This window comes from Polaromonas sp. SP1, from assembly GCF_003711205.1.
Classification (GTDB): Bacteria; Pseudomonadota; Gammaproteobacteria; order Burkholderiales; family Burkholderiaceae_C; genus Polaromonas.
Map to the genome: position 1 here is coordinate 4,281,928 of NZ_CP031013.1, position 57,671 is coordinate 4,339,598.

Here is a 57,671-nt window from a genome sequence, read left to right on the forward strand (position 1 = left end):
CTTCCAGGTTTACCGGGGTTGGTTACCCGATTGAATGCGTGAATGAACACGCAATTGCAGGTTAACCCTGCGCCGATCCAGAGGCAAGACCATCTTTTCAATCACAGTCCCGGCGGTGATTGCCTTTGCCTTTTAAGCTGCGGACCTCCGCAGGCGTCCCACACCAAGAGCCGAATCTGGCCTACATCCGGTCCCGCAATCCGCCGATCCAGGCTTTTTTACAAAGAACTTAACTTAGAGCTTGGTCTCAAAAAGGGGCCGTAACTATCTTGATTCTGGGCGTTTCTGCCAGGAACCAAGGTTTTTATTCGTCTTTTTAATATAAAGAATCAATTTGTTATTATTGACAGGTTATTAACGAGACCCATAGAATCCGGCCAGTCCCACAACAACCTAGGGACAACCCGAATCCGCTGCCCTATTCATCACGAAGCCGGCAACGTCAAACAGGGGGTCAACAACACCCCACAAGGCATGCCTTGGTTTGATGGCGACCCAATCAAAGCCTGCCTGGCCCCCAAAGGGCCTGCAAGCGTAGAAAGGAGTGCTATGACAGCGCTAGGACAATTCAGCCTCGAGGCACACCTGAAAAGTGTGCGCAACGGTATCTCCACCGTTGCCGATGACATCGCCCAGGGCTTTTTCGAGATCACCCACAACAGCTTCGCCCTCCTGGGCCTGGCCGTCGTGTTCGCGGTGATCACACTGACTGCCCGGCCCGACTTGCGTCAGGCCGGTGAATTCAAGCTCATGACCTGGCTGCAAGAGCGCCAGGAAGCGGCCATCGGCTTTACCGAGCCGGCCGCCATTGAGCGCGCCACGGCGTCCAACCCGAAAGACCTGCCCGCCCAACAGGCGGCAGTGGCTTACTGGCTGAGCAAAAAATACGGCGTCGCGCCCGAGCCGCTGAGCGTGCTGGTGGCCGAAGCCTTCGAGATCGGCCAGAAAGCCAAGCTGGACCCCACCCTGATCCTGGCCATCATGGCGATCGAGTCGGGCTTCAACCCGTTCGCGCAAAGCCCGGTCGGCGCCCAGGGCCTGATGCAGGTCATGACCAAGGTGCACCACGACAAGTACGACAACTTCGGCGGTAAGCTGGCGGCGTTTGACCCGGTGACCAACCTGCGCGTCGGCGTCAAGGTGCTGCAGGAATGCATCGCCCGCGCCGGCTCCGTCGAAGGCGGCCTCAAATACTATGTGGGCGCTGCCAACATGGAAGACGACGGCGGCTACGCCGGCAAGGTGATGGGTGAACACGCCCGCCTGCTGGCTGTGGTGGCGTCTGCCTCCAAGCGCGGCACGCCTTCGCCGTTCTTTGGTACGCCTCCCGGTACGTCGCGCCCTGTGCCGGCCTCCTTGCCGGCCAAACCGGACGCACTGGAAGCCGACGGCAAAACGCCGGAAAAAGTGGCGCTGCTGAACCAGTCCTGATTCGGTTGCCTCCACGCCAAAAAGCCGGGCCGCTGCCAGCGCCCCGGCTTTTTGCTTTCAGGGCTGCCGGCAAACAACCCCGGCACGGCGGGTTTTCGGCGCCCTCAGTTACACTAGCAAGGTGCGCGACTGGCGATAGGCTCAAGGTTTTTACAACCATTGGAGCTGACGTGGGACACCACTGGGAAGCGCACCGCTGAAAGCCGTTGGGCCCAAGCGTTCAGCCGTTCGCCTGGGCAGCCCTTGTTTCATTCATTGAAGAGCAGGGACCACGTCTTTAAGGACTGCCATGTACCACCGCAACATCCTGGTTGAACAAACCGATCCCGAAATCTTCGCCGCCATCCAGGCCGAAAACGCCCGGCAAGAGCACCACATCGAGCTGATCGCCAGCGAAAACTACGCCTCGCCCGCCGTCATGGCCGCGCAGGGCTCGCAGCTCACCAACAAATACGCCGAAGGCTACCCCGGCCGCCGCTACTACGGCGGCTGCGAACACGTCGACGTGGCCGAGCAACTGGCCATCGACCGCATCAAGGCCATCTTCGGCGCCGAAGCCGCCAACGTGCAGGCCCATTGCGGCGCCTCGGCCAACGAAGCCGTCTTCCTGGCCTTCCTCAAGCCCGGCGACACCATCATGGGCATGAGCCTGGCCGAAGGCGGCCACCTGACGCACGGCATGGCGCTAAACATGAGCGGCAAGTGGTTCAACGTCGTCTCCTACGGCCTGAACGACAAGGAAGAGATCGACTACGACGCGATGGAGCGAAAGGCCCACGAGACCAAGCCCAAACTGATCATCGCGGGCGCTTCGGCCTACAGCCTGCGCATCGATTTCGAACGCTTCGCCAAGGTGGCCAAGGCCGTCGGCGCGATCTTCATGGTCGACATCGCCCACTACGCCGGCCTGGTGGCCGCGGGCGTGTACCCCAACCCGGTGCCGCATGCCGACATCGTCACCTCGACCACGCACAAGAGCCTGCGCGGCCCGCGCGGCGGCATCATCCTGATGAAGGCCGAGCACGAAAAAGCCATTAACAGCGCCATCTTCCCCGGCCTGCAAGGCGGCCCGCTGATGCACGTCATTGCCGCAAAGGCCGTGGCGTTCAAGGAAGCCATGACGCCGGAGTTCAAGACCTACCAGCAGCAAGTCGTCAAGAACGCCCAAATCGTGGCCGACACCCTGACGCAGCGCGGCCTGCGCATCGTCAGCGGCCGCACCGAAAGCCACGTCATGCTGGTTGACCTGCGCGCCAAGGGCATCACCGGCAAGGAAGCCGAAGCCGTGCTGGGCAGCGCCCACATGACGATCAACAAGAACGCCATCCCGAACGACCCGGAAAAGCCGATGGTCACCAGCGGCGTGCGCATCGGCACCCCGGCCATGACGACACGCGGCTTCAAGGACGAAGAAGCCCGCGCCACCGCCAACCTGATCGCCGACGTGCTGGACAACCCGCGCGACGCGGCCAACATTGAAGCGGTCCGCGCCAAGGTTCACGCGCTCACGAGCCGCTTCCCGGTCTACCGCTGAGCATGACGGACGGCGCAGTCGCTATGATTTTTATAGCTGACTGCGTACGTCCTGATTGGGCTGGAGGCGGATTTGGTCAATTTTCGTCACTACACACAGGGCCCAATCCATGAAATGCCCTTTCTGCGGCCACCTTGAAACCCAGGTTGTCGAAACCCGGGTCTCCGAAGATGCCGACTTCATACGCCGCCGCCGCCAGTGCGGCGCGTGTGAAAAGCGCTTCACCACCTACGAGCGGCCCGACGTCACCTTCCCGTCCATCGTCAAGAAAGACGGCCGGCGCATCGAATACAAGCGCACCAAAGTGCTGGCCTCGCTGAACCTGGCGCTGCGCAAGCGCCCGGTCAGCACCGAGCAGGTCGACTCGGCGATCGAGCGCATCGAGGAAAAACTGCTGAGCCTGGGCCTGCGGGAGGTTGCCTCCAACCGCATCGGCGAGCTCGTCATGCGCGAGCTCAGAAAGCTCGACAAAGTCGCCTATGTGCGCTTTGCCAGCGTCTACCGCAGTTTTGAAGACATCGACGAGTTCAAGACGCTGGTGGATGAGGTGAGACGCTAGCTTACCGTTCGTCACGCAGACCTGACCGGACGTCGAATACCGCAGGCGGGACCGCCGGCGCATGCTCACAATTGCGCATGTTCGAAAATCTGTCGATCACCGGCCCTGCCGCTTTTCACCCCCAACAGCCCTGGCGCGCCATGAGGCGGATTCAGCGAGGCTTCACCCTCATTGAATTACTGGTCGTTATCGCCATCATCGCGATCCTGGCGACCCTCGCGGCGCCCTCGTTCCTGGGCCTGCTTGCCAACGCGTCCATCACCCGGGCAACCAACGGGTTTATTTCGGATACCCGCTACGCCCGCGGTGAAGCCATGCGGCGCGGGAAAAGCGTGACGATTTGCAGGACCGCCGACTACACCGCAGCCAGCCCGGTATGCTCCGCCGGTGACGGCGCGGCCGTCGGCGGCTGGATGGAAGGGTGGGTGGTGTTCCTCGACAGCAACGGTAACGGCAGCTTTGACGCTGCGACCGATATTGTGCTGCGTGCCCAGGAGCCCGTGGCCCGTATCGGAGACTTTTTCGCAGTCGGTGTCTCCACGCCCACGGCCGTCGCCACCGGCAACCGCATCATTTATGACGGCACTGGACGCGCCATCGGCCAGTCGGGCCGGTGGCTGGTGCATGCCTCGGGCTCGTTCGCCACCAACGCCAAATACACCCGCACCTTGTGCATGAACGCCGTGGGCCGGGTCAAGGTCCAGACAGGGGACGTCGCATGCTAGGCTCCATCAAGAACCTTCCTTCTTCGCGAGGAAGCCAACAAGGCTCGTCGCTGCTGGAAGTCCTTATTTCCATCTTGCTGATGTCCTTCGGGATGCTGGCACTTGCAGGCATGCAGGCCTACTCGGTCGCGGCGCAAAAGAACGCGGCCAACCGTGCGATCGCAAGCGCTTTGGCCACGGAGCTGGCGGAGGTGGTCAGGCTCAACCCTAACGGCCTGTCTGCCGGCAACTATGACGTCGCCTTGATGACTACCGGCAACCCCCCGGCGCTTGCGCCTTGCGCCTTTCCCAACTGTACAACCCCTGCGATGCTGGCGGCCGCGGACTTGACGGCCTTCCAGAGCCGGGTTCGCGCCCTGTTGCCGCAGGGCGGCGTTGAGTTGATCCGGCCCGGCGCCAGCGCAACCCAGGCCAACATCTGGATTGTTTGGGAAGAAGCCGGCGTACTGAATAACACCCGCACAGTCAGCGGGGTCGACCAGTCCGCTGAATTGACGAGTGATAACTGCTCGGACAACGCCAAAGCCCTGGCCACGCTGCCACGCTGCTTTTACATGAAGGTGCAGTTATGACTTCACCCGCACAAGGCCGCCCACAGCAGCCCCCTCGCATGCCAGGCTCAAGATCCGCCGCAACAAGGCAGTCAGGCTTCACACTGATCGAGCTGCTGATCTCCATGACACTGGGCATGGTGATCATCGGGGCGCTGGTGGTCATGTACGTTTCGGGCAGCACAGCCACGCGAAACGCGCAGGCGCAGGGCCAGATGAACGAGGATGCGCAGATGGCGCTCAGCGTTTTTACCCAGGAGCTGCGCCAGGCGGGGTATAACCCCACGCGCGCCGGCGGCGCCAAGAATGACCTGGGGCAAGCAGGCTGGAACCTGTTCGCCTGCAACACGGGTTTCACGGACGCCACTGTTGCCAACATAAGCGCCCTGACCTGCGCTGCAGGCGGCGGTTTCGCATTGGCCGTAGCCTACGAAGGGGACCTCAACAGCGGGAAAAACACCTCCACCGGCCTGCCGATGGACTGCATCGGCAACGGTGTAGGTGCCGCGGGCGCTGCTTTCTACACCATGCAATCGCGCCTCGCCATCACGAACAACACGCTGACCTGCCGCGGAAGCGGCAACCTGGCGCAATCACAGGTGCTGGCCGAAAACATCGAAAGTGCGACGGTGAATTTTGCCCTCACCGAGCCTGCAGTTCCCAACAGCCAGAATGTGCGCGGCTACCTGACCGCCTCCGGCATCGCTGCGCCCACGGACGTAGGCTTGGCGGCGCTGTCTGTGCTGGATCGCTGGAACAAGGTGGTCGCAGCGCAAGTCTGCATAGTGGTCAGGAGCGAAGACCCCGTACTCGGGGACCTGGGCACTGCGGCCACCAAGCCAAGCTATCAAAACTGCGCAGGTGCCAACGTCGATATCGCCGACGGCAGGCTGCGCCGCGCTTACCGCACCACGGTGCTGCTGCGCAACCATGGAGTAGGTTATGTCAATCCCTGAGCCGCGCCAATCCGCGAAGCTGCACGGTCAACAGGGCGTGGTGTTGATCGTAGCCCTCATCATGCTGATGATTCTTACGGTTCTGGCCAGTATCTCGATCCGCGGCGCCTCGTCGACTGAGCAGGTGGCCAACCAGAGCCGCCAGCAGGCACTGGCCCGGCAGACCGCAGAAGCAGCCTTGCGCTTCTGCGAACAGCAGGTCCAGCTTTTTGCCATCAATCCCGCCACCGGCTTCGCACCCGAGGCGGCCCCCCTGGGCGCCGGGACACCCTATTCCTGGCAAACCATGGCCAACTGGGACACCATGACGCCGACGGCCAACCTCAAGACGGTCGCGGTCGCCTCGTCCGGCGATGCGGGGACCAAGTTGTATTTCACCCGCCAGCCCGAGTGCATGGCGCAGTATCTGACCCCCGCCGATACCAAAGTTTTTGTGACAACCGCCAGGGGCTTCGGCCCTGAAGTCGGCGCGAAAGACGGAAGCGCACCCAGAGGCACAGAGGTGTGGCTTCAATCCGTAATTACCATGAAATGATGCTCGACCCGAGCATGAAAGGCCTGGCCATGAAGTTTTCCATTATGCGTGGCGTTGCGTTTTACGCGGCTGCACTGATTGCAGCGGACAGTGCTTTCGCAGTCGTTGCGCAGGAGCCGCTGCTCTCCAAGACCGTGAACGTCAGGCCCAACATCGCGCTGGTGCTCGATACCTCCGGCTCCATGGACTGGGAATGCGTCTATGCCAAGCATGTCGCCAACGCATTGGTCACCGAATCGCCGAACTCCACCAGCATACCGGGCTTCCATGTGGATTGCATTAGCAGCAGCGACCCGCGCCAAAGCTCTCCTGTCAACAACCTGCTGTTCTATAACCCGAAAAAGGTCTATAGCCCGGGGTACTCAGGCGGCGTGCAGCAGGCCAATGCGGCTGTCGGTAACTCCTCGGTCGTGGAGCTGTACCTTCCGAAAGCGGGCAAGGACCCCACCACCTACACCACCTCCGCTGCCATCAAGAACACGGCGGACTACAACTTCTACGAGGTGACAACCAACAAATTCAAGCTGAACGGTGCCAATACATCCGGCAACAGCAACCCATTTGGGCCCCACAACGGCAGCCGCACCGACTGCGCCGCGGCCACCTGCACTTTCAACGAAGAGCGCCAGAACATCGCGAACTGGCGCGCTTATCACATAGACCGCATCAAGTCGGCAAAAACGGGTTTGGCCGGGGCATTTGCCGACCAGTCCGACAACTTCCGCCTGGCCTATGGGGACATCAACGGCTCGCCCAACACCATGACCGATTTTGGCGTGGCCAAAAGCGCTTTTTTCTCCTGGCTTGACGCCCGCACGCCCAATGGCGGAACACCGCTGCGCGGTGCATTGGACAGGGCCGGCAAGTACTACCAGAACACTGCCAATAGCGGCCCCTGGGGATCCAAGCCCTGGTCGCCCCCCACCGGAGAAACACCGGCCAGCCATTTGTCCTGCCGGCGCTCCTTTACCTTGCTGATCACGGACGGTTTTTACACGGATGCGGCCCCCACGGGCATAGGCGATGTCGACGGCACCGTGGGGCCGGCATATACCCATGCGCTGGACGCCACCAAGAAATATCAGTACAAGCCAACCGAAAAAACCGACGTACGGACCAAAGGCAAACCGGACAAGGTGAGCGGCACGGGCGGTGTCGCGGATACGCTGGCGGATATTGCACTGAAGTACTGGGTCACCGACCTTCGCACCGATCTTGCCAACGACTTTGGCAATGGCGACGCCAATGACCCTCCGTTCTGGCAAAACATGACCAGCTACATGGTCAGCTTTGGTGCCCCCGGCAAAATGACCGATGCGGAAGTGGCAAGCGCCAAGGCCGGCACACTGGCGTGGGTTACGCCGACGCTTAATACCGTCACAACGATTGACGACATGCGCCACGCGGCGCACAACGGCGGCGGCGGCTTCCTCACGGTGACCGATGCGGATCAATTCACGAAAGACCTGGGCAGTGTGATTGGCAGTATCGCGAGCCAGCAGTTCTCACAGGCCGGTGTGGCGGCGTCTGCCGTGACCCTGACGGCGGGCACCAAGAAATTTATCCCCTACTACACCAGCGGCACGTGGTGGGGCAACGTGCAAATGAAAAACGTGAGCACCGACACCGTGGCATGGCAAGTCATTGCCACCGATGGCAATGGTCAGCCCACCGGCGTCACCACGCTGCCGGCACCAGCTTCCCGCAACATCTTCGTATGGACGGATGCAACCAAGCAAGGCCTGCCCTTCACCTACGCCAACATCAACACGGCGGCCAACACCCTCAAGGGCACCAACGCCAACATGCAGATGAGCAATGCGGTGACCTCCGACGTGGTGGATTACCTGCGCGGCGTGCGTACCCTGGAAGGCAATGGCATGAGAAAACGGCCGGCAGTCCTGGGTGACATCGTCAATTCGATACCCACTTACATCAGGAACAATACCAACCCGCAGTATGAGAAGCTTCCGGTTTCCACCCCGGGCTTGCCGGACTACCCTGCCTACCTGAACGCCAAGGCGGCACGCAACGAAGGGGTGCTGTTTGTCGGCGCCAATGATGGCATGGTGCACGGCTTCGGCGAAGGATTTGGCGCCAGCGCTGGCGGCCGAGAAGTCTTTGCATATGTTCCGCGTTCCGTCCTCGGGAAACTCGAGGTGCTGACCACTGAGGGCTATACATTTGCCCACAACTACACGGCTGACGGCCCGCTGACAGAAGTCGACGCCTATGTGACAACCCCCAACCTGACCGGCGGAGGCTCTTCGACGGGATGGCGTAACCTGGTCGTGGGCACCACCGGCGCCGGAGCCAAATCCGTCTTTGCGCTGAACGTCACTGACCCCCTCAACATGAACGGCAAGGCGGTTCTGTGGGAAATCAATGCGGATCCGGCATTTCCCGTGATGCCGGGAAACTCCACGACTTCATTCGCAGAATTGGGCACTGTCCTGAGCTCGCCCCAAAGCGGTATTACGGTCAGCGGTGACTGGGTAACCATCTTCGGCAACGGCTATGACAGCAAGTCCGCAAAAGCCAGCCTCTTCATCGTTGAAACCGGCACAGGCAAACTGCTGAAGGAAATCAAGACCGATAACACGCTCGCCAACGGACTTGGCGGCGTGCGTCTGGTTTACAACGACAAGCGGCAGATCATCGGCGCCTATGCAGGCGACCTGAAAGGCCGGCTGTGGAAATTTGACCTGAGCAGCGCAAGCTCCACCGCGTGGGGTTTGGGCAACGGCGGCGTGGCGCTGTTCACCGCACTGAGCGGCAGCACCGCTTTGCCTATCACCGCCGCTCCGGCCGTCGTTGAGAGGACGGATCAGCCCAGCTTCAAGCCCAGCTATGTAGTGACCGTAGCCACCGGCAAGTTGTTTGAAGCCGGAGACCCCGCCGTGACAACACCGGCTCAGGTCGTGTATGGCCTTTGGGACCGCAAGCCCTTCGGCTCCACGGGGAGCGACACCATTGCCGATTCACAACTCGAGCCCATTAAACAAACCTTCGTCACGGGTGGCATTGATCCAAATACCGGCGAAACAATCAATGGCGGCGGTGCCACCAAGGTCGCCTCCATTACTTTTGTCAACCCTGCAGTCACCACCCTTGACTGGTCGATCCGGCGCGGCTGGAAGTTGACTCAGGATGCGTTTACCGGCCAACGCACCATCTATCCGGTGTACATGCAGGACGAAGTGGTCAAAATCGATACGGTTGCGCCCGGGCCCAGTGCCTCGAGTTGCCTCGCCTCGACCAGCAATGCAATGACATTCGCGATCAATCCACTCACGGGCGCTTGCCGCGCGGGCGGTACGCTGGATACCAATGGGGATGGAAAGATCGACGAGAAAGACGCGAACGTTTGCGCATACACCTCGCCTGCGGATGGTATCGACGTTGTTCTTGTCATCCTGAATTCTTTGGGTGAGGACACCGGCCTTAGAAGCGTTCAGAATGCCAGCGGCTCCATCACGATTCGCACCAAGGGCGCGCCCCCTCCGCAGAACTGCACCAACCCGGTGTATGCGGCGGCCCATGTGGAGGAATGCGGCAGTTGCGCCGACGCGGCATACGCTGCGGCACATGAGAGCGAATGCAAGCTCCCCAATTGCAGCAGCGCCGCATACCGGGCAGCCAATCCGGGCGCCTGCCCAGGCTCGGTCCTGAACCGTTCGTGGCGCCAGCTCTTTCCGCGCGCTAATTGAAAATAAGTTTGAAAATCGCTGCTTTTACCAAGAGATCATTCATGATGACCACATCGAACAAAAACGGCGGCTCGGCGGGCTTCACGCTGATTGAGATCATGATCGTGGTGGCGATTGTCGGCCTGCTGGCCGCGATCGCCCTGCCGTCCTACCAGAGCTATATAGCACGCGGCAACCGCGCCGCGGCGCGGGTGGCGCTCTCGCAAGCTGCCCAATACATGCAGCGCTTCTACGCCGCCAACGACCGCTACGACGCCGACCGCACGGGTACCCAGACAATCTGGGCCACCATGCCGCCCACTTTCATGAAGGCGCCCGCAGATGGCACCGCGCTCTATGAAATCTCCAACACCGGCACCAATCCGAGCACTGCTACCGCGAGCACGTTCACGCTTATCATGCGTCCTGTGTCCACAGCCAGCATGGTCAATGACAAGTGCGGCGGATTCACCCTGACGCAGGCGGGTGTCAAAGGCATCACCGCCGCAGCCCCGACCGCCGCCTTGATCGCGGAATGCTGGCGTTAAAACGATAGGCCCCGTCCCCCGATGTGGCCGCAGCGGGGAACCATGCAACAGCCCATCCACAAAGCCTCCACTCCCGAATTTATTCAAGCAGCCCTGCAGGCTGCGGCCAACGCACCCCACAGCGCATCGCCCAATCCGCGCATAGGGTGTGTCCTGGTCTCGGCCGACGGGCAAGCCATAGGGCTGGGCCACACACAACAGGCCGGCGGCCCGCATGCGGAAATCATGGCGCTGCGCGATGCAGCGGCCCGAGGCCATTCCACGGAAGGCGCTACGGCCTTCGTCACGCTGGAGCCCTGCTCCCACCATGGGCGTACGGGCCCCTGCTGCGACGCCTTGATTGCCGCGGGCATTCGCAAGGTTGTCGCCTCCATGGCGGACCCCAACCCCCTGGTTTCCGGCCAAGGCTTTGAGCGCCTGCGCGCGGCGGGCATAGCGGTTGACGTGGGCGCCGGCGCCGCGCAGGCCAAAGAACTCAACATCGGCTTCTTCAGCCGCATGGTCCGCAAAACCCCCTGGGTCCGGATGAAAATCGCGGCTTCGCTGGACGGCGCCACCGCTTTGTCCAATGGCCAGAGCCAGTGGATCACCTCACCCGAGGCCAGGGCCGACGGCCATGCCTGGCGCGCCCGGGCCTCTGCCGTGCTGACAGGTATCGGCACCGTACTGCAAGACAACCCAGGCCTGGATGTCCGTTTGGTGGAGACCCCGGTCCAACCCTATCGCGTCATCGTTGACAGCCTGCTGCAGACGCCGGTTGATGCCAGGATTTTCCAGGCCGGCGGCCCGGTCTGGATTTACACCGCCATCCAGGGCTCGCCCCGGGAAGCCGCCCTGGTGGCCAAGGGCGCCACGGTCACGTTCTTGCCGGATGCACGTGGAAAAGTGGACCTGGCCGCCATGATGAAAGACCTGGCCCGCCGCGAAATCAACGAACTCCATGTGGAAGCCGGCAGCAAGCTGAACGGCTCGCTCATCCGGGAAGGCCTGGTGGATGAGGTCCTCGTCTACCTCGCCCCCAAGTTGCTGGGCCCCGGTCTCGGCATGGCCTCCATAGGCCCTTTTCAGGCGCTTTCAGAAGCCGTGCCGCTGCAATTTCACTCGGCGGACCGGGTGGGCGCTGATTTGCGCGTGATCGCTCGCATCACGGGGCGAGACCAGTTTTAGAACAGCTTCTTGGCACGGCCCGGCCTTGAGCCGCCCTGAAACCAGGGCTTTAAGCCTTCTTTTGCCGGCCTTTGGCGCCCTTCCCGGCGTGCTGTCCCCATTCCCTGCGAAAATAGAGCCATGTTTACCGGAATCATTACCGGCATGGGGCGCATCGTCGCCATCCATAGCCTGGGCAGCTCTTCAGACCACGGCAAGCGGCTCACCGTTGAGGCGCCTGCGGGTTACCTCGACGACGTGGGCCTGGGGGACAGCATTGCGCTGAACGGCGCTTGCATGACAGCCACCAGCCTGGACATCCCCAACCAGCGCTTCACCATCGACATTTCCGCTGAATCGCTTGCCAAAACCACGGGACTGGCCGAGCCCGGCCCCATCAACCTGGAAAAAGCCCTGCGCGCCCATGACCGCCTGGGTGGCCACATCGTGTCCGGCCATGTCGACGGCATCGGCAGCGTGACGCACTTTGCGCAAGTCGGCGAAAGCTGGGAACTGCGCATACGCGCGCCGCGCGAGCTGAGCAAATACCTGGCCTACAAGGGCTCCATCACCGTCAATGGCGTCAGCCTGACCGTCAACCGGGTCGTTGACCTGCCCGGCGAGTCCGGCGGCAGCGAGATCAGCATCAACCTGATCCCACACACGGTCGAAAACACCGCCCTGGGCCAATTGGCCGCAGGCTCCAGCGTCAACCTGGAAATCGACCTGATCGCGCGGTACGTGGAGCGTATGCTCAACGACCCCCACAAAAATATCAAAACCCCCTGAACCATGACCACTGCCTCCACTGTCATTTCGCCCGTTGAAGAAATCGTCGCCGACATGCGTGCCGGCCGCATGGTCATCCTGATTGACGAAGAAGACCGCGAAAACGAGGGCGACCTGGTGCTCGCGGCGGACCACGTGACGCCGGAGGCCATCAATTTCATGGCGCGCTTCGGCCGCGGGCTGATCTGCCTCACGCTGACCCGCGATCGCTGCGAGCTGTTGCAGCTGCCGCCCATGGCCACGCGCAACGGCACCAAACATTCCACGGCATTCACCGTGTCCATTGAAGCCGCCGAGGGCGTGACCACCGGCATCTCCGCAGCCGACCGTGCCCGCACCGTGCAGGCCGCCGTCGCCAAAGACGCCAAGGTCAGTGACCTGGTGCAGCCCGGCCACATCTTCCCGCTGCAGGCCGTTGATGGCGGCGTTCTGATGCGCGCCGGCCACACCGAAGCCGGCTGCGACCTGGCCGGCATGGCCGGTTGCTCCCCTGCCGCCGTGATCTGCGAGATCATGAAAGACGACGGCACCATGGCGCGCCTCCCGGATTTGCTGCTGTTTGCCGCCGAACACGGCCTGAAGATCGGCACCATTGCCGACCTCATTGAGCACCGCAGCCGCAACGACTCCCTGGTCGAGAAGATCGGCTGCCGCACGATACAGACCGCTTTTGGTGAATTCACGGCCCACGCCTTTCGTGACAAACCCAGCCAGGGCCTGCACCTGGCGCTGGTGCGCGGTGAATGGTCTGCCAACGACGTGGTCGCCGCGCGCGTGCACGAGCCCCTCTCGGTACTCGACGTCCTTGAAACCGGCCGTCCGATGCATTCATGGAGCCTGGACCAAAGCCTCAAGCACATCGCGGACGAAGGCAAAGGTGTGGCCGTGTTGCTGAACTGCGGTGAAAGTGCCGCGCAATTGCTGGCCCAGTTTGAAGGCACCGCACGCGCCAGCCAGGCGCCCGAGCGCGGCCGCATGGACTTGCGCACTTACGGCGTGGGCGCGCAGATCCTGCGCGAATGCGGCGTGCACAAAATGAACCTGATGGGCAACCCGCGCCGCATGCCCAGCATGACGGGCTATGGCCTCGAGATCGTCGGCTACATCACCAAAGACTGACTTTCCCCTTCCGCCATTTCATCCATTTATAAATCTACAAATCAATCAAAAGGGAATCACCGTGTTTGGAGCAGAAAAAGGGACAGCCGACAAGCTGGACGGCAGAAAACTTTCCATCGGCATCGTGCAGGCGCGCTTCAATGAAAGCATCACCAACGCCCTGGCCGAAGCGTGCAAGCATGAGCTTGCAGCCCTGGGCGTGCACGAAGACAACATCCGGCACATCCTGGTGCCCGGCGCACTCGAAGTGCCCTGCGCACTGCAGGCCCTGGCCGAAAGCGACAAGTACGACGCGCTGATTGCCCTAGGCTGCATCATCCGCGGCGAGACCTACCACTTCGAGCTGGTCGCCAACGAAAGCGGCTCGGCCGTCACACGCCTGGCGCTGGACTACCAGTTGCCGATCGCCAACGCCATCCTGACGACCGAAAACCTGGCGCAGGCGCAGGCCCGCCAGGTTGAAAAAGGCCGTGACGCCGCCCGCGTGGCCGTCGAAATGGCCAACCTGATCAATGAAATTGCCTGAGCCACGGCTCTCACACCCCTAACCCGACTGGCACTTTTCATGGCTGATCCCATCATCAAACCCAAACGACCGCCCCAAACCCGCACCGGCCTGACCGATACGGGCGTTAAAAAGGCGGCAGACAAATCGGCACGCACCCGCGCCCGCGAATTCGCCCTGCAGGCGCTCTACCAGCACCTGGTCGGCCGCAACGAGGCCGACTCGATCGATGCCTTCACACGCGACCTGGTGGGCTTTCACAAGGCCGACTCCGCCCACTACGATGCCCTGCTGCACGGCTGCATTGAAGGCGCCAAAACACTGGACGCCGCCATCACCCCCCTGCTGGACCGGCCTATGGCCGAGATCTCGCCCATCGAGCATGCCGTGCTGTGGATAGGCGCCTATGAGTTCACCCATTGCCTGGACGTGCCCTGGCGCGTCGTGATCAACGAGTGCATCGAGCTTTCCAAGGCCTTCGGCGGCACCGACGGCCACAAATACGTCAATGGCGTGCTGAACAAGCTGGCGCCCGCCCTGCGCGCCGCTGAAGTGGCCGCCGACAAATCCAGGCAAAACCCGGCGTGAGGGGCTGCCTGTGAAGATCGCGCAGCGGGCTCAGCGCATTGAGCCGTTTTATGTCATGGAAGTCGCCAAGGCAGCTTCCGCACTGGCGCAGGAGTTCGCCCACACCAATAAGCCGATGATCTTCCTGAATATCGGCGAGCCGGACTTCACCGCGCCGCCATTGGTGCAACAAGCCGCAGCACGCGCCATCGAAAACGGCACAACGCAGTACACCCAGGCCACCGGCCTGCCGGCCCTGCGCGAGCGCATCAGCGACTGGTATACCTCGCGTTTCGGCGCCCAGGTGGCCCCCAGCCGCATCATCATCACGGCGGGCGCTTCGGCCGCACTGCAATTGGCCTGCCTGGCTTTGATTGAAGCCGGTGACGAAATCCTGATGCCGGACCCCAGCTACCCCTGCAACCGCCATTTCGTCAGCGCTGCGGAAGGCCAGGCCGTGCTGGTACCCACCACGGCGGGCGAGCGCTTTCAACTGACCCGTGAAAAAGTCGAAGCCGCCTGGAACCCCAAGACACGCGGCGTGCTGCTGGCCTCGCCCTCCAACCCGACAGGCACGTCGATTGCGCCTGAAGAGCTGCAGCGTATCCACGAGTTCGTGCACAGCCGCGGCGGCATCACGCTGATCGACGAGATCTACCTGGGCCTCAGCTACGAAGAGCACTTCGGGCATTCGGCGCTGGCCATGCCCGGTGAGCTGGGTCAAAGCGTCATCAGCATCAACAGCTTCAGCAAGTACTTCAACATGACCGGCTGGCGACTGGGCTGGCTTGTGGTGCCTGAAGCCCTTGCGCCTGTGATTGAACGCATTGCGCAAAACCTCTTCATCTGCGCCAGCACGGTGGCCCAGCATGCCGCCCTTGCCTGCTTTGAGGCCGAGAGCCTGCGCGAATACGAACGCCGGCGCGCCGAGTTCAAGGCACGCCGCGATTACTTCATTCCGGAACTCAATCGCCTGGGCCTCACGGTGCCGGTGATGCCGGACGGCGCTTTCTACGCCTACGCCGATTGCACCGAAGCCGCAAAACGCCTGGGTGTCAGCGGTAGCTGGGACTTCGCCTTCGAGCTGATGAAGCGCGCCCACCTGGCTGTCACACCGGGCCGCGATTTCGGGCTGGCAGCGCCAGAGCGCTTCATCCGCTTTTCCACCGCCAACTCCATGGCGCAGCTGCAGGAAGCCGTGGCCCGTCTCAAGGCGGTGCTGGCATGACCGCAGGCGAGCGGGTTTTCAGCTGGCCCCTGCGGGTCTACTGGGAAGACACCGACGCCGGCGGGATTGTGTTTTACGCAAACTACCTGAAATTTTTTGAACGTTCGCGCACCGAATGGCTCAGATCATTGGGTATTGAACAGCAGCGCCTGCGGGAAAGCACCGGCGGCATCTTTGTGGTGGCCGAAACAAGCGTCCGCTACCACCGCTCGGCCCGCCTGGATGATGAACTGATTGTTACGGCGGCTCTGGTCGAATCAGGCCGGGCGTCCATGATAATCAAGCAGCAGGTGCTATTAAAAACAGAGCAAAATCTATCCAGCGAAAGCTTGAGTGACGCGCAATTTTCCGACGGGCCGCCCATAGGAAAATTAGCCCCCTCGGGGGGCAGCGTATTACACGAAGCGAAAAGCGTGGGGGCCCTACTCTGTGAAGGCACTATACGGATTGGCTGGGTTGATGCCGCCAGCCTGCAACCCCAACGTATTCCTGCCTCCATTCTTGACAGCCTGAAAACGTGAACAAAGCTTCAATATGAACCAAGACCTTTCCATCGTCAGCCTGATCCTCAATGCCAGCTGGGTTGTGCAGGCCGTGGTGGCGCTGCTGGTCGGCGTCTCCATTGCCAGTTGGGCCGCGATCTTCCGCAAGATCATCGCGCTCAAGAAAGTGCAAAAGCTCAACGACGAATTCGACCGCGAGTTCTGGTCCGGCACCAGCCTGAACGACCTCTTTGCCGGTGCCGCGCAAAACGCCAAGCATTCGGGCCCGATGGAGCGAATCTTCGCCAGCGGCATGCGCGAATACCAAAAGCTGCGCGAGCGCCACATCACCGACCCCGGCACCCTGCTGGACGGCGCGCGCCGCGCCATGCGCGCCAGCTACCAGCGTGAACTCGACGCCATCGAAGCCAACCTGTCTTTCCTTGCCACCGTTGGTTCGGTCTCGCCTTACGTGGGCCTCTTCGGCACGGTCTGGGGCATCATGCACGCCTTCACCGGTCTGGCGGCGCTGGAGCAGGTCACGCTGGCCACGGTGGCGCCCGGCATTGCCGAGGCACTGGTGGCCACGGCCATCGGCCTGTTTGCCGCCATCCCTGCGGTGGTGGCCTACAACCGCTTTTCGCACGACATCGACCGCGTGGCCAACCGGCTTGAAACCTTCATCGAAGAGTTTTCCAACATCCTCCAACGCAACCTGGGCGCCCAATCACCTTCGGGCCACTAGAGCTGTAAGGAGACCACGATGCCAGCAGTCAACTCCCGCCGCGGCCGTAGCCGGCGCACCATCAGCGAAATCAACATGGTGCCGTTCATCGACGTCATGCTGGTGCTGCTCATCATCTTCATGGTGACGGCGCCGCTGATCACCCCCAGCATGATCGCGCTCCCCAAGGTCGGCAAGGCACCCAGCCAGCCGCAAAACCCGGTGCAGATCCTGATCAGCAAAGACGAAACCGTGCAGATCAAGATCAAGATCAAGACCGACAGCGTGCCCAGCAATGTGCGCAATGTGGCCGGCGACATCGCCAGGCTGGAGCCCGCCGTCAAGGCCGAAGGTGCGCAGGCCGTGCCGGTGGTCATCAGCGCCGACAAGTCGATCAAGTACGAAACCGTCGTCCAGGTCATGGACAACCTGCAAAAAGCCGGTGTGTCGCGCGTCGGCCTTTCGGTGCAGACCGGCGGCAAGTAGCCTTCAGGACGCCCGCAAGCCGCCATGCCCAGCGCAGCCGACCGCCTCGACTTTCTCCCGCCCCGCGATGGTGGGTCCGGCCGTGCGTTTGCCTTTGCCTTGCTGGCGCACGCCCTGCTGATCGCGGCTTTGACATGGGGCGTTAACTGGAAACGCAGCAACCCGGACCTGGCCTTCCAGGCCGAGCTGTGGGCCAACGTTCCGCCCCAGGAGGCGGCGCCCAGGCCGGTCGAAGTGCCCACACCACCGCCACCGCCGCCTCCACCGCAAACCACCCCACAAGTCAGGACACCGCCCACGCCGCCCGAACCCAAGGTAGACATTGCCCTGGAGCAGGAGAAAAAGCGCAAGGTAGAGCAGGCGAAAAAAGAGGCAGAGGCCGAACGCCTGAAAGAAAAGCAGAAGGCTGAGCTTCAGGCCCGCAAAGACAAGGAAGCAGAAAAGCAAAAAGCCGCCGAAAAGAAAGCCAAAGAAGACCTGGCCAAACGCAAGGCGGCGGAAGACGCCAAAAAGCTGGAAGCCAAACAGGACGACAAAGCAGCCGCACAGCAAAAAGCGGCCCAGGCAGCCGCGGACAAACTGCGCCAGGAAAATCTCCGGCGCATCACCGGCATGGCCGACGCTACCGGCGGCGCCGAGTCCAGGGGCAGCGCACAAAAATCCAGCGGCGGCTCAACGACCTACGGCGCCATCGTCAGGGCCGCCATCAAGCCCAATGTGGTCTTCACCGAAGAGATCAACGGCAACCCGATGGCGAAAGTCGAAGTCCGCGTCACGCTGGACGGCAGCATCATCAGTACCAAGCTGGTTCAGTCCAGCGGCAACAAGGCCTGGGATGATGCCGCCATCAATGCCATCATCCGCACCCGCGTCATGCCGCGGGACGTTGACGGCCGCATCCCGGACACCACCCTGATCCTGGAAATGCGGCCCAGGAACTAGGCGCGTAAGCGCAGGCGCAGGCCCGCTGGGCCCCGCGCTGCCGGGTTAGTTGTCTCAAGCGCTCTTTGCTATCAAATTTATAGCTAAAAGCCCATACCCATCATGGGCTAGAGGCCGATTTCACTCATAAACAATCTGCACCAGCCCGCGGTCGGCCTGCGCCATCCAGCTGGCCAGCGCCGCATCGGTCGGGAAGAATTTGGCGGCTTCGCCCAGCTGCAGCTCTGCCGTGGCGCCGGCTACGCCGTTTTGCCGCCTGAGGCTCAGGCGCACCGGCAGGCCGCGCACGAGCTCGCCCTGATCCGACATTTCGCGGCGCGGCGGGAAGTCGCGCACCAGCCTGGAGATGTCGGGCGCGCTGCCGTTGACCGCCACACGCAGATACTTGCCGAACTTGCAGCGCGCGGTTTCCAGGTCCCACACCTGCGTGACCTTGAAGCGGCGGCCGAAACGCTCGGACGCGCCTTGCAGCGTTCCCTGCACGATGACCAGCTCGTCATCCTTGAGCAGGTTGCGGTTGGCGTTGAAGGTTGCCTCATCCACAGACGCTTCGAGCACATCGGTCTTGTCGTCGAGCTTGAAAATAATCAGCTTGCCGCGGTTGCCGTTGATGATGCGCAGGTCGCTCAAAATCGCGGCCAGCAGTTGCGGCTCGCGCGAGTCGATCAGGTCTTCGATCTTGCGCTTGGCAAACTGGCGGACTTCGGTTTCCACCTCGTCAAAGAGATGCCCCGAGAGGTAAAACCCGATCGCGGTTTTTTCCTGCACCAGGCGCGCCTTCACGCCGAAAGGCATGGCCTCGACCAGCGGCGGCTCCTGCGTGCTGGCCGCGTGCGAGTCGGACATGTCGAACAGCCCACCCTGGTTGGCATTGGCTTCGGTAGCGACGGCGAATTCAAAAGCCCGGTCTACCGACGCCAGCAGCGAAGCGCGGTTGAGCTGCAGGTTGTCGAAGGCGCCGCCCTTGATGAGCGCCTCCACCGTGCGTTTGTTCAGGCGGCTGCGGTCCACGCGCACGCAAAAATCGTACAGCGAGGTGAAGGGGCCGCCTTCTTTGCGCGCCGCCACGATGGCGGCAATCGCCTGCTGGCCGGTGCCCTTGATGGCGCCCAGGCCGTAGCGCACCGAGGTCGCGCTGATCGGCTCAAACCGGTAGTCGCCGCGGTTGATGTCGGGCGACTCGAACTGCACGCCCATCTTCTGCGCGTCGCCGAACAAGACCTTGAGCTTGTCGGTGTCGTCCATTTCCACCGTCATGTTGGCGGCGAAGAATTCGGCGGTGTAGTGCACCTTGAGCCAGGCCGTGTGATAGGCCAGCAGCGCATAGGCGGCGGAGTGTGACTTGTTGAAGCCGTAGCCCGCGAACTTTTCCATCAGGTCGAAAACCTCGTCGGCTTTCTCCAGGCTCAGGCCGCCCTCGCCGGCGCCCTTGCGGAACACCTCGCGCTGCGCGTCCATCTCCTCTTTTTTCTTCTTGCCCATCGCGCGGCGCAGCAGGTCGGCGCCGCCCAGTGAGTAGCCGCCCAGGATCTGCGCGGTCTGCATCACCTGCTCCTGGTAGACCATGATGCCGTAGGTCTCTTCCAGGATGGCCTTGACGCGCGGGTCCGGGTACTCGGGCACTTCCTTGCCCTGCTTGCGCGCGATGTAGGTCGGAATCAGCTCCATCGGCCCCGGCCGGTAAAGCGCATTCATGGCGATCAGGTCTTCGAGGCGGTCCGGCTTGGCATCCTTGAGCATGCGCTGCATGCCGATACTTTCAAACTGGAACACGGCTTCGGTCTGGCCCCGGCCGAACAGCTCATACACCTTGCGGTCGTTGAGCGGCAGGTCTTCAAACTTGAAGTCTTTTTGCGCCGGGTGGCGCGCGATGATGAACTCCCGGGCAATCTCCAGGATGGTCAGGGTCGCCAGGCCCAAAAAGTCGAACTTGACGAGGCCGATGGCCTCCACGTCGTCCTTGTCGAACTGGCTCACCGCCGAATCGCTGCCGGGCTGGGCGTAGAGAGGGCAAAAATCCGTCAGCCGGCTGGGCGCGATCAACACGCCGCCGGCATGCATGCCGACGTTGCGGGTCAGGCCTTCGAGCTTTTGCGCCAGCTCCAGCAGCGTGCGCACGTCTTCTTCCTTGCGCTCGCGCTCGGCCAGGATGGGCTCCTGCTCCTTGGCCTGTTCAATCGTGATGTGCTGGCCCGGCTTGTTGGGGATCAGCTTGGAAATGCCGTCGCAAAAACCGTAGGGGAAGTCCAGCACGCGGCCCACATCGCGGATGGCCGCGCGCGCCGCCATGGTGCCGAAGGTCACGATCTGGCTCACGGCTTCCTTGCCGTATTTGTCTTTCACGTAATCGATCACGCGGTCGCGGTTGCTCTGGCAAAAATCGATATCGAAGTCGGGCATGGACACCCGCTCCGGATTCAGGAAGCGCTCGAACAGCAGGTTGTATTGCAGCGGGTCCAGGTCGGTGATCTTGAGTGAATACGCCACCAGCGAGCCAGCACCCGATCCCCGGCCCGGCCCGACCGGGCAACCGTTGTTCTTGGCCCAGTTGATGAAGTCGCCCACGATCAGGAAGTAACCGGGGAAGCCCATCTTCAGGATGGTGTTGATCTCGAATTCGAGCCGCGCCACATACTCGGGCCGCTTCTTGTCGCGCACCGCCGCATCCCGGTAGAGGTGTACCAGCCGCTCCTCCAGCCCTTCAAACGAGGCATGGCGGAAGTACTCGTCAATCGGCATGCGCACGCCGTTGACCGCGGGGGTGGGGTAATCGGGCAGCATCGGCTTGCCCAGCTCCAGCGTGAGGTTGCAGCGCCGGGCGATTTCCAGCGTGTTGGCCAGGGCCGTCGGCACATCGGCAAACAGCTCGGCCATCTGCGCGCTGGACTTGAAGTACTGCTCACGCGTGAACTTGCGCACGCGGCGCGAGTTGCCCAGGATTTCGCCTTCCGAGATGCAGACGCGCGCCTCGTGCGCTTCGTAGTCGTCGTAGGTCAAAAACTGCACTGGATGCGTGGCCACCACCGGCAGCTTGAGCCGCGCCGCGAGCTGGACGGCCGCCACCACATGGCGCTCATCGTCGGGCCGCTGGGCACGCTGCAATTCAAGGTAAAAGCGATGGGGAAAGAGGCCCGCGAAATACAGCGCGCATTCCACGGCGCGGGCGCTGTCGCCCTGAATCAGCGCCTGGCCTACAGCCCCGCCCTGTGCGCCCGACAGGGCGATCAGGCCTTCGTTGAGTTCCTGCAGCCATTCGAGCTTGACCACCGCCTGGTCGCGCACCACGTTTTTGGTCCATGCGCGGGTGATGATTTCGGAGAGATTGAGGTAGCCCTGGCGGCTTTGCACCAGCAGCAGCAGGCGGGCGGCGGGCGCGCCGGGATCTTTGCCGGGCACCTGCACCCAAAGGTCGGCGCCTATGAGCGGCTTGACGCCGGCCCCGCGGGTTTCCTTGTAGAACTTGACGGTGCCGAACAGGTTGGAGAGGTCGGTGATGGCCAGCGCGGGCTGCCGGTCAGCCGCGGCGGCGGCCACGACTTCATCGATGCGGTTGGTGCCGTCGACGACTGAAAATTCGGTGTGAAGGCGCAAATGGACAAACATGCGGACCATTTTAGGGCCGGGGCTGCCCGCTTAGGAGCCCGTGCCGGGTGCAATGGCATGCACGCCTGCCTACAATCAATTCGATCATGCAAATTCTGAACATTGCGGCCTACAAGTTTGTCACGCTGGCGCAGCCTGCGGGGCTGCGGGACAGCATCGCGCAGGCCCTGCAGCAGCGCGCCATCAAAGGCACGGTGCTGCTGGCGGAAGAAGGCATTAACCTCTTCCTGGCGGGCCCCGCGGGCGATATTCATGATTTTTTGGAATGGTTGAAGCAGGACGCCCGTTTTGCCGACCTTGAGACCAAGGAAAGCTGGTCTGGCGCCCAGCCCTTTCGCAAGCTGCTGGTGAAGGTCAAGCCGGAAATCATCCGCATGAACCACCCCGCCATCCAGCCCGCCGCAGGCCGCGCGCCAGCGCTGAGTGCCGCCACACTCAAGCGCTGGCTGGACGCCGGGCACGACGATAGCGGCCGGCCGGTGGTCACGCTGGACACCCGCAATGATTTCGAAGTGGATGTGGGCACCTTCAAAAACGCCATCGACTGGCGCATCCGCAAATTCACGGAATTTCCCCAGGCCCTGCTGGACCACCGGCAAGAGCTTGCCGGCAAGACGGTTGTGAGCTTTTGCACTGGCGGCATACGCTGCGAGAAAGCGGCGATCCTCATGCGTGAAGCCGGCGTCGACAACGTTTTCCAGCTCGATGGCGGCATCCTCAAATACTTCGAGGAAAGCGGGCATGCGCATTTTGAGGGCGAATGTTTTGTTTTTGACGAGCGGCGCGCGCTGGACCCCGCCCTCAAGCCCCAGGTGAGCCCAACGCCGAAACCGCCCGGCCCCAACCCTTCCGGCCGCAGGCACGCGGCAGTCGGGGCCTTGTCTGACAGTTGAGTCCGACGCGCTGTGCGAAGCTTTTTGAATTGTTCGCAAAGCGCCCTTCCCGCTCGGTATTTACACGGTAGCCACCATGCCTACAGAATCATCCCATTCGCGCCTTCCAGCCACCCACGCCCGGCCCTCTGCGCTGGCAACGCGCTTCAGTGCGGTGCGCCAGCAGACCGAGGCCTTGATCAAACCGCTCAGCCCTGAGGACTGCCAACTGCAGTCCATGCCGGACGCCAGCCCCGCCAAATGGCACCTGGCGCACCTGACCTGGTTCTTCGAGACGTTTATCCTGGAGCGCTTCGAGCCCGGCTTCACGCCTTTCGACGCCGGCTTTCGCGTGCTGTTCAACAGCTATTACAACGGTGTTGGAGACAAATACCCGCGCCCCAAACGCGGCCTGATCAGCCGGCCTTCCCTGGACGAAGTGCTGGCCTACCGCGCGCAGGTCAACCAGCGCATGCTGGACGTGATCGCGCGGGTGGAGTCCGGCGCCGATGCCGTCCAACAGCGGGAGCTGGTTGAACTGGTCACCCTGGGCCTTCACCATGAGCAGCAGCACCAGGAGTTGCTGCTGACAGACATCAAACACGCGCTGTCGTTTAACCCGGCACGCCCGGCCTATGCCAGCCGCTGGCCGCTGGCCGGTATCCATCCCCAGCCGGTGAACTGGCTGCGGCATGAGGCGGGTCTGGTGGAGCACGGCTTTGATGCGGCGCGTGACGGCGAATTTGCCTTTGACAACGAAACGCCGCGCCACAAGGTCTATGTAGCCGCCTTCGAGCTGGCCAGCCGGCCGGTGACCAACGGCGAGGTCATGGCCTTTATCGCCGACAAGGGCTACCAGCGCCCCGAGTTGTGGCTGTCCATGGGCTGGGACTGGGTGACGGAAAACCAGGTCATCCTGCCCTTTTACTGGCAAGGCGATGAAGGCCGCTATCAGCACTTCACCCTGCAGGGACTGATCGACGTGGACCCCCATACGCCGGCCTGCCACCTCAGCTACTTTGAAGCCGATGCCTTTGCCCGCTGGTCAGGCGCACGCCTGCCGACCGAGTTTGAGTGGGAGCTCGCCGCGCGCAGTGTGCCCGCAAGCCCCGCGCCACAAGGCAACTTTGTGGAGAAAGCCGCCTACCACCCGCTGCCCCAACAAGAGGGCAGCAGCGGCGTGCCCGCACAGATGTTTGGCGACGTATGGGAATGGACGCAGTCCAACTACAACCCCTACCCAGGCTACAAGCCCTGGGAGGGCCTGGTGGGCGAATACAACGGCAAGTTCATGTGCAATCAGTTTGTGCTGCGCGGCGGCTCTTGCGCCACGCCGCAAAGCCACATACGCGCCAGCTACCGCAACTTCTTTCCGCCCGATGCGCGCTGGCAGTTCAGCGGCCTGCGGCTGGCGCGTGACCTGCCGCAGTGAACTGAATCAATCCCGCAAAACGCCGAGGACGTCGGAGTTGAACTCGCGGTTGTAGAGGATCAGCACGACCACCGCGGTGGCCAATGCAAATGCGAAGGTCGAAAAAAACCAGGCCATGATCGCAAAGCTGAAGTAGTAGCCGCGCAGCCCGTCGTTAAACGTCTCGGCCGCCAGGGCCACCATGCGGCTGGCGCGCGTGGCGAAAACCTCGCGGTCAAATTTACCGACCTCAAACTCCTGCGGCGACGGCATGGAGCCAATGAGCAGCGCCACAAAGGTGTACTGGCGCATAGACCAGCTGAAGCGAAAGAAGGCGTAGACAAACACGCCCACCATCATCAACACCTTGAGGTCAAAAATCAGCACCGAGGTGCGCACGGCAAACGGGATCTCACGCACCAGCTCGGCCGCCTTGTCGGTGGTGCCCAGCAGGGCGAACAAGCCGCCGATGATGATGATCGTGGTCGACGAGAAAAAGGCCGGCGTGCTGGAAAGGTTCTGCGTGATGATGCCGTCGATCACCCGCGGGTCGCGCGAAGTGGCCTGCAACAGCCAGTAGTGCCGGTAGCGATTGGTGGTGAGCAGCAGGGACGAGCGTTTGACGGCGTAATTCCGGGCAAACCAGGCGTAGCCCGCCCAGCCCAGAAAGAACCAGACAATCGCCAGCCAGTCGGTCCAGGGGAGCAGCGTGAAAATTTGCATCGCGTGATCTTAAGCCCGCAACAAGCCCGGCGCCGTCTCAGCCGGCCGTGAATTTCCGTTCCGGCAAGGGGATGAATTCAGTCTCGCCCGGCACCTGCCCCATGGTTTGCGCGGCCCAGTCTTCACCGGCCTGCACGATGCGCTCCTTGCGGCTGGAGACAAAGTTCCACCACATGAAGCGGTGCGCATCCAGCGCGTCGCCGCCTATCACCACCAGGCGCGTCGGTGTGGCGGCGCTGAGCTGCACGGTGGCGCCGGGCGCGAGGGTGGCCAGGGTGTTCGCCGCCACCGTCTCGCCGTCTACCTGCAAGTCGCCGTCCACCGCGTACACCGCCATCTGCTCCGCAAGGGCAGGCAAGGTGAACAGCGCACCCGCAGCGAGTACTACATCGAGATAAAGGGTTTTCGAAAAGGTCTTGACGGGCGACGTCTTTCCGAAGGCTTCGCCGATCAGGATGCGGACGGCCGACCCATCAACCGTTGCCGTCGGGATTGACTCCGCCGGCGTATGCGAAAAGCCTGGCGCCGTTTCTTCAAATTCTTTCGGCAACGCCGCCCACAGCTGCAAGCCGTGGTTCACATACGCGGTGCCGCGCAAGTCTTCCGGGGCGCGCTCCGAGTGCACGATGCCCCGCCCCGCCGTCATCCAGTTGATGGCGCCGGGCTCTATGCGTTGGGCCGAGCCCAGGCTGTCGCGGTGCATCATCGCTCCCTCGAACAGGTAAGTCACGGTGGCCAGGCCGATGTGCGGATGCGGCCGCACGTCGTGGTTGGCGTCCGGCTGCTCGGTCACCGGGCCGAAATGGTCAAAGAAGATGAAAGGGCCGACAGACTGCTGCTGCGCGGAAGGCAGCAGGCGGCGTACCATGAAGCCGCCGCCCAGGTCTTTGTGATGGCCCGTCAGTTTCAGTGCAACGCTCATGCCAGGCGCTCCACATCTGTGGTGATTTCTGTCGTGACGGTGCTCATGAGTTTGTGTACCGGGCATTTTTGCGCGACGGTGTGCAGCTCCTGCAACTGGGCGTCGGTGAAAGCACCCTTGATCTGGAGTTTGGTGGCCAGCTTGTAGACGCCGGCGCGCTCCTGGGAGTCATCCCGCTCAACGCTCGTTTTGATCTCGTCGACCGGGATTCCCTTCTTGCGGGCGTACCACATCACCGTCACGGCCTTGCAGGCGCCGAGTGCCGCGTCATACAGGTCATGGGGTGAGGGGCCGGCATCGTCGCCGCCTTCTGCCAGTGTGGCGTCGGTGATCAGCGCGTGGTTGCGGATTTGCAGATGCTGGGCCAGCTCTGATGGAAGGTTGCGCCTGAGTTCAACGGTCATGACAAGTCCTGTAAAAAAGAAAACGGGATCAGGCAGCGAACCGTGCGGCGATACCCGCCACGCGCTGTCCGAAGTTGCGGGCATTGTCGAGGTCGCCGGCATTCATTTCGCCGGCGCCCGCGTCAGAGGGAGATTGTGCGACAGCGCCGCTGTAGGAGCCCAGGTAGTTGGCGTCGCTGCGCACCGCCGCCTTGCTGTTGCTGGGCAGCACGCCCTGGCTGACCCAGATGCCGCCGTGCTGCATGGCCAGGGTAAAGAGGTAGGTAAGGGTAGACATCTTGTCACCGCTCATGGCCGCACTGTTGGTGAAGCCGGCGAACAGCTTGTCCTTCCAGGCCTGGGCATACCAGGGCTTGGAAGAGGCATCGGCAAATTTCTTGAACTGCCAGCTCACGCTTCCCATGTAGGTGGGTGAACCCATGACGATGGCGTCGGCGGCGTTCAGCGATTCCCATCCGCCTTCGGGCAGGTTGCCATCGCCGTCGATCGCCAGCAACTCGGCGCCCGCGCCTTCTGCCACTGATTGCGCCATGCGCTGGGTATGGCCGTATCCGGAGTGGTAAACCACGACAACTTTGGGCATTCAGGTTCTTTCGGGGAGTGATTGAAATCGGGTTGCAGTCAAACAAAAGGCAAAGAAAAGGGAAAAGGCCGCAGCCCGGGTTGTAAAACCCTGCTGCAGCCTTTTTGTGGATCAGCCCTTGGTCTTGCCGTCCAGGCTCCAGGCGCCGCCGCCGAAAGCCGCGATGCTGAACAGGCCGCCGACGATCGCCATGTTCTTGAAGAACATCATTTGTTGCGTGGGGTCGGTCCAGAACGCATGGAAGATGCAGGTGATGACGACCGTGAAGAGGCCGATGGCCAGCGCGGCCCAGCGCGTCTGGAAGCCCACGGCCAGAAGGATGCCCAGGCCGAGCTCTGCCGCGATGGCAATGGCGGCAGCGACTTCCGGCAGCGGCACGCCTTTGGACGAGATATAGCCCACCGTGCCCGCGAAGCCGGCAATCTTGGAAAAGCCGGCGGGTACAAAGAGCAGGGCCAACAGCAGGCGGCCGATCAGCGCGAGAGGGTTTTGCAGGGAATTGAGCATGTGAGTCCTTATGAAAGTAAGTTAACGGGGAAATGATGGAGGAAAAAAACACTCTGGGCAAGCGCCATGCGCCTGTGCGCATCGCGCGCTTGCCCGGGGTGAAGGGTTACAAGGTGTTATCGAGTGGCGTATCGCGCGTCAAGGCGCCAGGTCAAACACCAGCACTTCGGCGTCCTGGCCATTTGCCAGTTGCAGCGTGCCTTCCGATTGCAGGGCCGCGGCATCACCGGCCTTCAGCACCTGGCCGTTGACTTCGAGCTGCCCGCGAATCAGGTGCACATATGTCTTGCGCGTAGAGGCCAGTTCCAGCGACGCGGTTTCTGCGCCGTCGAAGAGGCCGGCGTAAATCCTGGCGTCGGCATGAATCAGCACGGAGCCTTGGGCCCCATCGGGTGATGCCACCAGGCGCAGGGCCCCTCGCTTTTCAGCGTCGGCAAAGGTCTTTTGCTCATAGCTGGGGGGAATGCCCGTCACATTGGGTTCGATCCAGATCTGCAGGAAGTGCGTGGTCTGGCCTTCGGCGTGGTTGAACTCGCTGTGCTGCACACCCGTGCCTGCACTCATGCGCTGCACGTCGCCGGGCGGGATGCCCTTGATGTTGCCGATGCTGTCTTTGTGCGCCAGCTCGCCGCTCAGCACATAGCTGATGATTTCCATGTCCTTGTGGCCGTGCGTGCCGAAGCCGCGGCCGGCGGCGATGCGGTCTTCATTGATGACGCGCAGGTTGCCAAAGCCCATGTGGGCCGGGTCGTAGTAGCCGGCAAAAGAAAAGGAATGAAACGACTTGAGCCAGCCGTGGTCGGCGTAGCCGCGTTCGCTGGAGGTTCTTAAGGTCATCATCAGGTGCTCCTTTCAGGGTGCGTGGGTAATAACTGAAGTTCGAAGTGAGTTCGTTTGCGATGACTCCAATGTAGGTTTCAGGGCCCTGCTTTCCATTGCTGCGGTTTGATGGCATCATTCAAATTATTCGAATGATCATGGACTTAGTGAACAAACATGGCAAGCCTCAATAACCGCGTGCGCGACGCCCTCACGCCTGAAACCATCAGCCTGATAGGCGCGGTGCACCGCGCCGGCAGCATGGCCGCAGCCGCACGGGAACTGGGCCTGGTTCCCAGCGCCCTGACCTACCGGATCCGCCAGGTCGAAGATGCACTGGACGTGCTGCTGTTTGACCGCTCTTCGCGCCAGGCCAAATTGACCGAAGCCGGCAAGGAACTGCTGCGCGAAGGCAACCGCCTGCTGGCGGAGCTCGACGCCGTGGCCAACCGGGTCAAGCGTGTGGCCACCGGCTGGGAGCCCGAGCTCACGCTGGCGGTGGACAGCGTGATCTCGCGCACCACGGTGATGGAGCTGTGCGAGGCCTTTTTTGCACTGAACCCGCCGACCCGACTGCGCATTCGGGAAGAGGCGCTGTCGGGCACGCTGGAAGCGCTGACCTCGGGCCAGGCGGACATCGCCATCGGCGTGGCCATTGAGCCGGCCGTGAACACCTCGGTGCTGCACAAGACGCTCGGCACCATTCATTTCATTTATGTGGTGGCGCCGCACCACCCGCTGGCCAAGGCGGACGAGCCGGTGACGGACGACATGCTTATGCCGCACCGCGCCGTGGCGGTGGCCGACTCGGTGCAGCGCGGCAGCGGCGTAACTATAGGCCTGCTGGGCGGCCAGGACATCTTCACCGTGCCCGGCATGCAGGAAAAGCTGCATGCGCAACTGCGCGGGCTGGGCGGCGGCTTCCTGCCGGAATACCTGGCGCGCCCGCATGTCATCACCGGCAGGCTGGTCGAAAAGCGCATGCAGCGCGCGCCGCGCCAGGTGCCGATGAGCTACGCGTGGATGCGCGCGCCCGACGGCAAAGAGGGGCGCGCACTGCAGTGGTGGCTCAAGCAGCTTGAAAATGCCGGCACGCGAAAAGCGCTGCTGGAGCGCGACCAGGCCGTGTGAAAACCCGTAGTCGCGATGCAATCCATGCGCGCGCGGCTCGCCTGCGTGTAGAGTGTGCTTAAAACCTGATGACGATTTAAACGCGTTCTTGTGGTTTTCGTTTATGGTTGAGATGAGATGAGCAACGCCGGGGGGCCGTGAGCTGCATGCGAAAGCCGCAAGCCGCCCCATTCATCAACCCCACATAAGTACAAAGACATGGCCAAAAAATCCAGCATCCGATCTCCTGAATCCGCGGCACCGCGGCGCATCGCCGTGGTGGGCGCGGGCATCGCCGGCGTAGCGTGCGCGCGCACACTGGTGCAGGCAGGGCATGACGTCACCGTTTTCGAGAAAAGCACCGGCGCCGGCGGCCGCATGGCAACGCGGGAAAGCGAATTCGGCGGCTTCGACCACGGCACCCAATACTTCACCGTGCGCGACGCCCGGTTTGAAAAAGCCCTGGCCACCGCCACAAAGCTGGTGCGCCCCTGGAGCGCCAATACCGTACGCATCCTGGACGAGCTGGGTCGCGTGGTGGCGTCGGCGCTGCCGCCCAAAGAAGCCCATTGGGTCGCTACACCCGGCATGAACGCGCTCGTCAGGGAATGGGCGCAGCCCCTGGCCGCTGCCGGCCGGCTGGTGCTTGAAACTGAGGTGACGCGGATCGAGCCCGACAAGCTGCACGCCGAACAGTGGCAGCTGCAGACCGAAGGCGCCGGCAGCCGGGTTCACTCCGGTTTTGATGCCGTGGTTCTGGCGATCCCCTCCGCGCAGGCGCAAGCCCTGCTGCTCAGCTCCCAGCAGGGCAAGCCCTTGATGACCGAACTTTCAAAAGTCAGCGTGGCGCCGTGCTGGACCTTGATGCTGGCCTTTCCGAAAGCGCTGCAGCCCACCATGGCGCACCTGGGCCCTCACTGGAATGCGGCGCGCAGCACCCACCACCGGATTGCCTGGCTGGCGCGCGAATCCTCCAAGCCCGGGCGCAGCCCGATCGAGCGCTGGACGGTGCAGGCCAGCCCCGAATGGTCGGAACGCCACCTGGAAGACGACGCCGAGCGCGTCAAGGCCAAGCTGCTCAAGGCCTTCACCGAAGTCACCGGCATCCGCGCCGAGCCGCCCCACGCCGTGGTGCACCGCTGGCGCCATGCCCAAACCATGCAGCCCCTGGGCAAGACCCACGCCTGGGACCCCAAATCGCGCATCGGCGCCTGTGGCGACTGGTGCCTGGGGCACCGCGTGGAAGACGGCTTCGTATCGGGCCTTGAGATGGCCCTGGAACTTTGTTAGCCCCCACGCTTGTCGCTTCGCGTACTGCGCTGCCCCCCGAGGGGGCTGGCCTTACTTGGGGCGGCCCGGCGTGGCGGCCGGCCTGAACACCGTCAACGGAGGCACCGGCATGGGGGCCGCTTACCGGGGCCGGTTTGCGCCCTCTCCAACTGGCCCGCTTCACGCCGGTTCGCTGGTGGCGGCCCTGGCCAGCTGGCTGGATGCCCGCGCGCATCGAGGCAAGTGGCTGGTGCGCATCGAAGACGTCGACATGCCGCGCTGTGTGCCTGGTGCCGACCGCATCATTCTTGAGCAACTGGCCCACTGCGGCCTGGCGCCCGACGAACCGCCGGTCTACCAGTCGCAGCGCGGCGCCCTGTACCAAAACGCACTGGACTCATTGATCGCCCATGGGCTGGCCTACCCCTGCGCCTGCACGCGCCAGGACATCGCCCGGGCGCTGGCCGCGTCGGGCCAGGCGCGCGAACGCCATGGCGAGCTGGTCTACCCGGGTACCTGCCGCGACGGACTGCACGGGCGCCCCGCGCGGGCCTGGCGGTTTGGCGTGCAGAGTTATGAACAAAATACGGCTCAAGCCCATACTGCACCTGGGCTTTCAGCTATCAATTCAATAGCAGATCGCACCCAAAGCGAATCCAGCCGCAATGCCGAAACCGTCTGGCACGACCGCCTTCTGGGCCCGCAGGCACAGGACGTCAGCCGCGAAGTGGGCGACTTTGTCCTCAAGCGGGCCGACGGCCTGTGGGCCTACCAGCTGGCGGTGGTGGTCGACGATGCCGCCCAGGGCATCACCGACATCGTGCGCGGCGAGGACCTGGCCGACAACACGGCGCGGCAAATTTTGCTGCAGCGCGCGCTGGGCCTGCCCACGCCGCGCTACCTGCACACGCCGCTGGTGCTGGGCGCCAACGGCGAAAAGCTCTCCAAACAAAACGGCGCCGAGGCGCTGGACACGGCCCAGCCGTTGCAGTTGCTGGCTCAGGCAGGCAAGGCCCTGGGGCTGGAAGGCAAGGCCTTGGCAAGCGCGCACTCACCCGCCGCATGGCTGCAGCAGGCCGTACCGCTTTGGGCGGCTCACTTCGGGCGACTAAAATTGAGCGGTGATTGAAACCCTCCCCCCCGTGCCGCCCTCCTTACCCGAAGGCGCGCCAGCCGACACCCACCCGCCCCACAAAATCCGCAGCTTCGTGCGCCGCACCGGCCGCACCACCGCCGGCCAGGCCAAAGCCTTTGCCGACGTGGGCCCGAAGTTTTTGCTGCCGTATGCCGACGCGCCGCTCGACTTTGAAAGCACCTTTGGGCGCTCGGCCCCCACCGTCCTCGAGATAGGCTTTGGCATGGGCGAAGCCACGGCCCACATTGCCGCGCTGATGCCCGGCACCAACTTCCTCTGCTGCGAAGTGCACACGCCCGGCGTCGGAGCCCTGCTCAAACGCATTGCCGAGCAAAACCTCACCAACATCCGCATCCTGCAGCACGATGCGGTCGAAGTGATGGACGACATGCTCCCGAAAGCCAGCCTGGACGGCGTGCACATCTTTTTCCCCGATCCCTGGCACAAGAAAAAACACAACAAACGCCGCCTGATCCAGCAGCCGCTGATCGCCAAACTGGCCGCGCGCCTCAAGCCCGGCGGCTACCTGCATTGCGCCACCGACTGGCAGCCCTACGCCGAGCAGATCCTGGAAGTCCTGACGGCCGAGCCCTTGCTTCAAAACACGGCCGACGCGTCCCAGGGCGGCTACGCGCCCAAGCCCGCCTACCGGCCGCTGACCAAGTTTGAAAACCGCGGCATCAAGCTCGGCCACGGTGTGTGGGACGTGGTGTTCACCCGTGTGTAAACACCCGTCTGCACCGGCGTGAAAGGGCCTGCCCACGGCTTGCCGGCCCGCAGCGGGGTCAGCCCTAGCTGCGTCGGCCTGCCGGCCGGTGACTGGGGCACCATCACGGACTTCCTGGTCCAGCGCTTTCCTGCGATCCCGCGTGAAACCTGGCTTCAACGCATGGCGGACGGGCTGGTGGCCGATGAATTCGGCGAAGCCGTCACCCCCGAACGCCCCTACCGGGGCCACATGCGCGTTTACTACTACCGCGCCCTGGACGACGAGCCCCGTGTGCCCTTCGAGGCCAGCGTGCTGTGGCAGGACGAGCACCTCGTTGTGGCCGACAAACCGCATTTTTTGCCCGTCACGCCCTCGGGCCACTACCTTCAGGAGACGCTGCTGGTGCGGCTTAAAAACAGCCTGGGCCTGGAAGGCCTGGCGCCGATTCACCGCATAGACCGCGAGACCGCCGGCCTGGTGCTGTTTTCCGTCAAACCCGGTGAGCGCGACGCCTACCAGGCCCTTTTCAGGCGCCACGAAGTACGCAAAGACTACGAAGCCATCGCGCCCTGGCGTGCAGACATCGGCTTTCCGCTGACCCGCAAAAGCCGGATCGTCCAGGGCGAACCCTTCTTCCGGCAATGCGAGGCCGAGGGGGACCCGAACAGCGAAACCCGTATCGACCTTCTGCAGACAGCACCCCGCACCCGCCTGGCGCGTTACGCCTTGAGCCCGGTGACCGGGAAAAAGCACCAGTTGAGGGTGCACATGAATGCCGTGGGCATCCCCATCCTGCATGACCGGATTTACCCGCCGGTGCACCCTACCCCGGATGACGACTACAGCCGGCCGCTGCAACTGCTGGCCAAAACCGTGCGCTTCACGGACCCCTTCACGGGTGAAGCCCGCGCATTTCACACGCGCCTCAGCCTTTTCCTGGACCTGAGTTAGGCGCTGCGGCCCTCATGGGCCGCCCGACTCCCTTGCAACCCTGGATGAGGGCTTGCCCGCGTTTTCACCCCCTTCGGCACCCCGGCGCCAACGATTTGCCGCCTTTTTCCGGCGCGTAGTCCCGCGTCCCGGGCTCCTGCTCACCCTCTTTGTGACGTGAATCCAACGGATTCAGGTGCCATTGAGACGCCTGACCGGCTTCTCGTGAAATCGCTCACGGTATTAATACTTGAAATAAAAATTCTGTGAGAAGTGAGACAAAAAGAAACTGGATAGCTATAGAAAACTGATAAATAGTTACATCCAGACTCATTTTTGATGCGTACTCACAGAGCCATAGAAGCTTTTGCGCATAGGAATGCCGTGACATTTTTTGCAAAAAATCAATCCAATCAAGACGTTACAACAAATTCGTGTGGTATTTCTTACCTATAGCGAGGGGTACATGGGAAAATCCTGCGAACTAATTACATTCCATCCACCAAAAAGCACACATTCTTACAAATAGCGCTTAAGCACCCATTTTGAGACGTGGTGCAACTGAGTTTGAAAAAAAATCAGATGAATACCGCAACACACCGTGGCCTGAAAAGCAGTTTGGCACTGCGCCTGTGGGCATTGGCGATGACGCTCATGCTGTCCTTCGGTGTGTCTGCGCAGACGGCGCCTTCCGCCGATGCTGCCATCGCCGTTGCCGAGCAATGGCTCACCCTGGCAGATGCCGACCAGGGCGGTGCGATGTGGGACCAGAGCTTTACGTTTATGAAGGAAAAGGTCGACCGTCCTTTCTGGATCAACCACGTCGCCACGAAAACCAGCACGCTGGGCCAGAAAGCAGCACCGCGCGTCTGGTCTGCGATGGAGCACGACATCAACAAGCCCGGAATTCCTCCAGGTGAATACGCCAGCGTCACCTTTATCGCCCCGTTTTCCAAGGGCCGCGGCTGGGAAAAAGTCGCCGTTTACTGGAACAAGGACCGCTGGGTTCCCGTGGGCTACATGTACGGCGCGCTCTCCGCCGGCGCACAGCCTCCCAGGTGACCTGCTGCAAGCCCGGCGAACCATTTGAACCGTAGTCAAAAATGAATAAGTTTTACCGAACCGTCTATAGCGAGCTTCTGGGCACCTGGGTTGCCGTATCAGAAATATCGAGTGCGCGAGGTAAACGCAGCGGCTCCAAAGTCTCCGCCGTCGCGGCAGCGGCAATTCTTGGGGCAGCGGCGCTGGTTTCACCCGGTGCCCGAGCCAGTTTTATTGGCACAAGTGCCACTGTTGGGCAAATCACCGGCGGGGCAGGTGCAACGGGTATTGCCATTGGTACGGGAAATACAGCTGCCACCCGGGCGACCGCAACGGCGTCCGGGGGAACGGCTGTCGGTAATGCGGCCGTGGCAACCGGAGATCAATCCAGCGCTTTTGGTAACGGGGCAGACGCTCTGGGTACAGCCTCCGTCGCCATCGGCAACGGGGCACAGGCCACGAAAGACTATTCCGTAGCTATTGGCAACAATTCGAGCGCGTCCGCAAACAGCGCAACCGCTATCGGCTCCGGCTCCAAAGCTTCAGGGGCAGGTGCTTACGCCTTGGGCAATGACGCCAACGCCGTCGGCCTGTCTTCCGTCGCCATCGGCGGCGGTAATGGCACCGGCACAGGCGGCTCGACCGCGAGCGCAGACCAATCCATTGCGATTGGCCGCAATGCTGTGGTGACGGCGGGCAGCACCGACGCCGTTGCCATCGGCGGTAGCCTGAACGCAGGCAATGCCGCAACGGCGAGCGCCGCAGAAGCCGTCTCGGTCGGTAAAGGCTCCGTGGCCAGCGGCGGCGCCTCACTCGCATCTGGCACAGATGCAACAGCGAGCGCCGCCAGCGCTGTGGCGCTGGGCAAAGCCGCTGTTGCTAGCAACACCAATTCAGTTGCCATTGGCGCCAACGCGGCGGCCAGCAAGGCAGACAGCGTGGCTCTGGGCTCCAACTCCGCCACCACGGTGGGCGCGCAAACCGGCTACACGGCTTTCGGCATCGTTGCCGCGCAGACCTCCGCCGGCGAAGTGAACGTCGGCAACCGCACGATCTCGGGCGTGGCGGCCGGTAAAGATGGGACAGATGCCGTCAACGTGACCCAGTTGTCCACGGTGACGAGCTCGCTTTCGACCGCTACCGTTTCTCTCTCGACGTCGACATCCACAGGGCTCAGCACCGCGACCTCCGGCATCACCTCGCTGTCCACCGGCCTGAGTACCACAAACAGTAATGTCACTTCGCTGTCGACTTCAGCCTCGACCGGTATCACATCACTGTCCACCGGACTGAGCACGGCCAACAGCAATATCACTTCACTGTCGACCGGTGTCAGCTCGCTGTCCACATCGACATCGACGGGGCTGAGCACCGCCACCAGCCGGATCACGTCCCTGTCTACCGGCCTCAGTACCACAGACAGCCGGGTGACGTCGCTGTCTACCGGTCTCAGCTCGCTATCCACATCGACGTCAACTGGTTTGAGCACCGCCACCAGCGGCATTACGTCCCTGTCCACGTCCACGTCGACCGGGTTGAGTACCGCCACGAGCAGCATCACCTCGCTGTCGACCTCGACTTCGACCGGCTTGAGCACCGCCACCAGTGGTATCACCTCCCTGTCCACCGGCCTGGGCTCCCTGTCGACTTCAGCATCTACCGGTCTGAGCACGGCCGATAGCCGCATCACGTCACTGTCGACCTCGACATCAACCGGCCTGAGCACGGCGACCAGCGGCATTACCTCGCTGTCGACTGGCCTGAGCACGGCGAACAGCAATGTCACGTCGTTGTCCACTTCGACATCGACGGGCTTGAGCACGGCCACCAGTGGCATTACCTCCTTGTCCACCGGACTGGGCAGCTTGTCGACTTCGACGTCCACAGGCCTGAGCACGGCGACCAGCGGCATTACCTCGCTGTCCACCGGTCTGAGCACCACGAACAGCAATGTCACTTCGCTGTCCACCTCGACATCGACGGGTCTGAGCACAGCGGCCAGCAGCGTGACGTCGCTGTCAACTTCGACTTCGACCGGCCTTAGCACAGCGACCAGCGGCATCACGTCCCTTTCCACTGGCCTGAGCACGGCGACCAGCGGCATTACCTCGCTGTCGACTGGCCTGAGCACGGCGAACAGCAATGTCACGTCGTTGTCCACTTCGACATCGACGGGCTTGAGCACGGCCACCAGTGGCATTACCTCCCTGTCCACCGGACTGGGCAGCTTGTCGACTTCGACGTCAACCGGTTTGAGCACCGCCACCAGCGGGATCACGTCCCTTTCCACTGGCCTGAGCACAGCGACCAGCGGCATCACCTCGCTATCCACCGGCCTGAGCACCACGAACAGCAATGTCACGTCACTGTCCACCTCGACATCGACGGGTCTGAGCACGGCCACCAGCGGTATAACTTCCCTGTCCACCGGACTGGGCAGCTTGTCGACTTCGACGTCAACCGGTTTGAGCACCGCCACCAGCGGCATCACGTCCGTGTCCACGGGCCTGAGCACCGCCAACAGCAATGTCACATCACTGTCGACCTCAACATCCACCGGGCTGAGCACGGCGACCAGCCGCATCACTTCCCTGTCTACCGGTCTGAGCACCACCGACAGCCGGGTGACGTCCCTGTCCACAGGTCTGAGCACCACCGACAGCCGGGTGACGTCCCTGTCCACAGGACTGAGTACCACCGACAGTCGGGTGACCTCCCTGTCTACGTCCACATCGACCGGGCTGAGCACCGCCACGAGCGGTATCACATCCCTGTCCACTGGCCTGAGCACAGCTGCCAGCAGCGTTACCTCGCTGTCCACGGGCTTGAGCACCACGAACAGCAATGTCACGTCACTGTCGACCTCAACTTCGACCGGCTTGAGCACCGCCGACAGCCGCATCACATCGCTGTCTACCTCAACATCCACTGGCCTGAGCACTGCCACCAGTGGCATCACGTCCCTTTCCACTGGCCTGAGCACAGCGACCAGCGGCGTCACCTCGCTGTCCACCGGCCTGAGCACCACGAACAGCAATGTCACGTCACTGTCCACCTCGACATCGACGGGTCTGAGCACAGCGGCCAGCAGCGTGACGTCGCTGTCAACTTCGACTTCGACCGGCCTGAGCACTGCCACCAGCGGGATCACGTCCCTTTCCACTGGCCTGAGCACAGCGACCAGCGGCATCACCTCGCTATCCACCGGCCTGAGCACCACGAACAGCAATGTCACGTCACTGTCCACCTCGACATCGACGGGTCTGAGCACAGCGGCCAGCAGCGTGACGTCGCTGTCAACTTCGACTTCGACCGGCCTGAGCACTGCCACCAGCGGGATCACGTCCCTTTCCACTGGCCTGAGCACAGCGACCAGCGGCATCACCTCGCTATCCACCGGCCTGAGCACCACGAACAGCAATGTCACGTCACTGTCCACCTCGACATCGACGGGTCTGAGCACAGCGGCCAGCAGCGTGACGTCGCTGTCAACTTCGACTTCGACCGGCCTGAGCACTGCCACCAGCGGGATCACGTCCCTTTCCACTGGCCTGAGCACAGCGACCAGCGGCATCACCTCGCTGTCCACCGGCCTGAGCACCACGAACAGCAATGTCACGTCGCTCTCGACCTCGACATCGACTGGCCTGAGCACTGCCACCAGCGGGATCACGTCCCTGTCCACTGGACTGGGCAGTTTGTCGACTTCGACGTCCACGGGCCTGAGCACCGCCGACAGCCGCATCACGTCGCTGTCGACCTCAACTTCGACGGGCTTGAGCACCACAAACAGCAATGTCACGTCGCTGTCGACCTCCGCGTCAACAGGTATTGGCTCGCTGTCCACCGGTCTGAGTACCGCCGAGAGCGGAATTTCGTCGCTGTCTACCGGCTTTGGCTCTGTTTCCACAGGATTCAGCTCCATCTCGACGGGCTTCAGCTCGCTGTCAACGTCAACGTCGACCGGCTTTAGCTCCCTGTCTACCGGCCTGAGCACGGCAAACAGCGGCATCTCGTCGCTGTCTACCGGTTTTAGCTCTGTTTCCACAGGCTTCAGTTCGATCTCGACGGGCTTCAGCTCACTGTCAACGTCAACGTCCACTGGCTTTAGCTCCCTGTCTACCGGCCTGAGCACGGCAAACAGCGGCATTACGTCGCTTTCCACCGGCCTGGGAAGCTTGTCTACTTCGACGTCCACCGGCCTGAGCACCACGAACAGCAATGTCACGTCGCTCTCGACCTCGACATCCACCGGGCTGAGCACGGCCACCAGCCGCATCACTTCCCTGTCGACCGGGCTGAGCACCACTGACAGCCGGGTGACCTCCCTGTCTACGTCCACATCGACTGGCCTGAGCACTGCCACCAGCGGGATCACGTCCCTGTCCACTGGACTGGGCAGTTTGTCGACTTCGACGTCCACGGGCCTGAGCACCGCCGACAGCCGCATCACGTCGCTGTCGACCTCAACTTCGACGGGCTTGAGCACCACAAACAGCAATGTCACGTCGCTGTCGACCTCCGCGTCAACAGGTATTGGCTCGCTGTCCACCGGCCTGAGCACCGCCGAGAGCGGAATTTCGTCGCTGTCTACCGGCTTTGGCTCTGTTTCCACAGGCTTCAGTTCGATCTCGACGGGCTTCAGCTCCCTGTCAACGTCAACGTCGACTGGCTTTAGCTCTCTGTCTACCGGCCTGAGCACGGCAAACAGCGGCATTACGTCGCTTTCCACCGGCCTGGGAAGCTTGTCGACTTCGACATCCACAGGCCTGAGCACGGCAGACAGCAGGACCACGTCCCTGTCCACGTCAACATCGACCGGCTTGAGCACTGCGACCAGCAGCGTGACGTCGCTGTCGACCTCGACGTCAACTGGCTTGAGCACTGCCACCAGCCGTATCACCTCCCTGTCTACCGGCTTGAGCACCACCGACAGCCGGGTGACCTCTCTGTCTACTTCCACGTCGACCGGGCTAAGCACAGCGACCAGCAGCGTGACATCGCTGTCGACTTCGACATCCACAGGCCTGAGCACCGCGGCCAGCGGCCTTACATCGCTGTCTACGTCCACGTCGACCGGCTTGAGCACTGCCAGCAGCGGCATAACTTCCCTGTCGACGGGTTTGAGCACGACAAACAGCAACGTCACTTCGCTGTCGACCTCGACGTCCACAGGCCTGAGCACGGCGGACAGCAGGATCACCTCGCTGTCCACGTCAACATCGACAGGCCTGAGCACCACGAACAGCAATGTCACGTCGCTATCGACCTCCACATCGACCGGCCTGAGTACGGCCACCAGCGGAATCACGTCCCTGTCCACTGGCCTGAGCACAGCTGCCAGCGGCGTTACGTCGCTGTCCACCGGTCTGAGCACCACCAACAGCAATGTCACTTCGCTGTCGACCTCGACGTCAACTGGCTTGAGCACAGCGACAAGCGGCATCACGTCCCTTTCTACCGGCCTGGGCAGCTTGTCGACCTCGACGTCCACAGGCCTGAGCACGGCAGACAGCAGGATCACGTCGCTGTCCACGTCAACATCGACCGGCTTGAGCACAGCCACCAGCGGTATCACGTCTCTGTCGACCGGCCTGAGCACGACCAACAGCAATGTCACTTCGCTGTCCACCTCGACATCCACAGGTTTGAGCACGGCTGACAGTCGCGTCACCTCGCTGTCTACGTCTACGTCAACAGGCTTGAGCACCGCCACCAGCGGCATCACGTCTTTGTCGACTGGCCTGAGTACGACCAACAGCAATGTCACGTCGTTGTCCACTTCGACATCGACCGGCTTGAGCACGGCCACCAGCGGCATCACTTCTTTGTCTACCGGCCTGAGCACCACTGACAGCCGGGCGACCTCCTTGTCGACTTCGACATCCACTGGCCTTAGCACTGCTGCCAGCGGCATCACCTCGCTGTCCACAGGCCTGGGCTCCCTGTCGACCTCGACCTCCACAGGCTTGAGCACCGCCACCAGCGGCATCACATCGCTGTCCACGGGACTGAGCACCACCAACAGCAATGTCACCTCGCTGTCGACTTCGACATCTACAGGCCTGAGCACTGCAGACAGCAGAATTACGTCGCTGTCCACCTCGACCTCGACCGGATTGAGCACGGCCACCAGTGGCATCACGTCCCTGTCTACCGGCTTGAGCACCACGAACAGCAATATCACTTCGCTGTCCACCTCGACATCCACAGGTTTGAGCACGGCCGACAGCCGCATCACATCACTGTCGACCTCCACGTCCACAGGCATCGGCTCGCTGTCCACCGGCCTGAGCACGACCAATAGCAACGTCACCTCGCTGTCCACCTCGACATCGACCGGTATTGGATCCCTGTCTACGGGTTTGAGCACCGCCCAGAGCGGCATCTCTTCACTGTCGACCGGCTTTGGCTCTGTTTCCACCGGCCTGAGCACAGCCGCCAGCGGTATTGCCTCGCTGTCGACCTCGACTTCGACCGGCCTGAGCACCGCCGCCAGCGGCCTGACATCGCTGTCCACGTCAACGTCGACAGGTCTTAGCACGACCAATAGCAATGTGACCTCGCTGTCAACTTCGACGTCGACCGGCATTAGCTCCCTGTCGACTTCGACCTCCACGGGGCTGAGCACGGCAGCCAGTGGCCTGAGCTCTCTGTCCACGTCAACATCGACCGGATTGAGCACGGCCACGAGCGGCATCACGTCCTTGTCGACCGGCCTGAGCACCACCAACAGCAATGTCACGTCGCTGTCGACGTCCACGTCCACCGGGCTGAGCACTGCGACCAGCGGTATTACGTCGCTGTCTACCGGCCTGGGCAGCTTGTCGACCTCGACCTCCACCGGTTTGAGCACCGCGGCCAGCGGACTTACATCACTGTCTACGTCCACGTCGACCGGCTTGAGCACCGCTACCAGTGGCATCACGTCCCTGTCTACCGGCTTGAGCACCACGAACAGCAATGTCACTTCGCTGTCGACCTCGACATCTACAGGTCTGAGCACAGCCACCAGCGGCATTACCTCCTTGTCTACCGGCCTGGGCAGCTTGTCGACCTCGACATCGACAGGCCTGAGCACCACGAACAGCAATGTCACCTCGCTGTCGACTTCGACATCTACAGGCCTGAGCACTGCAGACAGCAGAATTACGTCGCTGTCCACCTCGACCTCGACCGGATTGAGCACGGCCACCAGCGGCATCACTTCTTTGTCTACCGGCCTGAGCACCACTGACAGCCGGGTGACCTCCCTGTCTACTTCCACGTCGACCGGGTTGAGCACCGCTGCCAGTGGTATCACGTCCCTGTCCACGGGGCTGAGCACCACCAACAGCAACGTCACGTCGCTGTCGACTTCGACATCGACGGGCCTGAGCACGGCCGATAGCCGCATCACTTCGCTGTCGACCTCAACATCCACCGGCATTGGCTCGTTGTCCACGTCGACTTCGACTGGCCTGAGCACCGCAGCCAGTGGCATCACGTCCTTGTCCACCGGCCTGGGCTCCCTGTCGACCTCGACCTCCACCGGTCTGAGCACCGCTACCAGCGGCATCACCTCCCTGTCCACGGGGCTGAGCACCACCAACAGCAACGTCACGTCGCTGTCGACTTCGACATCTACAGGATTGAGCACTGCTACCAGTGGCATTACGTCTCTGTCGACCGGCTTGAGCACGACGAACAGCAACGTCACCTCGCTGTCCACGTCGACATCGACCGGATTGAGCACCGCGACCAGTGGCATTACGTCTCTGTCGACTGGCTTGAGTACGACGAACAGCAATGTCACTTCGCTGTCGACATCGACTTCAACCGGCTTGAGCACGGCAACCAGCGGCATCACCTCCCTGTCCACCGGCCTGGGCTCCCTGTCGACTTCGACCTCCACCGGTCTGAGCACAGCTGCCAGCGGCCTTACTTCGCTGTCCACGTCCACGTCGACGGGCCTGAGCACCGCTACCAGCGGCATCACGTCCTTGTCGACCGGCCTGAGCACGACCAACAGCAATGTCACCTCGCTGTCGACTTCCACGTCGACGGGCCTGAGCACGGCTACCAGCGGCATCACGTCCTTGTCCACTGGCCTGGGCTCCCTGTCGACCTCGACCTCCACCGGTCTGAGCACGACGAACAGCAATGTCACCTCGCTGTCGACTTCTACGTCGACGGGCCTGAGCACGGCTACCAGCGGCATCACGTCCTTGTCGACCGGCCTGAGCACGACCAACAGCAATGTCACCTCGCTGTCGACTTCGACCTCCACCGGTCTGAGCACAGCTGCCAGCGGCCTTACTTCGCTGTCCACGTCCACGTCAACAGGATTGAGCACCGCAACCAGCGGCATCACTTCCCTGTCAACGGGCCTGAGCACGACCAACAGCAACGTCACCTCGCTGTCGACTTCGACCTCAACAGGCTTGAGCACCGCCGCCAGCGGCCTTACTTCGCTCTCCACTTCGACGTCGACCGGCCTGAGCACAGCCGACAGCCGCATCACGTCGCTGTCGACCTCGACCTCCACAGGTATTGGCTCGCTGTCCACCGGATTGAGCACTGCCGAGAGCGGTATCTCTTCACTGTCGACTGGCTTCGGCTCTATTTCCACGGGCTTTAGCTCTTTGTCCACCGGCCTGAGCACGACAAACAGCAATGTCACTTCGCTGTCGACTTCGACCTCGACGGGCTTGAGCACAGCCACCAGCGGCATCACGTCTCTGTCTACGGGCTTGAGCACTGCCGAAAGCGGCATCACATCGTTGTCCACCGGCTTCAGCTCGCTGTCGACCTCCACATCGACGGGCTTTAACTCCCTGTCGACGGGGCTGAGCACGACAAACAGCAATGTCACCTCGCTGTCGACCTCGACTTCAACCGGCTTGAGCACTGCTACCAGCGGCATCACCTCCCTGTCTACCGGCCTGGGCAGCTTGTCGACCTCGACGTCCACAGGCCTGAGCACGGCGGACAGCAGGATCACCTCGCTGTCCACGTCAACATCGACGGGGCTGAGCACCACGAACAGCAATGTCACGTCGCTGTCGACCTCGACGTCCACGGGCTTGAGCACCGCCACCAGCGGCATCACATCCTTGTCGACCGGTCTGAGCACCACGAACAGCAATGTCACGTCGCTGTCGACCTCGACGTCCACGGGCCTGAGCACCGCCACCAGCGGCATCACATCCTTGTCGACCGGTCTGAGCACCACGAACAGCAATGTCACGTCGCTGTCGACCTCGACATCCACGGGCTTGAGCACCGCCGCCAGCGGCATCACATCCTTGTCGACCGGTCTGAGCACCACGAACAGCAATGTCACGTCGCTGTCGACCTCGACATCCACGGGCTTGAGCACCGCCGCCAGCGGCATCACGTCCTTGTCGACCGGCCTGAGCACGACCAACAGCAATGTCACCTCACTGTCGACTTCGGCCTCTACAGGCCTGAGCACGGCAGACAGCAGAATCACGTCGCTGTCCACCTCGACCTCGACCGGCTTGAGCACCACAAACAGCAATGTCACGTCGCTGTCGACCTCGACTTCAACCGGCCTGAGCACGGCAGACAGCAGGATCACCTCACTGTCTACATCGACCTCGACCGGTTTGAGCACCGCCACCAGCGGCATCACATCCCTGTCCACGGGCCTGAGCACTGCTGAAAGCGGCATCACATCGCTGTCGACCGGCTTCAGCTCGGTTTCCACCGGGTTCAGCTCGATCTCGACAGGTTTCAGCTCGCTGTCGACCTCGACATCGACCGGCTTCAGCTCGCTGTCCACAGGCCTGAGCACGGCAGACAGCGGTATCGCCTCCCTGTCTACCGGGTTTGGCTCTGTGTCCACGGGCTTCAGTTCGATCTCCACCGGATTCAGCTCGATCTCTACGGGCTTCAGCTCGCTGTCGACGTCGACGTCGACGGGCTTTAGCTCCCTGTCCACGGGCCTGAGCACCGCCGAAAGCGGCATCTCATCGCTGTCGACCGGTTTCGGCTCGGTTTCCACGGGATTCAGTTCCATATCCACCGGGTTCAGCTCGATTTCCACCGGCTTCAGCTCGCTGTCGACGTCGACGTCGACGGGCTTTAGCTCCCTGTCCACGGGCCTGAGCACCGCCGAAAGCGGCATCTCATCGCTGTCGACCGGCTTCGGCTCGGTTTCCACAGGGTTCAGCTCCATATCCACCGGGTTCAGTTCGATCTCTACCGGCTTCAGCTCGCTGTCGACCTCCACATCGACCGGCTTCAGTTCCCTGTCTACCGGCCTGAGCACCGCCGAAAGCAACGTCACGTCGCTATCGACATCCACCTCAACCGCAGACAGTTCCCTGTCAACCGGCATCAGTTCGCTGTCGACCTCGACCTCCACGGGCATCAGCTCGCTGTCAACGGGCTTTGGCTCATTGTCAACAGGGTTCGGCTCACTCTCGACAGGCTTCATCACGCTATCGACCAGCGTGGGCTCCCTCTCGACCGGCCTGAGCACGACAAACAGCAACGTCGCTTCGCTGTCGACTTCGACCTCCACCAACGTCAGCTCGCTGTCAACGGCGATCGACGGCCTGTCGACCTCGACCTCCACCGGCATCAGCTCGCTGTCTACCGGTGTCAGTTCCCTGTCCACCGGCGTGAGCTCCCTGTCGACTTCGACCTCCACCGGCATCAGCTCACTGTCCACCGGCGTGAGTTCGCTGTCGACTTCGACCTCCACCGGCATCAGCTCGCTGTCCACCGGCGTGAGTTCGCTGTCGACCTCGACCTCCACCGGCATCAGCTCGCTGTCGACCAGCGTGAGTTCGCTGTCGACCTCGACTTCCACCGGCATCAGTTCCCTGTCAACAGGCATTGATTCGCTGTCGACCTCGACCTCCACCGGCATCAGCTCGCTGTCGACCGGCGTGAGTTCCCTGTCTACCGGTGTCAGCTCACTGTCCACGGGCTTGAGCACCACCAACAGCAATGTCGCATCGCTGTCGACCTCGACGTCCACCGGCATCAGCTCGCTCTCCACGGGTATCAGCTCGCTGTCCACCGGCGTCAGTTCGCTGTCGACGTCGACATCGACCGGCCTCAGTTCACTCTCGACCGGCCTGAGCTCTTTGTCGACAGGCAACAGTTCGCTCTCGACCGGCCTGAGCACCGTCACCAGCGACATCACCTCGCTGTCGACGTCGACCTCCACCGGCGTCAGTTCGCTGTCGACCAGCGTGAGCTCCCTGTCCACGGGTACCAGCTCACTGTCCACCTCGACATCGACGGGCTTCAGCTCACTGTCCACGGGCTTCAGTTCGCTCTCGACCGGGGTGGGATCGCTCTCCACCGGCCTGAGCACCGTGAACAGCGGAATTTCCTCCTTGTCGACCGGCCTGTCGACGGCAACGGCCGGCACCACCGCATTGGCCCCGCTGGTCAGCGCCGCCAACGCAGCCACCGCCAACGGAGGCTCGGTCATCGGCTCCACCGCGGGCGGAGCGGCCGGCGGCGGGCTCCAGACGCAAGGCAATTCCTTCAACAACACGGCGCTGCAGACCATTGCGACGCCTGCAGACTGCACGGTGGCCAACGGCGCCGACACCACGGCGACGGGCCTGTGCGCCAGCGCCGGCACCCGCGCCGGCGTGAACGGCGCCACCACGACGACAGTCGCTACCGGTGCAACGGCCTACGGCTCGCAATCGCTGGCCCAGGACAAGAACACGACCGCCATCGGCTTCCGGGCTACCGCCACGTATGAAGGCTCTGTGGCCATCGGCTTCCAGGCACGGGCCATTGCCGATCCGGCAACCGCCGTCGGCTGGAACTCGCTGGCATCGGGCAACGACTCCGTGGCGCTGGGCGCTGCCGCCGAAGCCACGGCAAACCGTTCCGTGGCACTGGGCGCCTACTCGGTCGCCGACCAGCCCAACACGGTGTCCGTGGGTTCGCAAGGCAACGAACGGCGCATCACCAACGTCGCCCCCGGTATTGCACCGACAGACGCCGTGAACGTGTCCCAGTTGAGCGACGTCAGGCGCATCGCCTACTCCGGTATCGCAATGAGCATGGCCATGGCAGGCACCTATATGCCTAACCTGGAAGGCGGCGAAAAGGCGCTCGGCGTCGGCGTCGGTAACTACAAAGGCTACGGCGCGCTGGGCATCAACTTCAAGGCCCTGAACAACGACGGCAAGAGCGCGTGGGGCTTCGGTGTCTCAACGACCGGCAAGGAGTGGGGCCTGAACTTCGGCGCAAGCTGGAAATGGCGTTAAGTAGAATGCGCTGAGTGCCCTCCACCGACCCAGCGGGGCCTGCAGGCCCCCGGTGAGCGCCGTGTGGCCCTGGTGGCCCCCGGCGCTCATTGTTTTTGAAGAGATACAACCATGCGCATTGGTATTTCGGTTCTCACCCACGCCGGCCAGAACATCTGGGAAAACGGTCTGGGGCAAAACGTCATCTTCCTTGCCCAGGCTTTTCAGAAACTGCCTTTTGTGGAGTCGGTCGTCCTGCTCAATGGCGGCGACCAAAAAACCATGCCGCCCCAGGTGAACATGGACGCGCTGGGCCTGCGGATGATGACCGCCCACGAAGCCACGGAACACATCGATATCGCCATCGAGATGGCGGGGATTCTCGACGTGAAATGGCTTGACTACATGCGGGCGCGCGGCAAGAAGGTGATCTGGTATTGCGCAGGGCAGCCCTATTGCGGGCTGATCGAGCCCAGCGTGTTTGACCGCCCTGGTTTTTTCAGCCGGGCTGACCGCTGCGACGAAATCTGGATGCTGCCCGAGTACTTTTCAGATTTCGCGCCCATGCTGCGGGTCCTCAACCGCTGCCCGGTCCATGAGATTCCCTATATCTGGTCGCCGCAATTTCTCATGCAACGCGTGGCGGATCTGGAAAAAGATGGCTACTCATTCGGCTACACCCCGCGCGTTGCCGATGCAGCCGGCCACAAGCCAGGGCTGCGGGTGGCGATTTTTGAACCCAATGTCTCCGTCGTGAAGACCTCCAGCATTTCGATGCTGGTTTGCGACGAAGCCTTTCGCGCCGAGCCCGAACATGTCGACTTCATGCACGTGCTCAACACCTTGCATTTCAAGGACCACCCCACCCTGCTCTACCTGGCCAACTCCCTGGATCTGGTCAAGCGGCAAAAGGCCGTGTTCCAAGGCCGCCATGATTTCGCCGGCTACATGGTTCAGCATGCCAACGCAGTCGTCTCGCACCAATGGCTGAACGACCAGAACTACAGCTACCTGGACGCCCTCTACGGCAACTACCCGCTCATCCACAACTCGCCCTGGTTGAGGGAGGCCGGTTACTACTACCCTGAATTCGACACAGCGGAGGGCGGCAGGCAGTTGCTGATCGCCGCCCGCCATCACGACGACCAGCTGGAAGCCTACCGCGGCGGGGCTGCCAGGGTTTTTGCCAGCGTCGATCCTTTTTCACACAACAACCTGCAGCACTATGCGCGCCGGCTGCTCAATCTTTACGCCGACCACAGCGTGGGAGTGCCGGCATGAGCAAGGCCAAAACAGCCCACAACCCGGCATCGGCAACAAACCAGTCCCCGCCGGACCGCCTTCGGGTGGGCGTCTCGATTTATGTGCGCAAGGGCGAGCAGTCCCTGTGGGAAAACGGCATCTTCCAGAACTGCCTGTTCCTTGTCATGCTGCTGCTCAAGGCGCCCAACGTCGGCGAGACCTATCTCGTCATCGGAGGCGGCGACGGCGATACAGCGGACGCCCGGCGCTTCATGGCCGACTCGCCGGTGCCCATCATCGACATGGACGCCGCCACCGAAAAGCTCGACGTGATGATCGAGATGAGCGCGCAGCTCAACCGCGACTGGGCGGTGAACTTTCGTGAGCGCGGCGGCAAGGTCGTCACCATGCGTGTCGGCAACGATTACGTCATCGACATCGAGCGCATGATCTTCAACAAGCAGCATGGCCTGTTGATCGCAGGCACGCCTTACGACGAGATCTGGACCTTGCCGGAGTACGAGCGCACCTGCATGCACTACTTCGGCACCGCCATGCGGGCCCCGGTGCGGCTGATGCAACACCTCTGGAGCCCCGCCGTCATCGACCGTGCGTCGGCAACACTCCCCAGCGGCGAGACCTTCGGCTACAAGCCGGGGCGAAAAAAATGGCGGCTCGGCATTTTCGAGCCCAATATCTGCATGGTCAAAACCAGCCATTTGCCCCTGCTGCTGATCGACGTGGCCCACCGGGCAAAGCCCGACATGATCGAGCTGGTGCGGGCCTACAACACCTTTCACATGAAGGATCACGTGACCTTCGTCGGTTTTGCCAACAGCCTGGATATCGTCAGGCACGGGCTGGCCACTTTTGAAGGGCGCTTTCCGGTGTACCAGTGCCTGTCGTCGCAAGTCGATGCCGTCGTCTGCCACCAATGGGAAAACGGGCAGAACTACCTCTATTACGAAGCGCTGTACGGCAGCTATCCCTTGATCCACAACTCCACATTCATTGAAGATTGCGGGTATTTTTATCCCGGTTTCGACTGCGAAGAAGGCGGCCTGGCCGTCATTCAGGCATTTGCCCAGCATGATGCAGACTTGGCCGCTTACCGGGAACGCGCCCGGACTTTCCTGCGCACCCTGGATCCCGAGAACGAAAACAACGTCCGTACCTACAATGAAGCGCTGGTCAAACTGTATCGCGCAGGCTCACCATGACATCCCCTCTTTCCCCGACATATTCACGCTACGGCCACCCCGTCCGTACGCTGCTGCTGGCCGGTTTGCTGTGCTTGCAGGGCCTTGTCAGCCACGCGCAGGTATCCCCGCCGCGGCCCGGCGTTTTGCCGGTGGCGCCGCCGCCGGGCGCCCCGATGGACACGCTGACGGCTGCGGCCACCAATGTGGGCGTCAAGCGCTGCCTGCCCGCCATTTCCCGCCTGTCTTCCCTGACCGTCAACGGCAGCACCGGAAATGACGTGCTGGTCGACTGGGACCGCAAGAACCCCGACGGGGGCCCCTTCTTTTCCCTCAGCGGCGTCGAGTACAAAAATGCCTCCCTGGCCTTTTCACTGACAGCGGTTCCCGATGCCACCGGCGGTTGCTCCATTGCGGCAGAGCGCATCTCGGTCGCGCCGTTCGCCTGCAGAAGCATCGCCCAGCAGGAGCTAGGCGGCTACAAGGCCACCCAGTTGCTGGCCACGTTCACCGTTTACACGGACGCACGCGACCCAGGCGCAACCGTCACCCTCATCGATTCGCCTCCCGGCTGCCTGATCATCCGGCGCCATGTCGAGTACGACTGGAAAGACCCAGCGCTGAAGGCAAAAGGCCGATGACAGCGGGTGCGGAAGGTCTGGTTTTTCCGCGCGCCCGCCCGGGGCCGTTTTTCAGCGGGGCGCGTTGAGCATGCCGGCCCTGCGCATCGGCATCACCATCGGGCTGAGGTCGCCCGACGAAAGCCTGTGGGTGAACGGCATCAAACAAAATGCGCTGAACCTGGCGTGTGTGCTGCTCGCCTCGCCGCTCGGCCACCGGGTGCAGCTGGTCAACACCACCGACATCCCCATCACCGATCAGCTTCCCTGGGACCTCAAGACCTTTCCGGTCGTCACACTCGAATCTGTCATGGACGACCTGGATGTCCTGATTGAACTCGGCGGCGGCATCAGCGAAGCGCATTCCCTGCAACTGAAGGCGGCCGGAACCAGGCTGGTGAGCTATTGCTGCGGCAGCGAATATGTCGTGGTGCTGGAATCCATCCTGTTTGGCCGCCCCATCTGGCCCGGCGGCGTCTACATGAACCGCCACTACGACGAGATCTGGGTCATTCCCCAGGTGGCCAACAACTCGCGTTCATTTATCCAGACGCTGAGGCGTTGCCCCACCAAGGTCGTGCCTTTTGTCTGGGACCCGCGCTGGCTGGAAGGCAGCGTGGCAAAGCTTCCCCATGGCGGCCGCTACCAGCCGGGCCGGCCGGCCAAGCGGCTGGCCGTCATGGAGCCCAACATGGATGTGGTCAAGGCCTGCATCTACCCCATCCTGATCGCCGAGACGGTTTTTCGCGCGCAACCGCAGCTCATCGAATACCTGAACGTTTGCAGCGCCAAGCACCTGGCGGAGCAAAGCCGCGAATTCCAGCTGCTGATGTTCCAGCTCGACATCGTCAACGCCGGCAAGGCTTCTTTTCTGGGCCGTTATGACACGGCCAACTTCCTCTCTGAACACGCCGACGCCGTGATCTCCAACCAGTGGGACAACCCGCTCAACTATTTTTACTTCGACGTCTGCTGGCTGGGTTACCCTATGGTGCACAACGCCTCCATGTGCACGGAACTGGGCTACTACTACCCCGGCAATGATGTCGAGGCAGGCGCACGCCAGTTGACGCAGGTGCTCGAACACCACGACAGCGAGGCGGATGCCTACACCCAGCGGCAGAGGCAGCACCTGCTCGCCTATACGGCGGCAAACCCTGAACTGGTGGCCACCTATGACGGGCTGCTGGCCGCGCTCCCGGTGCGCCGGCCGGCCTGAGCACGCTGAGTAACATGGCATCCCCTCCTTCCGGCCTTCGAATCGGCATCACCATCGGCCTGCACCAGGAGGCCGAAACCCTCTGGAACAACGGCATCAAGCAAAACGCCGTTTTCCTGGCCGAAGCCCTCAAGGCTTCTTCACTGGTGGGCTCCGTGCGGCTGGTCAACACCACCGCCGTGCGCATCACGCCGGCGCTTCCCTGGGACCAGCAGCGCTGGCCGACCGTCACCTTTGAAGAGGCCAAGGATTCGCTGGATGTGCTGATCGAGCTGGGCGGGCAGATCAGCGCAGCCCAAACAGACTACCTCAAGCAGCGCGGCACCCGGCTGGTGTCTTACTGCTGCGGCTTCGAGTATGTGCACACCATGGAGTCCATCCTCTTTGGCCGGCCTTTGTGGGGCCACGACCTGTTTGTCAACCAGCGCTATGACGATCTCTGGGTCATTCCGCAGGTGGCGCCCATCAGCCAGCACTACTTTTCAACGCTGCGCCGCAGGCCCGCCACCGTCGTGCCCTTTGTCTGGGACCCGATGTTCATCGAAGCGCGCAGCCGCACCTTCCCACACGCCGGCCAGTACCGCCCCCGGCCGGCCCCGCGCCGCCTCAGCGTGATGGAGCAAAACCTCGACGTGGTCAAGTTTTGCCTTTACCCCATCCTGATTGCCGAAGAAGCCTTTCGCCAGCGGCCCGATGCCATCGCCTACCTGCATGTGACCAATGCCATACGCCTGGCGCAGGAGAGCAAGGAGTTCGTGGCGCTCATGAACCAGCTCGACATCGTGCGCCAGCACAAGGCGTCCTTCCTCGGTGTCTTTGAAACGCCGGCTTTTCTCAGCGAAATGACCGACGTCGTCATCTCGCACCAGTGGGAGAATGCACTCAACTACTTCTACCTTGAAGTCTGCTGGCAGGGCTACCCGCTGGTGCACAACGCCCACCTGTGCGCCGACCTGGGCTATTACTACGAGGGCAACGATGTCCAGGCCGGCTGCACCCGGCTGCTGGAGGTGTTTGACCATCACGACGCGCAGCACGAAGCCTACGCAGTCCGGCAACGCCAGCTGATCCAGCGCTACCTGCCGACCAATGCCGCCGTGGTGGCCGGTTACGAAGCGCTGTTGACGCGCCTGATGGCCGCGCCGCTCACCTGACTTTTCCTGGTATGCACCGGGAATAAAAAAGCCCTCGCGTCGAGGGCTTTTTTCGCACAGGCCGAGGGACGTAATGCTCAGGCAGTGATCTCTTTCGCCGTGATCTGGTACTTGAAGTCGTCCGGCGCGTAAGAGTCAAAGCGGCCCGCGGCGTTTTCACCCACGGGGTACATAAAGAAGCCCAGCTTCTCGCCGGCAGACTTTGGCAAGGCAACGTCATGCGCGGTGTTGTAGGCCATCCAGTTGCCCTCCCAGCCACCAAAGAGCGCCTTGTTCACCGGCTCAACCACCGGGTTGTGGGTGGTCTTGATCCAGTCGGCCGTTTCCAGGCGCATGACCTTGGCCACATCGGCCGGATCCATGGCCACCCAGCCGTAGCCTTTGAGGTACACCTCGGAGCGGCAATGCTGCGCGCCCTTGAGGCTGGCCGGGTTGCCCGAAAGCTCTTTGTAGCCAAAGACGGAAGGCACGAGGCGAATGCCGTAGACATCGCGCGCCGGCAGCCCCACGGAGCGGCACAGGCCGACAAACAGCGCATTCAGGTCGGCGCACTTGCCGCCCAGGTTGCCGGTCTCCAGCATGGTCTTGATGTCGCCCTCACCGCAGCCGCGCACCTTGGGCTCGCGGTAGGTGTTGGCCACGATCCAGTCATAGATCTTTTGCGCCTTTTCGACATCGGTCTTTGCGCCCTGGGTGGCGGCCAGCGCGGTCTTGCGCACAATGCCGTCGGTCGGGATCAGCACGGTGGGCCGCGTGAAGTAACGCAGCGTGTCGGCGCTTTCGGCGGCGGCGGTTTTCTGCGACCAGTCGATGGCGCGGCCTTGTGTCTGCACACGGCTGGTCAGTTCCACATAGGGCTTGGCCTCGGTAGCCGGAAATTCGACGTATAGCATCTTCGCGCCGTCGCGGCCGTCCTGCGTCAGTTGGGTGCTGCCATTGCTGGAAAAGCTGTTGCCCAGCGAATGCTGGTAGTCGCTGTTGACCGATGGAATCGGCAACCAGACCTTGGTCACGCCCTGCGGCTTGACGATGTCCACGCGCGTCGTCACATCAAACGTGCGCCAGGCACCGCTTTGGGGGGCGAAGTGGCGGCGGGTGGGCGCAGCAGCGGACGCCTGCGCAAAGGTGATGGCGGGCAATGCCGCGGCCACGGCAGCTGCCGCGGTGTTTTTCAGAAAGGCTCGGCGTACGGTGGTCATGAAGGATCTCCGGGTGGGGTGAGGGCGACGTGCACCGCAGCAGGTAAAGATGCCGCGGGATGTCTGGGCCGCGATTATCGCCCCTGGCGTCTTCTTGCCTCGCCCTCGCAGGCGCTTTCAGGCCTGAAGCAGCCCGGCGATCAGCTTTTCCGCGGCGCTGCTGGTCCAGTCGACCTCGCCCTGTATGCGCTGGCGCGGCTTGCCCTTGCGGTCGATGCTGAGCGTCGTGGGGAACACCTTGACCCCCCAGCGGCGCGCCGCCTCGCCCTTGAGGTCAAGCAGGATGGGCAAGGTCACGCCGGTGGTCTGGGCAAACTGCAGCGCCCGCGCGGGCGGCTCCTTGAAGTTGATCGCCAGCACCAGCAGTTTTTCCGGCCCGTAGAAGTCGGCGACCTGCTGCAGGGTCGGCATCTCGGCGCGGCAGGGTTCGCACCAGCTGGCCCAGAAATTAAGCAGTACGGCACGGCCCTGCAGGTCGGCCAGGCGCCAGGTCTTGCCGGTGGTGTCGACCAGGTCCAGCGCCGTCAAAGGGCCGCGCCAGGGCGAAACCTCATACGCCGGCCCGGTCAGGCCCTGTGCCGCGGCCTTTGCCGCCACGGCGGCCACGGCGCAGGCAGCCGGAAATTGCAGCAGCAAACGGCGTGACAGGCGCTGCGGGTGCGGCAATGGCGGGTTTTTCATGGAAATGTAAGGATGGGTGGCAGCCGCAGACTAACAGACAGCTGCTGCGGGGCCAAAAGCCACCAGCGGACAGATTTGGTCCTATATAAGCCCGCGCCGCCTTGCCCATTCGCCGTTTGAGCGGCACAGTCCTACACATCCGGTGTGCAAACTGCTTTTAAATCTTTCGATAACACCTAACCAGCTGACCTACCGTGAACCTGCCCCTCAAATTTCCCGGCCTCGCCGAAGCCCTGGCGACGGCATCCCCCCAGTTCATCAACCTTTACGACGAAACCCTGCCGGGCCCCTCGGGCGGCGCGGCGGACGAAATCGCTGAAGGCCTGCTCGCCGAAGCGGCGAACGTAAGCCCGAAGTTTTTCTACAACGAACTCGGCTCCAAACTTTTTGAAGCCATCACCGGCCTGAACGAGTACTACCCGACCCGCACCGAAGCCGGCATCTTCGAAGCCTCCCATGCGCATTTCACGCGCGCGCTGGCCAGCGCGGGCATCAGCCACCCCTGCCTGATCGACCTGGGTGCAGGCAACTGCGCCAAGGCCATGACACTGATTCCCCACCTGCAGCCCCGCCAGTACGTGCCGGTCGACATCTCCGTCGACTTCCTTCGTGACGCCGCCGAGCAGGTCCAAAACAATTTCCCGGCACTCGACATCGTCGGGCTGGGCATGGATTTTTCGGCGGGCCTGGTGCTGCCGGATCAAGTGCAAACCCATGACCGCGTGTTTTTCTACCCCGGCTCCAGCCTGGGCAACTTCCACCCCGATCAGGCTTTGCAGTTCCTGCAGCACATCGCCGACCCGGCGCAGGGCAAGGCGCGTGGTTTGCTGCTGGGCATCGACCTCGTCAAGGACTCCGAGCTACTGAAAGCCGCCTACGACGACGCGCTGGGCGTGACGGGCGCCTTTAACAAAAACCTGCTGCTCAATATCAATGAGTTGCTGCAGTCTGACTTTGATGTGCGGCAATGGCGCCATGTGGCGCTGTTCAATGCCGAACGATCGCGCATCGAAATGCACCTGGAAGCCACGTGCGACCTGACGGTGCGCTGGCCGGGCCGTGAGCGGCGCTTCAGCGCCGGCGAACGCATCCATACCGAATGCTCTTACAAGTACACGGTGGAAAGCATGACAGCGCTTTTGCGGCAAGCCGGCTTCACGCAGGTGGAGCACTGGACCGACCCGAAAAGCTGGTTTGCGGTGTTCTGGGCGACCGTTTAAAGCGCCCAAAGAAAAAGGCCAATTTCTTGAGCGAAATTGGCCTCCAGCCCTTTACCTGCCTTGGCCGGTAGCTATTGAATTGATAGCAATCGGCTTTAAGCGCGCTCAGTCACCCAGGCGTGCACCGACTTCAGCGCATCGCCCAGTTTGGACGCATCGGTGCCGCCGGCCATGGCCATGTCGGCCTTGCCGCCGCCCTTGCCGCCCACTTGCTGAGCCACAAAGTTCACCAGCTCGCCGGCCTTGACCTTGCCCACGCTGTCGGCCGTTACGCCGGCGGCGATCTGCACCTTGTCGCCGTCGACCGCAGCCAGCACGATGACAGCCGTCTTGAGCTTGTCTTTCAGTTTGTCCATGGTGTCGCGCAGCGTCTTGGCGTCGGCGCCTTCGAGCTTGGCGGCCAGCACTTTCAGCCCCTTCACGTCCACCGCCTGGGTTAGCAGCTCGTCGCCTTGGGACGAAGCCAGCTTGCCCTTGAGCGCGGCGATTTCTTTTTCAAGCGACTTGACCTGGTCCAGCACCTGGCCGATGCGGCCCTGCAACTCCGACGGGCTGGCCTTGAGTGAGCCGGCTGCCGATTGCACGGTGGACTCCAGCGACTGCAGGTAAGCCAGCGCGTTCTCGCCGGTCACGGCTTCCACACGCCGCACGCCCGCCGCCACGCCGCTTTCGGCCACGATCTTGAAGAGACCAATATCGCCGGTGCGCTTGACGTGAACGCCACCGCAAAGTTCCTTGCTGGAGCCGATCGTCAACACGCGCACGGTCTCGCCGTACTTCTCGCCAAACAGCATCATCGCGCCGGATTTCTGCGCGTCTTCCATCGCCATCACGCTGGCGTCGGTCGCCACGTTGGACAAAATTTCGGCATTCACGCGCGCCTCGATCTCGCGGATCTGCGCGTCGGTGACCGGCGCGTTGTGCGCGAAGTCAAAACGGGTGCGCTCGGCGTTCACCAGGCTGCCCTTTTGCTGCACATGGTCGCCCAGCACTTCGCGCAGCGCCTTGTGCATCAAGTGCGTGGCGCTGTGGTTGCGCACGGTGGCGGCGCGCAGGGCGGTGTTGACCTGCGCCGTCACCGCATCGCCGACTTTCAGCGTGCCGGCTTCCTGCGTGCCGTGGTGGCCGAACACGTCGGCCTTGATCTTGAGGGTGTCATCCACCGTGAAGGTAGCGCCGGCTGCCGTCAGCCGGCCCTGGTCGCCGACCTGGCCGCCGCTCTCGGCGTAGAAAGGGGTCGTGTTCAGCACCACCACGCCGTTTTGGCCCGCGTTGATGGCCTGCACCGCAACACCATCAACATACAGCGCCACCACTTTGGCGGGCTCTTCCAGCAGCTCGTAGCCGGTAAAGGTATTGCCGCTGCCGGTGTACTCCAGCGCGCGGTCCATCTTGAACTTGCCGGCGGCGCGTGCCTGGTTCTTTTGCTTGTCCATGGCGGCCTTGAAGCCGGCCTCATCCACTTCCACGCCACGCTCGCGGCACACGTCGGCCGACAAGTCCAGCGGGAAGCCGTAGGTGTCGTGCAGCTTGAAGGCCACCTCGCCCGGCAGCACCTTGGCGCCGCCGGCGAGCGCCGTGTCCAGGATCGTCATGCCGATTTCCAGCGTTTCAAAGAAGCGCTCTTCTTCAGCCTTGAGCACTGCGGTGATGCGGGCTTCGTCGGTCTTGAGCTTGGGGTAGGCCTCGCCCATCAGTCGGGCCAGGTCGGCCACCAGCTTGTGGAAGAAAGGCGTTTTTTTGCCCAGCTTGTAGCCGTGGCGGATGGCGCGGCGGATGATCCGGCGCTGCACATAACCGCGGCCTTCGTTGGACGGGTTGACGCCGTCGCTCACCAAAAACGCAGTGGCGCGGATGTGGTCGGCGATCACGCGCAGGGATTTGTTGTCCAGGTCTTTCTCACCGGTCTCGCGGGCGGCGGCCTTGATCAGCGCGGCGAAGATGTCGATCTCGTAGTTGCTGTGCACGTGCTGCAGGATGGCGGCCAGGCGCTCCAGGCCCATGCCGGTGTCGACGCAAGGCGCGGGCAGCTTGGTGACACTGCCGTCGGCGGCCATGTCGAACTGCATGAACACGTTGTTCCAGATCTCGATGAAGCGGTCGCCGTCTTCATCCGGGCTGCCGGGCGGGCCGCCGGGGATGTGCGGGCCATGGTCGTAAAAGATTTCGCTGCAGGGGCCGCAGGGGCCGGTGTCGGCCATCATCCAGAAGTTGTCGGACTTGTAGCGCCCGCCCTTGTTGTCGCCGATGCGGATCACGCGCTCCGGCGGCAGGCCGATTTCCTTGGTCCAGATGTCAAAGGCCTCGTCGTCTTCGGCGTACACGGTGGCCAGCAGGCGTTCGGGCGGCAGCT

The 57,671-nt window shown here is 62.5% G+C and carries 44 protein-coding genes and 1 riboswitch (1 of these 45 running past the window's edge); of the genes, 34 read left to right on the forward strand and 10 right to left on the reverse strand.

The genetic code is table 11. From position 1 onward, the window contains the following. The first annotated feature begins 549 nt into the window (after nucleotides 1-549). From DT070_RS20115 to tolA, 19 genes are all read left to right on the forward strand, one after another. Complete coding sequence (locus DT070_RS20115) at nucleotides 550-1,431, forward strand: lytic transglycosylase domain-containing protein (protein ID WP_194965978.1); 882 nt, start codon at nucleotides 550-552, stop codon at nucleotides 1,429-1,431. Between the two features lie 115 nt (nucleotides 1,432-1,546). Next, a riboswitch (ZMP/ZTP riboswitch) is annotated at nucleotides 1,547-1,676 on the forward strand. Nucleotides 1,677-1,720: 44 nt separating this feature from the next. Beyond that, entirely contained in the window at nucleotides 1,721-2,965 is a 1,245-nt protein-coding gene (gene glyA, locus DT070_RS20120) for a serine hydroxymethyltransferase (protein WP_122956996.1), read from the forward strand. Between the two features lie 109 nt (nucleotides 2,966-3,074). Continuing rightward, a complete protein-coding gene (gene nrdR, locus DT070_RS20125; RefSeq protein ID WP_122956997.1) occupies nucleotides 3,075-3,524 on the forward strand; it encodes a transcriptional regulator NrdR in 450 nt (149 codons plus the stop codon). A gap of 77 nt (nucleotides 3,525-3,601) precedes the next feature. Then, nucleotides 3,602-4,249 (forward strand): GspH/FimT family pseudopilin, encoded by a 648-nt coding sequence (locus DT070_RS20130; protein ID WP_122956998.1) that lies wholly within the window; start codon nucleotides 3,602-3,604, stop codon nucleotides 4,247-4,249. Then, a complete protein-coding gene (gene pilV, locus DT070_RS20135) occupies nucleotides 4,243-4,821 on the forward strand; it encodes a type IV pilus modification protein PilV (protein WP_122956999.1) in 579 nt (192 codons plus the stop codon). Before DT070_RS20130 ends, pilV begins: the two co-directional genes overlap by 7 nt. 38 nt (nucleotides 4,822-4,859) lie before the next feature. Then, nucleotides 4,860-5,756, forward strand: coding sequence for a PilW family protein (locus DT070_RS20140; RefSeq protein ID WP_164483787.1), 897 nt, complete (start codon nucleotides 4,860-4,862; stop codon nucleotides 5,754-5,756). Further along, nucleotides 5,743-6,291, forward strand: a complete 549-nt coding sequence (locus DT070_RS20145) for a PilX N-terminal domain-containing pilus assembly protein (RefSeq protein ID WP_122957001.1) — start codon at nucleotides 5,743-5,745, stop codon at nucleotides 6,289-6,291. The genes DT070_RS20140 and DT070_RS20145 overlap by 14 nt, the downstream gene beginning before the upstream one ends. After that, entirely contained in the window at nucleotides 6,288-10,001 is a 3,714-nt protein-coding gene (locus DT070_RS20150; RefSeq protein WP_122957002.1) for a pilus assembly protein, read from the forward strand. Before DT070_RS20145 ends, DT070_RS20150 begins: the two co-directional genes overlap by 4 nt. A gap of 41 nt (nucleotides 10,002-10,042) precedes the next feature. Then, nucleotides 10,043-10,528, forward strand: coding sequence for a type IV pilin protein (locus DT070_RS20155; RefSeq protein ID WP_122957003.1), 486 nt, complete (start codon nucleotides 10,043-10,045; stop codon nucleotides 10,526-10,528). Between the two features lie 42 nt (nucleotides 10,529-10,570). Continuing rightward, nucleotides 10,571-11,695 (forward strand): bifunctional diaminohydroxyphosphoribosylaminopyrimidine deaminase/5-amino-6-(5-phosphoribosylamino)uracil reductase RibD, encoded by a 1,125-nt coding sequence (gene ribD / locus DT070_RS20160; protein ID WP_122957514.1) that lies wholly within the window; start codon nucleotides 10,571-10,573, stop codon nucleotides 11,693-11,695. A 120-nt stretch (nucleotides 11,696-11,815) separates the two neighbouring features. Then, nucleotides 11,816-12,463, forward strand: coding sequence for a riboflavin synthase (locus DT070_RS20165; protein ID WP_122957004.1), 648 nt, complete (start codon nucleotides 11,816-11,818; stop codon nucleotides 12,461-12,463). A 3-nt stretch (nucleotides 12,464-12,466) separates the two neighbouring features. Continuing rightward, the gene (gene ribBA / locus DT070_RS20170) at nucleotides 12,467-13,582 is read left to right on the forward strand and encodes a bifunctional 3,4-dihydroxy-2-butanone-4-phosphate synthase/GTP cyclohydrolase II (RefSeq protein ID WP_122957005.1); all 1,116 of its coding nucleotides are present in this window, start codon (nucleotides 12,467-12,469) and stop codon (nucleotides 13,580-13,582) included. A 61-nt stretch (nucleotides 13,583-13,643) separates the two neighbouring features. Next, a complete protein-coding gene (gene ribH, locus DT070_RS20175) occupies nucleotides 13,644-14,108 on the forward strand; it encodes a 6,7-dimethyl-8-ribityllumazine synthase (protein ID WP_122957006.1) in 465 nt (154 codons plus the stop codon). A 39-nt stretch (nucleotides 14,109-14,147) separates the two neighbouring features. After that, complete coding sequence (nusB, locus tag DT070_RS20180; RefSeq protein ID WP_122957007.1) at nucleotides 14,148-14,675, forward strand: transcription antitermination factor NusB; 528 nt, start codon at nucleotides 14,148-14,150, stop codon at nucleotides 14,673-14,675. 10 nt (nucleotides 14,676-14,685) lie between these two features. Further along, nucleotides 14,686-15,882, forward strand: a complete 1,197-nt coding sequence (locus DT070_RS20185) for a pyridoxal phosphate-dependent aminotransferase (RefSeq protein WP_122957008.1) — start codon at nucleotides 14,686-14,688, stop codon at nucleotides 15,880-15,882. After that, nucleotides 15,879-16,403, forward strand: a complete 525-nt coding sequence (locus DT070_RS20190) for a YbgC/FadM family acyl-CoA thioesterase (protein ID WP_122957009.1) — start codon at nucleotides 15,879-15,881, stop codon at nucleotides 16,401-16,403. The genes DT070_RS20185 and DT070_RS20190 overlap by 4 nt, the downstream gene beginning before the upstream one ends. Before the next feature lie 13 nt (nucleotides 16,404-16,416). Continuing rightward, nucleotides 16,417-17,109, forward strand: coding sequence for a protein TolQ (tolQ, locus tag DT070_RS20195; protein WP_122957010.1), 693 nt, complete (start codon nucleotides 16,417-16,419; stop codon nucleotides 17,107-17,109). 18 nt (nucleotides 17,110-17,127) lie between these two features. Continuing rightward, the gene (locus DT070_RS20200; protein ID WP_122957011.1) at nucleotides 17,128-17,574 is read left to right on the forward strand and encodes a biopolymer transporter ExbD; all 447 of its coding nucleotides are present in this window, start codon (nucleotides 17,128-17,130) and stop codon (nucleotides 17,572-17,574) included. 24 nt (nucleotides 17,575-17,598) lie between these two features. After that, complete coding sequence (gene tolA / locus DT070_RS20205; protein WP_122957012.1) at nucleotides 17,599-18,516, forward strand: cell envelope integrity protein TolA; 918 nt, start codon at nucleotides 17,599-17,601, stop codon at nucleotides 18,514-18,516. 120 nt (nucleotides 18,517-18,636) lie between these two features. Here the strand turns inward: tolA and dnaE are convergent, their stop codons facing one another. Then, nucleotides 18,637-22,119: a DNA polymerase III subunit alpha gene (gene dnaE / locus DT070_RS20210; protein ID WP_122957515.1), complete on the reverse strand. Its 3,483-nt coding sequence runs from the start codon at nucleotides 22,117-22,119 to the stop codon at nucleotides 18,637-18,639. Between the two features lie 86 nt (nucleotides 22,120-22,205). Between dnaE and DT070_RS20215 the strand changes: the two genes are divergently transcribed. Both DT070_RS20215 and egtB read left to right on the forward strand, forming a co-directional pair. Beyond that, nucleotides 22,206-23,012 carry a sulfurtransferase gene (locus DT070_RS20215; RefSeq protein WP_122957013.1) on the forward strand — a complete coding sequence of 269 codons (807 nt, stop codon included), beginning with the start codon at nucleotides 22,206-22,208 and terminating at the stop codon, nucleotides 23,010-23,012. Nucleotides 23,013-23,088: 76 nt separating this feature from the next. Beyond that, nucleotides 23,089-24,423: an ergothioneine biosynthesis protein EgtB gene (gene egtB, locus DT070_RS20220; RefSeq protein WP_122957014.1), complete on the forward strand. Its 1,335-nt coding sequence runs from the start codon at nucleotides 23,089-23,091 to the stop codon at nucleotides 24,421-24,423. Nucleotides 24,424-24,429: 6 nt separating this feature from the next. Here the strand turns inward: egtB and DT070_RS20225 are convergent, their stop codons facing one another. The 6 genes from DT070_RS20225 to DT070_RS20250 form a co-directional block, all read right to left on the reverse strand. Then, nucleotides 24,430-25,125 (reverse strand): DUF599 domain-containing protein, encoded by a 696-nt coding sequence (locus tag DT070_RS20225; protein WP_122957015.1) that lies wholly within the window; start codon nucleotides 25,123-25,125, stop codon nucleotides 24,430-24,432. Nucleotides 25,126-25,162: 37 nt separating this feature from the next. Beyond that, entirely contained in the window at nucleotides 25,163-26,047 is an 885-nt protein-coding gene (locus tag DT070_RS20230; RefSeq protein WP_122957016.1) for a pirin family protein, read from the reverse strand. Then, nucleotides 26,044-26,451 carry an OsmC family protein gene (locus DT070_RS20235; RefSeq protein ID WP_122957017.1) on the reverse strand — a complete coding sequence of 136 codons (408 nt, stop codon included), beginning with the start codon at nucleotides 26,449-26,451 and terminating at the stop codon, nucleotides 26,044-26,046. The genes DT070_RS20230 and DT070_RS20235 overlap by 4 nt, the downstream gene beginning before the upstream one ends. Before the next feature lie 28 nt (nucleotides 26,452-26,479). After that, entirely contained in the window at nucleotides 26,480-27,034 is a 555-nt protein-coding gene (locus DT070_RS20240) for a flavodoxin family protein (protein WP_122957018.1), read from the reverse strand. Between the two features lie 111 nt (nucleotides 27,035-27,145). After that, nucleotides 27,146-27,541: a DoxX family protein gene (locus DT070_RS20245; protein WP_122957019.1), complete on the reverse strand. Its 396-nt coding sequence runs from the start codon at nucleotides 27,539-27,541 to the stop codon at nucleotides 27,146-27,148. A gap of 138 nt (nucleotides 27,542-27,679) precedes the next feature. Beyond that, nucleotides 27,680-28,381: a pirin family protein gene (locus DT070_RS20250; RefSeq protein WP_122957020.1), complete on the reverse strand. Its 702-nt coding sequence runs from the start codon at nucleotides 28,379-28,381 to the stop codon at nucleotides 27,680-27,682. Between the two features lie 156 nt (nucleotides 28,382-28,537). Here DT070_RS20250 and DT070_RS20255 point away from each other — a divergent pair, with 156 nt between their 5' ends. The 12 genes from DT070_RS20255 (at nucleotide 28,538) to DT070_RS20330 (ending at nucleotide 52,218) form a co-directional block, all read left to right on the forward strand. Further along, a complete protein-coding gene (locus tag DT070_RS20255; protein ID WP_122957021.1) occupies nucleotides 28,538-29,491 on the forward strand; it encodes a LysR family transcriptional regulator in 954 nt (317 codons plus the stop codon). 198 nt (nucleotides 29,492-29,689) lie between these two features. Further along, the gene (locus DT070_RS20260) at nucleotides 29,690-30,760 is read left to right on the forward strand and encodes an NAD(P)/FAD-dependent oxidoreductase (protein WP_122957022.1); all 1,071 of its coding nucleotides are present in this window, start codon (nucleotides 29,690-29,692) and stop codon (nucleotides 30,758-30,760) included. Nucleotides 30,761-30,869: 109 nt separating this feature from the next. Then, a complete protein-coding gene (gene gluQRS, locus DT070_RS20270; protein WP_122957516.1) occupies nucleotides 30,870-31,868 on the forward strand; it encodes a tRNA glutamyl-Q(34) synthetase GluQRS in 999 nt (332 codons plus the stop codon). 13 nt (nucleotides 31,869-31,881) lie between these two features. Next, nucleotides 31,882-32,601, forward strand: a complete 720-nt coding sequence (gene trmB / locus DT070_RS20275) for a tRNA (guanosine(46)-N7)-methyltransferase TrmB (RefSeq protein WP_228778634.1) — start codon at nucleotides 31,882-31,884, stop codon at nucleotides 32,599-32,601. 18 nt (nucleotides 32,602-32,619) lie between these two features. Further along, on the forward strand, nucleotides 32,620-33,534 hold the full coding sequence (locus DT070_RS20280; protein WP_122957024.1) for an RluA family pseudouridine synthase: 915 nt from the start codon (nucleotides 32,620-32,622) through the stop codon (nucleotides 33,532-33,534). A 561-nt stretch (nucleotides 33,535-34,095) separates the two neighbouring features. Next, nucleotides 34,096-34,575, forward strand: a complete 480-nt coding sequence (locus tag DT070_RS20285) for a DUF4019 domain-containing protein (RefSeq protein WP_122957025.1) — start codon at nucleotides 34,096-34,098, stop codon at nucleotides 34,573-34,575. A gap of 41 nt (nucleotides 34,576-34,616) precedes the next feature. Further along, nucleotides 34,617-46,805: an ESPR-type extended signal peptide-containing protein gene (locus tag DT070_RS20290; protein ID WP_153976403.1), complete on the forward strand. Its 12,189-nt coding sequence runs from the start codon at nucleotides 34,617-34,619 to the stop codon at nucleotides 46,803-46,805. Nucleotides 46,806-46,916: 111 nt separating this feature from the next. Next, on the forward strand, nucleotides 46,917-48,065 hold the full coding sequence (locus DT070_RS20310; RefSeq protein WP_122957027.1) for a DUF2827 domain-containing protein: 1,149 nt from the start codon (nucleotides 46,917-46,919) through the stop codon (nucleotides 48,063-48,065). Next, a complete protein-coding gene (locus DT070_RS20315; RefSeq protein WP_122957028.1) occupies nucleotides 48,062-49,246 on the forward strand; it encodes a DUF2827 domain-containing protein in 1,185 nt (394 codons plus the stop codon). Before DT070_RS20310 ends, DT070_RS20315 begins: the two co-directional genes overlap by 4 nt. After that, on the forward strand, nucleotides 49,243-49,866 hold the full coding sequence (locus DT070_RS20320) for a hypothetical protein (protein WP_194965977.1): 624 nt from the start codon (nucleotides 49,243-49,245) through the stop codon (nucleotides 49,864-49,866). The genes DT070_RS20315 and DT070_RS20320 overlap by 4 nt, the downstream gene beginning before the upstream one ends. Nucleotides 49,867-49,936: 70 nt before the next feature. After that, the gene (locus DT070_RS20325; RefSeq protein WP_122957518.1) at nucleotides 49,937-51,064 is read left to right on the forward strand and encodes a DUF2827 domain-containing protein; all 1,128 of its coding nucleotides are present in this window, start codon (nucleotides 49,937-49,939) and stop codon (nucleotides 51,062-51,064) included. 14 nt (nucleotides 51,065-51,078) lie between these two features. Next, on the forward strand, nucleotides 51,079-52,218 hold the full coding sequence (locus tag DT070_RS20330) for a DUF2827 domain-containing protein (RefSeq protein WP_122957029.1): 1,140 nt from the start codon (nucleotides 51,079-51,081) through the stop codon (nucleotides 52,216-52,218). A 77-nt stretch (nucleotides 52,219-52,295) separates the two neighbouring features. On the opposite strand, the gene DT070_RS20335 is transcribed toward DT070_RS20330, so the two are convergent. After that, nucleotides 52,296-53,417, reverse strand: coding sequence for a transglutaminase family protein (locus DT070_RS20335; RefSeq protein ID WP_122957030.1), 1,122 nt, complete (start codon nucleotides 53,415-53,417; stop codon nucleotides 52,296-52,298). A gap of 117 nt (nucleotides 53,418-53,534) precedes the next feature. Further along, the gene (locus DT070_RS20340) at nucleotides 53,535-54,098 is read right to left on the reverse strand and encodes a TlpA disulfide reductase family protein (RefSeq protein WP_122957031.1); all 564 of its coding nucleotides are present in this window, start codon (nucleotides 54,096-54,098) and stop codon (nucleotides 53,535-53,537) included. 194 nt (nucleotides 54,099-54,292) lie between these two features. Between DT070_RS20340 and egtD the strand changes: the two genes are divergently transcribed. Beyond that, nucleotides 54,293-55,318, forward strand: a complete 1,026-nt coding sequence (gene egtD, locus DT070_RS20345) for an L-histidine N(alpha)-methyltransferase (protein WP_122957032.1) — start codon at nucleotides 54,293-54,295, stop codon at nucleotides 55,316-55,318. Nucleotides 55,319-55,413: 95 nt separating this feature from the next. Here the strand turns inward: egtD and alaS are convergent, their stop codons facing one another. Further along, a protein-coding gene (gene alaS / locus DT070_RS20350) for an alanine--tRNA ligase (protein WP_122957519.1) crosses the window boundary here: on the reverse strand, nucleotides 55,414-57,671 show its 3' portion. Its footprint extends 391 nt past the window's final position; 2,258 of the gene's 2,649 nt are visible here — the last part of the coding sequence; the start codon falls outside the window, past its right edge; its stop codon occupies nucleotides 55,414-55,416.

Bases quoted from the DNA above. Each gene is read 5' to 3' on its own strand.
- DT070_RS20115 (WP_194965978.1), top strand. From the start codon at position 550: ATGACAGCGCTAGGACAATTCAGCCTCGAGGCACACCTGAAAAGTGTG.
- glyA (WP_122956996.1), top strand. From the start codon at position 1,721: ATGTACCACCGCAACATCCTGGTTGAACAAACCGATCCCGAAATCTTC.
- nrdR (WP_122956997.1), top strand. From the start codon at position 3,075: ATGAAATGCCCTTTCTGCGGCCACCTTGAAACCCAGGTTGTCGAAACC.
- DT070_RS20130 (WP_122956998.1), top strand. From the start codon at position 3,602: ATGTTCGAAAATCTGTCGATCACCGGCCCTGCCGCTTTTCACCCCCAA.
- pilV (WP_122956999.1), top strand. From the start codon at position 4,243: ATGCTAGGCTCCATCAAGAACCTTCCTTCTTCGCGAGGAAGCCAACAA.
- DT070_RS20140 (WP_164483787.1), top strand. From the start codon at position 4,860: ATGCCAGGCTCAAGATCCGCCGCAACAAGGCAGTCAGGCTTCACACTG.
- DT070_RS20145 (WP_122957001.1), top strand. From the start codon at position 5,743: ATGTCAATCCCTGAGCCGCGCCAATCCGCGAAGCTGCACGGTCAACAG.
- DT070_RS20150 (WP_122957002.1), top strand. From the start codon at position 6,288: ATGATGCTCGACCCGAGCATGAAAGGCCTGGCCATGAAGTTTTCCATT.
- DT070_RS20155 (WP_122957003.1), top strand. From the start codon at position 10,043: ATGATGACCACATCGAACAAAAACGGCGGCTCGGCGGGCTTCACGCTG.
- ribD (WP_122957514.1), top strand. From the start codon at position 10,571: ATGCAACAGCCCATCCACAAAGCCTCCACTCCCGAATTTATTCAAGCA.
- DT070_RS20165 (WP_122957004.1), top strand. From the start codon at position 11,816: ATGTTTACCGGAATCATTACCGGCATGGGGCGCATCGTCGCCATCCAT.
- ribBA (WP_122957005.1), top strand. From the start codon at position 12,467: ATGACCACTGCCTCCACTGTCATTTCGCCCGTTGAAGAAATCGTCGCC.
- nusB (WP_122957007.1), top strand. From the start codon at position 14,148: ATGGCTGATCCCATCATCAAACCCAAACGACCGCCCCAAACCCGCACC.
- DT070_RS20190 (WP_122957009.1), top strand. From the start codon at position 15,879: ATGACCGCAGGCGAGCGGGTTTTCAGCTGGCCCCTGCGGGTCTACTGG.
- tolQ (WP_122957010.1), top strand. From the start codon at position 16,417: ATGAACCAAGACCTTTCCATCGTCAGCCTGATCCTCAATGCCAGCTGG.
- DT070_RS20200 (WP_122957011.1), top strand. From the start codon at position 17,128: ATGCCAGCAGTCAACTCCCGCCGCGGCCGTAGCCGGCGCACCATCAGC.
- tolA (WP_122957012.1), top strand. From the start codon at position 17,599: ATGCCCAGCGCAGCCGACCGCCTCGACTTTCTCCCGCCCCGCGATGGT.
- dnaE (WP_122957515.1), bottom strand. From the start codon at position 22,119: ATGTTTGTCCATTTGCGCCTTCACACCGAATTTTCAGTCGTCGACGGC.
- DT070_RS20215 (WP_122957013.1), top strand. From the start codon at position 22,206: ATGCAAATTCTGAACATTGCGGCCTACAAGTTTGTCACGCTGGCGCAG.
- egtB (WP_122957014.1), top strand. From the start codon at position 23,089: ATGCCTACAGAATCATCCCATTCGCGCCTTCCAGCCACCCACGCCCGG.
- DT070_RS20225 (WP_122957015.1), bottom strand. From the start codon at position 25,125: ATGCAAATTTTCACGCTGCTCCCCTGGACCGACTGGCTGGCGATTGTC.
- DT070_RS20230 (WP_122957016.1), bottom strand. From the start codon at position 26,047: ATGAGCGTTGCACTGAAACTGACGGGCCATCACAAAGACCTGGGCGGC.
- DT070_RS20235 (WP_122957017.1), bottom strand. From the start codon at position 26,451: ATGACCGTTGAACTCAGGCGCAACCTTCCATCAGAGCTGGCCCAGCAT.
- DT070_RS20240 (WP_122957018.1), bottom strand. From the start codon at position 27,034: ATGCCCAAAGTTGTCGTGGTTTACCACTCCGGATACGGCCATACCCAG.
- DT070_RS20245 (WP_122957019.1), bottom strand. From the start codon at position 27,541: ATGCTCAATTCCCTGCAAAACCCTCTCGCGCTGATCGGCCGCCTGCTG.
- DT070_RS20250 (WP_122957020.1), bottom strand. From the start codon at position 28,381: ATGATGACCTTAAGAACCTCCAGCGAACGCGGCTACGCCGACCACGGC.
- DT070_RS20255 (WP_122957021.1), top strand. From the start codon at position 28,538: ATGGCAAGCCTCAATAACCGCGTGCGCGACGCCCTCACGCCTGAAACC.
- DT070_RS20260 (WP_122957022.1), top strand. From the start codon at position 29,690: ATGGCCAAAAAATCCAGCATCCGATCTCCTGAATCCGCGGCACCGCGG.
- gluQRS (WP_122957516.1), top strand. From the start codon at position 30,870: ATGGGGGCCGCTTACCGGGGCCGGTTTGCGCCCTCTCCAACTGGCCCG.
- DT070_RS20285 (WP_122957025.1), top strand. From the start codon at position 34,096: ATGAATACCGCAACACACCGTGGCCTGAAAAGCAGTTTGGCACTGCGC.
- DT070_RS20290 (WP_153976403.1), top strand. From the start codon at position 34,617: ATGAATAAGTTTTACCGAACCGTCTATAGCGAGCTTCTGGGCACCTGG.
- DT070_RS20310 (WP_122957027.1), top strand. From the start codon at position 46,917: ATGCGCATTGGTATTTCGGTTCTCACCCACGCCGGCCAGAACATCTGG.
- DT070_RS20315 (WP_122957028.1), top strand. From the start codon at position 48,062: ATGAGCAAGGCCAAAACAGCCCACAACCCGGCATCGGCAACAAACCAG.
- DT070_RS20320 (WP_194965977.1), top strand. From the start codon at position 49,243: ATGACATCCCCTCTTTCCCCGACATATTCACGCTACGGCCACCCCGTC.
- DT070_RS20325 (WP_122957518.1), top strand. From the start codon at position 49,937: ATGCCGGCCCTGCGCATCGGCATCACCATCGGGCTGAGGTCGCCCGAC.
- DT070_RS20330 (WP_122957029.1), top strand. From the start codon at position 51,079: ATGGCATCCCCTCCTTCCGGCCTTCGAATCGGCATCACCATCGGCCTG.
- DT070_RS20335 (WP_122957030.1), bottom strand. From the start codon at position 53,417: ATGACCACCGTACGCCGAGCCTTTCTGAAAAACACCGCGGCAGCTGCC.
- DT070_RS20340 (WP_122957031.1), bottom strand. From the start codon at position 54,098: ATGAAAAACCCGCCATTGCCGCACCCGCAGCGCCTGTCACGCCGTTTG.